This window comes from Archangium sp. (assembly GCF_057119385.1).
Genome location: NZ_DBNGVP010000082.1, coordinates 1 through 51598 on the forward strand (window position 1 = coordinate 1; position 51598 = coordinate 51598).

Sequence of the window (51598 nt, forward strand, 5' to 3'; positions counted from 1 at the left end):
TCCAGGGCGTGGGCTGGCTCACGTGCGAGGAGGTGCTCTTCGACGCGAAGGGACGGCTCGTCACGCACTCGCCGGACACGTACAAGATTCCGGCGGTGGGCGACGCGCCCGAGGACTTCCGCGTGGCCCTGCTGGAGCGGGCGCCCCAGGACAACACCCTCCACGGCAGCAAGGCGGTGGGCGAGCCCCCGTTCATGCTGGCCATCGGGGCGGTGACGGCGCTGCGGCACGCGGTGTCTGCCTTCGGCCCCGCGCGCACCCCGGTGGACCTGGCCTCGCCCGCGACGCCGGAGGCCATCCTCCGCGCGGTGGAGGTGGCGCGGGCCGCGGGAGCGCTTCCGGACGGGAAGGCCTGAAGCCCCCCCCGCTTCCGGGCTTGGGAGGTGCCGCGTGTCCAATCGTCGTGAACCTCCACGTCCGGCGGCGGGTGCGCCCCGGTGGGCGGTGCTGCTGCTGGGGGTCCTCCTGCTCACTTCCGGCTGCGGCACGCCGGGCCCGCGCGCCCTGTCTCAACGTCGAGAACCGGGGGTCGAACCGTCCCCCTTCCAGGCGTCCGGCTCCGCCACCTCCCCGGAGGAAGGCGCACCGCGGCGCTTGCGCCGTCGGCGGAGTGCTCGTGGCCTGGGTTCGGACACCCGCGAGGCGGCCGTACATGGGGTGGCCAGCGGGGGAACCGTCCCCCTCGGTCCCGCCACCTGCGGCGGCCAGGCTGTGCCCCCGGGTTGGCCGGACTTCTCTTCCGGCGGCGAAGCGCTGCTGGCGCCCTTCCTCACCTGCACCTCGCCCGCCGAGTACGTCGCCCTGCAGCAGCGTGTGGACATGCCCCGGCTGGTGGAGGCTCTGGACGAGTGGAGCGCGGTGCGGCTGGGCGCCCTGGGGCCGGTGCGCGAGGACGCCGCCGCCCTGCTGCAGCGCAAGCGCGCCGCCTTCCTGGTGAGCGCCACCGAGCGCTACGGCCTCTTCCATGCCGAGGTGTTCGCCCTCTTCGTGCTGCACTCGGCCCACGACGACGAAGTGGACGCGGTGCTGCGGCTGCTGGCCGGGGACAAGCTGCTGGGACAGACGCTGGCCCTCATGCCCGCGGTGCGCGAGGAGTTGCGGGCGCGTGGCCTGTCCCTCTCGCGCTACCCGGAGCGGGCCGAGCGGGGCGGGGACGTGCTGCGGGGCCTGGGCCGTGCCGCCCGCGACGCGCTCGCCACCAGCCCCCTGGTGGACGGCGGGCGCTACCTGGAGATGACGGGACGGTGGGCGCAATTGCCCCCGCCCTACCAGCACGCCGCTCGCGAGGTGGAGCGGGCCCTGGCGCTGCGGCACTTCTCGGCGGGCAGTGTGGCACTGGGCACCTTCGACTCCCTGACGTTCGGGGTGCCGCTGGGCTTCTACTACCTGGTGATCGGCACGGGCCAAGGGGCGTACTCCTTCGGCCAGGGCCACTACGAGCAGGCCGCGCGCGAGCTCGCACCCGCCCTGCTGCTGGGGACGCTGTATGCCGGAGGCAAAGGCGTGCGCGCCCTGTCCCAGGCCCGGGGGGCCGGGCTGCCCGCGCGCGGCGGGCTCCCAACCGTGGAGCAGCGCCTGCGGAGCCTCCAGGCGGTGGCGCAAGAGCTGGAGGCGAAGCTGCCCGGGGAGGGCCTGCGGGAGTTGGCCCGGTGGATACGTGAGCGCCGGGAGGTGGGCCACTTCGTGGCCGTGGGAGGAGTGGACGCGGCGCTGGCGCTGCACCAGGCGCGGGGCAACGTGGCCCGGGCCCAGGCGATGATGTCCAGGGCCCGTCCCGGGGCCACCGGCGCCCCGGCGGAAAGCGGGGCGCACCAGGGGGCCGGGAAGGTGGCCTCCGTGGTGGACGACGGCGCTCGTGCCCGCCTCGAGGCCGGAGCGGCCGAGCGCGCCGGGGGAATGGCCTCACTGGTGGACGAGGGGGCGGGGCTCACCCGGGAGGTGGTGGAAGCGCGGCTGGCGCTGATGGAGTGGGAGGCTCCGGGCCCGCGTCTGCCCCGGGACGTGGCGGTGCTGGAGAAGCAACGGCCCTCCCTGGACGCTCCACCGCCCGGCGCCGAGGGCAACCCGCGCTGGGGAGAGTACGTGGCCTACTACGAGGAGCGCCTGCGAGAGCTCGAACAGGGCAAGGCGACCAAGGCCCCCATGCGCTGGGATGCCTATGAGCAGATGAGGGGGTGGTTCGCCCGGGGACTGACCTTCGAGCGCCTCATGGTGGAGTTGCTGGAGGCTGACGCGCTGCTGCCCCGGGCCCAGCGTCACTTCCTCGGAGCCTTCGTCAAACCTCGCATCTCGAGGTCCGTGGGAGTCTGGAAGCCGGAGAGCGGCTTGCGCTATGCGGATGTGCTCGTCATCGAGGAGGGCGGGCCTGCCGGAGTGCCTCCTCGCGTCGAGACCTTCAGCTTCAAGAGCCGCGATCTCTCGGGGCTCAAGTACGAGGCATTGAAGGCGCAGATGATTGAGGACGCGGGGGAAGCACTCCAGAAGTACGGGGGGACGCTGGACATCCGCCGGGATTCGGTCCACTCCATGCTCTCCGGGAGCCGCGAGGTACCCATTCAGCGGGTCCGCCTCGTTTACGAGGGTGGCAAGCTCAAGCCCTCGATGGCAGACGACTTGCGGAAGGCCATGGACGAAACCAAGAGGAAGGTGCCGGCAGTGGAGGTTCTGTTCCAATGAAGGTGCTGGAATTTCACGGCGTGAAGGATGAGGATTTCCTCCGGCTTTCCTTCGAAGGCACCTTCGACCCACGGGCGGCACTGGAGCGCGAGCTGGAGCCCTTCTTCCAAGCGCTCGAGGAATACGCCAGCGGGTGGATGCCGGATGTCGTTGAAGGCAAGCGGCAACGCAACTACGCCCGCGCCTCCCTCTGGAAGGCATTGCAGGAGAAGCACGACGGAGACAGCACGAGCTTCGGGCTCTACCGTACGAAGTGGCCAGCGTTGGATATGTCAATCGGGCTATGGCTGCCTCCCCGGCCTCCCACTCTGGATGTCTGGCTCAAGGTGAAACCGCTCTCCTTCTTCGGGGAGGCGGAGCGTTGCCGTCAACTCGTGGAGATGGTGCGTGCCTGGGCTTCCCGCTATCCCGTGACGTATGCCAGGGCCCACAGCGGTGATGACGCGCAGTTGGCGGGCTCCCCCAATTTCGGTCGCGATGACGAGACCGTGTTCAGGGACGGCTTCGACAAAATCTACGGCGTCTTCTGGCTCAACGTCTTCGGGCCGAAGCTGGTGGAGAGCGTCGGGCGCGAGCGGATGCTGTCCACGCCGGCTTGGCGGGTGGAGGAGTTGCCCAACGGCTGCGTCCTGCTGGTGACGAGGCCCACCGCCGCGGACTTCGCGAGCGACGAGGCGCGCCTGGCCCAGGCCCGCGCCCATGCCCACCTGCGGCCGGACCTGGACTTCGACACCCTCCTGCACGCCCTGCGCGAGCGCAGCGCCATGCTCGCCCCCGTGGAGCCTCGCTTCCACCCGGACGTGGCCCCGCTCCTCTCGCGCGTGGTGGACCGCACCGCCAGCCACGAGCGCCAGCGCAGGATCGCCGAGCTCAACGCCTGGCAACCCCCCGAGCCCGAGGAGTGGCGCCCCGCCGATTCCGCCCTGCCCCCGGACGTGGACGACCCGGCGCGCGCCCTGGAGCACTACAGCGACCTCGCCGAGCACCTGGTGGCCCTGCTGCACACGCCGGTGCCCTCCGTCTTCCAGGAGACGCCCGAGTCCCTCACGGACGTGGACTTCTATTTCTGGCGCGAGTCCTTCCCGAAGAGCCGCCTGCGGGAAAACATCGAGGCGTATGCGGTGCCCGCGATTGGCGCGTACCTGGGTGAGGTGCTGGTGCGCAATCTCGGCGGCCGGTGGATACCGCGCCAGAAGCTCGAGGAAGCCCAGGTGCTCGTGGGCCACCGTGTCTGGTTTCCCTTCGTCCGCGCCCGCCACTACATGGCCTCGTGCCAGGCGTTGCTGGACTTCTCGCTGACGAGGCTCTACCGCGTCGCCGAGCGGCACCGGGGCTGAGTCAGAGCACCTTGCGCGGCTGGACGAGGGCGTTGGCGAAGAGGAGTCCGGCGACGAGGGCCACGGCCACCATGAGCATGGAGAAGGCGGTGTCCACGCCGGCGAGCACGTCGCGGGCGAGCAGGGACTCCATGCTGCGGAAGCCGATGCTGCCGGGCACCAGCACCATGATGGCGGGCACCAGGGTGATGACGGCGGGGCGGTTGCGCACGCGGGCGAGCAGGTTGGTGACGAGCCCCACGATGAGCGCTCCGACGAAGGCGCCCAGCTGCGTGCCGAGCACCTCGGAGCCCAGGCGCGAGCCCACGTAGGCGAGCGTGCCGGCCACGCCGATCCATCCCCAGTCCTGGGGCCGGGCGCGGAAGAGGACGCTCACACCGAACAGCATGGACACGAGGGCGAGCGGCTCCGTCCAGCCGGGGAGGTCGGACACGGGGCCGAGCTTCGTGGGCAGGGGGAACCACTCCGCGAGCCGGGAGCCCAGCGCCACACCGAAGCCGAGCTCGAGGAACACGATCGCCGCGCCGGTGAGCCGTGAGGTGCCGGAGATGAGGTTGCGCGTGGCGAGCTCGTTGAGGGCCACCGTCAGGCTGAGGCCGGGCAGCAGCACGATGAGGCCCGCCAGGGTGACGATCTGCACGGAGAGGGGCCCCACGAGGCTCGCGGCGATGACGGCGAGGGCCGAGGAGAGGATGGCGGCCACCGGCTCCAGCACCCACATGGTCGAGGACTGGCGGCGCGTCCACAGATCCAACCCGCCGATGAGGAGGCTGATCAGCGCGGCGACGCCCATCTCGCGCGGGCCACCGCCGAAGAGCCGGGCACCACCGACAGCGGCCAGCGCCCAGCACAGCAGGAGCAAGGGACTGCCGTGGCGAGGGGGCTCGGCGAGGATGGACTCGACGCGCTCGGCGCCGTCCTCGGGAGAGAGCTCGCCGCGGATGACGGAGTCGGCGAGCGCATCGAGCCGGGCCAGCCGGCCGAGGTCCATCTCCCCGGGCTCCACGCGGATGAGGGAGGTCTTCAGGTCCTCGGGGGGTCCGAAGGACGCGAAGATGGAGGTAGGGGTGGAGAAGAAGCGGGCCTCCAGGCCCAGCCGTTGAGCCACCAGGCGCATCTGCTCCTCCAGCTGATGAGCGGGAGTGCCATAGCGGTGCAGCGCCTGCCCGAGCCGCAGCGTGAACGACACCGCTGGGACGGGAGGAGGCGCCTGGAGCGCGACGAGCTGTTCTGCCGGGAGCACAGGCCGCACATGTCAGAGGGCCTTCGGGGAGTCAAACGAAGCCTTTGTCACTCCCGGCGTCAACCCGCCTGCCTCCTCCGTCCGCGCGGGAGACCCGCCGTCTCCATCGCGAGCCGCACTTCCATGCCACAGCGGCACTGATTCCCTCGGGAACCGGACTGGCGAGCAGCTTGCAGAACGCCTGGAGAGCAGACGAGCGGAGTTGAAGTTTCTCCAAGAGTTGGTATTTCTCCAATGAGTGATGTTCCAGGTCACCTGCGGGCGAGTGACGCGAAGAGGCGGATCAGGGCCATCCAGGGCAGCGGATGGGTCGTCTTCAGCAGACATGCCAAGGACGAGATGCGGAAGGACGAGCTATCGCTAAGAGACGTGGAGAACGTGCTTCGCGGAGGCGTAGTGCGTGAACCCGAGTGGGAGAACGGGAGCTGGCGGTACCACGTCGAGACCGCGAAGATTCGCGTGGTCATCGCCTTTCATGACGAGAGCACGCTCATTGTGGTGACCGCTATGCGGAGGAACCGGTGAACAGCAAGTGTCTCACATGCGGCACGCCCATGAAGGGAACCCGGGAGAACATCAAGGATGACCTCATCGGTCTGGATGGCGTCACCTTGAAGGGGGTCATGGTCTACCGGTGTCCCAAATGCGGCGAGCATCAGTTGGGCATCTATAAGATTGCGGAGATGCACCGCCAGCTGGCCATGGTGGTTGCCCGGCGCCGGGAGAAGCTGGGTCCGAAGGAGATCCGCTTCCTGCGGAAGTACCTCGGGCTCTCCAGCAAGGACTTCGCGGACAAGATGGGCGTGGACAAGACGACCGTCTCCAAGTGGGAGCGCGTTGATGCTCCGGCCCCCATGGGCCAGCCCGCGGAGAGGCTCCTCCGCCTCATGGTGATGGTGGACAGGCCTGTCGAGGAATATCCGCTCGAGGAGACGGGGCTCGTCGAGGCCAAGCCGATCCGGATGGTTCTCGAAGAAGGCAAGGGCTCCCAGGGGTGGCGGGTCGTTCCTTCTTCTTGACGAACGGGCCACTTCGCCGTGCTCATACGGCCCATGAGTGACTTCGCGCAGGGTTTCATCTTGTTGGGAGCGGCCCGGACCAAGGTGCAGCGCTGGTTGGGCTCCCGCCCGTTGCCGGCCTTCCTCGCCGCCGGTCCGGGCAAGGCGCTGCGGCTGTGGCCCCGTGCCGAGGGCGAGGCCGCCGAAGCCGCCGCCACCGCCCTCTCCGGCGAGCTCCCCAAGAGCCGCGTCGTCGCCTTCTCCATCGGTCAGGACTCCCTGAGCCTCAGCGTCCACGTGGACGGCACCTGCCAGACCCGCGAGGAGGTCGCCCTGCGCATGCGCACCGCGAAGCAACTCTCCCAGGCCCACGCCGCCCTCCAGCGCGTCTCCACCGCCCTCGACTTCAAGGGACACCGGCCCACGCTCCTGCGTGACGGCGACAGCGTCCCCGGTTTCCTCGCCCTCGCCGGGGTGAAGGAGGCCGACCTGTCCTCCCTGTCGCACGCGCGGCTCGTGGAGGCCCGCCAGCACCAGGAGGCTCCGGATGCCGCGCGCTTCCAGGACTTCACCTACGTGGACGAGCAGGGAAAGGCCCATCCCTTCTTCGCCAGCACTCCGGGCCCGGAGACCTGAAGGCCATGCTGCTCACCACGCCCCTGACCACGTCCCGCCTGCTGCTGCGCGAATTCGTGGAGGACGACTGGCGCGCCACCCACCCCTACGAGTCCGACCCCGAGGTGGTGCGCTACCAGTCCCATGGCGTCCGCACCCCCGAGGAGAGCCGGGACTACATCCTCCGGGTGATGGCCCTCGCGCGCGAGACGCCCCGGCACGTCTACGACTTCGCCGTGGTGCTGCGCGACAGCCACCGGCTCATCGGGCGCTGCGGCATGCGCATCACCGACCCCGAGCTGCGCGAGGCCTCCCTCTGGTACATCCTCGACCGCTCGCAGTGGGGCCGGGGCTACATCACCGAGGCGGCGCGGGGCCTCATGGACTTCGGCTTCGGGACGCTCGGCCTGCACCGCATGTGGGCCGACTGCGACCCGCGCAACCCCGGCTCCTTCCGCGTCATGGAGAAGCTCGGCATGCGCCAGGAAGCCCACTTCCGCGAGAACGGCTTCTACAAGGGCGAGTGGTGTGACTCCCTCATCTACGCCCTGCTCGACCGCGAGTGGCGGGCCCTTCCTCCGGCCCGGTAGTTCCCACACTCGAGAGCCCCCGCACAAAGCAAGGCCGGGCGAGGCGATGACGCCCCGTCCGGCCTCGTGCGCTTCGTGGCTCCAAGCCCGGCCCCGCGTCAGGGGGCGCCCGGCTCAGTGCACGGAGGTGTAATCATCGAGCGGCGGCAGCGGAGGAATGGAGCCACGCTCGCGCTCGCTCTCCGAGGACGCCGAGGCCTGGAACTCCTCGTCCTGGGTGCCCTCTTCCCCGGTCTGCCCGGAGAGCTTGCTCTCGAGCTGGTCGCCGAGGGTGGAGATGCGCTCCTTGACCTTGGCCTTGGCGGGCTCGATGAGCTGGCGCTCGCGGTTGGTCACCGGGATGAAGCTGGCGAACAGCGCGCCGATGGCGAGGCCGCCGATGGCCAGCAGCACCGGATTCTCGGACACGGTGCCGTACCAGTCCGAGGCCTGGTGGCGGATCTGCCCGCGGTCCGGGATGCGCTCACGCAGCCCGTGGGTCTTGTCCATGGCCCGGTCCACCAGGCCGCTGGCGCGCTCCTTGATGTCAGAGGCCTTGTCCTTGGCCATGTCCATGACGTCCGAGGCGCGCTCCTTCAGGCCGCCGCCGCTGTCCACGCCGCCCAGGTTCATGGACGAGGAGGTGCCCACGTCCGTGCTGGTGCGCACGTCGAGGCCGGCGGTGCCCAGCGAGCCCAGCTTGTCGCCGGTGGGCCGCATCAGGCCCCCATCCGGTGCGGGCACCAGGGACGGGGTGCTCCGGTCATGGTCGCCGTACATCCGGCTGTTCCAGTGCGACTGCTGGCGCACGTCGAAGGCCTTCTTCATCAGCGCCGAGCCCACTCCGGCACCGAGAATCGCTCCCAACATGCTCCAGCCCCTGGGCGTGTCCGCCCGTTCCTTCACCTCGTGGCTCTTGCGCATCACGGTCTCCCTGGCTTGCGTCTTGATTTCGTCGACCTTCTCCACCGCCTTCTCCCGGGCCTGCTCCTTGAGGTCCGAGACCTTCTCCGCGGCGATCGCCTTGAGGTGCTCCGGCTCCATGCGCCGGGCCAGCTCATCGGCGAGCTCGCTCATGCGTGCCCGTGCATCTGAGATTTCACGGATTGGAACGTCCTGCTCGCCCATTGACTGTCCTCCTTCAGGGTTTGAATGGTCTGGTTCGGTGCGTGGACCTGCTCGAGGCTCTTGATGCCCGCCATGGCGACCCCCGCGCCGATGGCGAGGAAGAGCACCGTGACGATGAGCGCGGCGGCCCACAGCGGCAGCACGAGGTCCAGCAGGACGATGGCGAAGGCCGCGAAGGCGAGGGCGCCGATGAGCAGCAGCACGCCTCCCACGCCCACCATCACACTGCCCGCCTTGACCTTCGTCACCTCCTGGCGCAGCTCGGTCTTGGCCAGGGCGATCTCCGCGCGGATGAGGCGCTTGCCCTGATCGAAGAACTCGCCCACCAGCGAGCCGAACGCGCGTCCCGACATCCCATCACCTGGGACGGTGCGGTCTTCGTAGTCGAAGCCACTTCGAGTGTTGGGGTTGCCCGGTTGCATCGTGTCCCCTCCTAATCCTTGAGGATGCGGGCGGCGAGGAAGCCGAGGGCGACGCAGCCGGCGAAGAAGGGCGCGGGCTTCTCGCGGATGAACTGCTTCGCGTCACGCACCAGCTCCTCGGTGGAGCCGTTCTCGATGCGGTCCGAGAACTGGCGCACGTAGCCCACGGCGCCGTTGAGCAGCTGCTGAGAGAAGCCGTCCGCGTTCTGCGAGGCGTTCTCCAGCGTGGAGACGAAGCCGTGGAGGCTCTTGATGAGATCGCCCTTGCGATCGTCGATCTGGTGGTAGACGCGGTCCCGCGTCACACCGGTGAAGCGCTTCACCTGCTCCTTGCCCTGAGCCGTGAAACCGGTGTCCTGCTCCGTCCCGATGGACTGGCTGGTGCCGGTAAAACTGGAACCCTGCATTCCCCCTTCAGTCACGGTTGCCATGCGTTTTCCTCCGAGTAGGTTGACTGTGGTGGTGCTCATCCGGGAATGGCCCACACATGCTTCAAGCTAGGCATGCTCAGGCAGGCGCCAGGACGGGAGCGGGGAACGCTCGCGAAGCAGGCGGCGGAGGGGGTGGGGCCCGGAGGGTGGGAATAGGAATGGGAAATCAACGCAGCAGGAGGGGATTCGCGGATGGCGAGGAAGCCGAAGACACCCCGGTGGTTGGAGGCCGCGCGCCGGCGCCAGGAGCCGGTGCCGGAGGGACACCGCGCGGACTGGCTGGCGCGAGCGCTGGGGCGTGCCGGGGTGATGCCCCGGGCCGAGGCGGAGCAGGCCATCCGGGAGGGACGGGTGGAGGTGGACGGGCGTGTGGAGCGCGAGCCCTTCGCGCCGGTGCACGCGGGCAGCGGGGTGCGGGTGGATGGGACGCTCCGCTCGCTGGAGGCGCGGACGCTGGCGCTGATGTTCCACAAGCCCGCGGGCGTGGTGGTGCACGGGAGCGATCCCGAGGGCATCGGCACCGTCTTCGAGCGGCTGCGCGCGGTGCTGCCGCCAGAACTGTGCGGCCATGAGTGGTACGCGGTGGGGCGGTTGGACCGGGACACCACGGGCCTGCTGCTCTTCACCAACGAGGAGCGGCTGGTGGCGCACGCGACCTCGCCGGAGACGCACGTGCCCAAGCGCTACGTGGCGGACGTCGAGGGCACTCCTTCCGAGGCGGCCCTCCAGCGGCTGCGCGAGGGCGTGGTGCTCGACGACGGACCGACCAGGCCGGCGGGCGCCCGGTTGCTGGCCGCGGACCGGGTCGAGCTGGTGCTCACCGAGGGGCGGCACCACCAGGTGAAGCGGATGCTGGCGGCGGTGGGGCACCCGGTGCGGACGCTGCACCGCGAGGCCGTGGGCTCGCTGGTGCTGGACGTGCCGGAGGGCGCCTGCCGCCTGCTCACGGACGCCGAAGTCGCACAGGGCCTCGGCTTTCGAGACCTCCCCTCTCCCTCTGGGAGAGGGCCAGGGTGAGGGTCGTCACGCTTCCCGTCGCGCGTACTCCCGCACGACAGCGCGGGCCTGTTCTGCCAGCGCGAGGCTTTCGGGCAGCTCCCTCCCGAGCAGCCGCGGGACGGCCAGGGCGAGGCTCACGGAGTTGGTGAGGACGCAGCCGCGTACGTCCTCTACCTGCCCCCGAAGCAAGGTGCGCTCCACGATGGGCATTTCCCCGAGCCGCCCTTCCCGCAGCAGCACGGAGCGGATGATGCCGGGGAGGCACGGGGTCTCCAGCGGCGGCGTCACCACGGCATCGCCCACGAGGAAGAACAGGTTCCCATTCGGAACCTCGCAGAGCTCCCCGGCCTCGTTGACGAAGACGGTGCCGCGCCCGAGGTGCGCGTACTGCCGCAGGTACGAGACGCTCTTGTGATTCAGGGTGGGATCGCCCCGGCGGTAGCAGCGGTCCTCCACCGAGTCGAGGACCACCCCTTCGCCCGGGGCTCGCGGGGGCAGGGGCCGGAAGGACAGCAGCAGCTTCCCATCTCCCGCCACCAGCTTGGCCACGCCGGTGAAGCGAGGCCTCAGCGTGGCCTCCGCCTCCAGGCACCGGCGCAGCGCCTCGCGGACGGCCTCGGGGGTGAGCACCTCGGGCGGAGGCGCGTGCACGCAGCCCGCATGCGCCCCGAGGCTCTCGCGCAGCCGCGTCAGGTGCCGAGCGAGGAACATCGGAGCGCCCTCCTCGACGAGGAGCGTCTCGAAGAAACCCGCGCCGAAGAAGAAGGACTGGAGGAAGTCCTGGAGCCGCAGGTCCTCCAGCCGGCACACCTCGCCGTTCACCGCCACCGTCCCCGTCATCCGATGCGCGCCTCCAGGAAGTTGGCGAGCAGCTGGTTGCCGTGCGGCGTGAGGAAGGACTCGGGATGGAACTGGATGCCCTCCAGCCACGGGTACTCGCGGTGGCGCAGGCCCATCACCAGCTCGCCGCACCAGGCGGAGACCTCCAGGCATGCCGGGAGGCTCGCCCGGTCCACCACCAGCGAGTGGTAGCGCGCGGCGACGAAGGGCCTCGGCAGGCCGCGGAAGACGCCCCGGTCATCGTGGTGGATGTCCGCCGTCTTCCCGTGCACGGGCACCGGCGCCCGCACGACGCGCCCGCCGAACACCTGCCCCAGCGACTGGTGGCCCAGGCACACCCCGAGGATGGGTACCCGGCCCGCGAAGGCCCGGATGACCTCCATCGAGATGCCGGCCTCGTCCGGCGTGCACGGGCCCGGGGAGATGACGATGTGGTCCGGCTTCAGCGCCTCCACCCCGGCGAGCGTGAGGGCGTTGTTGCGCACCACCTTCAGCTCCGCCCCGAGCCCTCCCAGTGCCTGCACGAGGTTGAAGGTGAAGGAGTCGAAGTTGTCGATGAGCAGCATCATGCCGCGTCTCCCTCCGGGCGCGCGGACAGGGCGAGCAGCAGCGAGCGCGCCTTGTGCAGCGTCTCCTGGTACTCGCGCCTTGGCTCCGAGTCGTGGACGATGCCCGCGCCCACCTGCACGTGGGCCCTGCCGCCCTTCAGCACCACGGTGCGGATGACGATGTTCAGGTCCAGCTCGCCCGTGAAGCTCACGTACCCGAGCGAGCCCGTGTAGAGCCCCCGGGCGTGGGGCTCCAGCTCGGTGATGATCTGCATGGTGCGGATCTTCGGTACGCCGGTGATGGTGCCGCCCGGGAACACCGCCGCCACCACGTCGAGCGGCTCCACGCCCGGGGCGAGCCGGCCCACCACCTCGGACTCGATGTGGAGGACGTGGGCGTACTCGGTGATCTCCATCAGCTTCGTCACCTGGACGCTGCCATAGGCGCAGACGCGCCCCAGGTCGTTGCGCTCCAGGTCCACCAGCATCGCGTGCTCGGCGCGCTCCTTCTCGTTGGTGCGCAGCTCGTGGACGAAGCGGGCGTCCTCCTCCGGCGTCCCCCTGCGGCGCGTGCCCGCGATGGGCCGCGTGAGGGCCCTTCCGTCCTCCACCCGCACCAGCCGCTCGGGCGAGGCGCTCACCACCTCGAGGCCGTCCAGCTCCAGGTAGCTGGCGAAGTGCACCGGGCTGACCGTGGACAGCACCTCGTACAGCTCCAGCGCGGACAGCCGCGGCTCCACCTCCAGCCGCTGCGAGAGGTTCACCTGGTACGTGTCCCCCGCGCGGATGTACTCGCGCACGCGCTCCACCGCGTGCAGGTAGTCCTCCTGCGTGAAGTTGGAGCGCCACGCCACGTCCGGCGTCTGTCCGTCCGCGAGGCGCCAGGCGGGCCGGGTGGGCCCTCGGGCCACGGACTCGTGGATCTGGCGCTCCAGGGCTTCCACCCGTCGCGTGCAGTCGCCGTAGTCACCGCCCGTGGCCACCACGAGCGCGCGGTTCTCCTGTGCGTCCACCGCCACGAAGGTGTCCACGAAGCCCAGCGCGATGTCCGGCATCTGGAGATCGTCGTTCGGGTGGCGCGGCAGGGACTCGAAGTAGTGGGCCGCTTCGTAGGCGAAGAATCCCACCGCGCCGCCGCAGAAGAGCGGCATCCCCGGCAGCCGGACGCCCCGCCAGCGCTTCAGCAGCTCGCGCAGCACGGCCAGCGGCTCGCCCGGGTGGGGCTCTCCGTTCACCTCGCAGCGGGGGCCCTTGGCCCGGAAGGTGAGGAAGGGTTTCGTGCCCACGAAGGAGTAGCGGCCCTCGCTGGAGGTCCGCGTGCTCTCCAGCAGGAAGCGCTGGCCCGCGGGCAGGGCGCGCAGCAGGTCCACCGGCTTCAGACCGTGGAGCTCCACCGTGCGCACGAGGGGAATCTGGTTGTAGCCCTCCGCGACGAGCGCCTCGAAGCGCTCGCGGCTCAGCGGGGACGGAGTGGGGGAGACCGGCATGGGCGCAGGGCTTGTAACAGAGGTCCCCGGGCTCGTGCTCGGGGCTGCTCCGTACTCCCGCGTCGCCCGCTTTTCCGGGGCTCAGTGGTGGTGGCCCGCGGCCTGCGGCTGGTAGGTCACCGAGAGGATGCTCAGGCGCTTGTGCTTCCCGCCCGGCAGCTGCCACTCGATCTCCTGCCCCACCGACAGCCCGAGCAGCGCCGCTCCCACGGGCGCCAGCACGGACACCCGCCCCTGCTCCATCGAGGCGTCCTTCGGATAGGAGAGCGTCACCTCCCGCGTCTCCCCCGTGTCCTCGTCCCGGTACACCACCCGGCTGTTCATGGTGACGACGTCCGGCGGCACCTGCGTCGGCTCGACGACCTCCGCGCGCAGCAACTCCGCATCGAGCGCGTCCGCCTTGTCGCCCGCGGTCGTGTCGATGAGGGTCCGCAGCCGCTCCATGTCGGTCGACGTGACCACGATCCTCGGCTCTTGCGTACTCATCACGGTTCAATCCTTTGACCCTGCGTGTGGCCGGTCAACCAAGCGGGATCCGAACCATGCCTGCATGGCGGCAGGGCGTCTGGCTCCTGACGTCCCACCGGGCGCAACCCTGACGGCTTGTCAGGGAGTGAGCGTCTCCCCGAAATGCAGACGCAGTGCGTCGAGCACCGCCGGCTCCCGCTCGCCGTTGAAGTGGCGCGCGCCCGGGGCGAGCACCACCTCCGCGCCGAGCCGCTCCTTCCACAGCCGCCCGTTCTCACGGAAGTCCGAGGTGAAGGGATCGTTGTCGGACAGCAGCACCACGAAGCGGCGCGAGGCCGCGCGCACCCGCGAGAGATCCACCGGTGTCTCCATCCACGGAACGAGGCTGTCCCACGGCTTGTCCACGCCCCACCAGGCCGCCACGAGCAGCACGCCGTCCACCGTGCTCCCCGGAGGCAGCTCCGCCAGGTAGCGCACCACCGCCTGGCATCCGACGCTGTGCCCCATCAACACCGTTCCGGGCGCGGGCGCCGTTCCCAGCGTGGCGGTGAGCGCGGGCACCCACGTGCCAATCGTGGGCTGTTTCGGCTCCGGCATGTCCAGCGCGCGCACGGCGTCGAAGCCCGGGGGCCGCTCGCGGAGGAGCCAGGGATAGAAGTCCGAGCCGGAGTGGCCGGCCCAACGGGGGACGATGGTGAGTGTGCGCGTCATGGTGGCTCCCGGGCATAACACCGGCGCGTCCCGCCTTCCCGTGGATACGTGCGGCGGGGAAGGGTGGACAGGGCCGTCCACGCGCCCTCAAGCTGCTCCCCATGGAATTGACCCTCCAGTCCACCGTGAAGCTGAACAATGGCGTGGAGCTGCCCCGGCTGGGCCTTGGCGTCTTCCGCGCGCCCCGGGGCGAGGTGACCCGCCAGGCCGTGCTGGCGGCGCTCGCGGCCGGCTACCGGCACATCGACACCGCCCGCATCTACGGCAACGAGCGCGACGTCGGCGCCGCCGTGCGCGAGAGCGGCCTGCCCCGACAGGACATCTTCGTCACCACCAAGCTGTGGAACGAGGACCAGGGCTATGACTCCGCGCTGCGCGCCTGTGAGCGGAGCCTGAAGGACCTCGGGCTGGAGTACGTGGACCTGTACCTGGTGCACTGGCCCGTGCCGGGCCGGCGGCTCGACTCGTGGCGCGCCCTGGAGAAGCTGCTCGCCGACGGGAAGTGCCGCGCCATCGGCGTGAGCAACTTCCTGGAGCACCACCTCGAGGAACTGCTGGGCAAGGCCCGGGTCGTCCCCGCCGTCAACCAGGTGGAGCAGCACCCCTTCCTCCACCAGCCTTCACTGCTGCGCTACTGCGCGGACAAGGGCATCGCCGTGGAGGCCTACAGCCCGCTCACCAAGGGCATGCGGCTCGGAGATCCTCGCGTCGTGGAGCTCGCCCGGAAGTACGGCAAGTCCCCCGCGCAGGTGCTCATCCGCTGGTGCCTCGAGCATGGGCTCGTGGTCATCCCCAAGTCGGTTCACGCCGAGCGCATCCGCGAGAACGCCAGCGTCTTCGACTTCTCCTTCTCCCCCGAGGACCTGCGGCGGCTCGACGGGATGAACGAGGACCTGTACACCGGGTGGGACCCCACCGACGTGCCCTGAGCCCCGGCGTCTCGCGTGTCCCACCCCGGCCCTTGACTTACCGGTTACACGGGTGTTTCTTATTATCGGGTAGAAATCATCTCGTCTTCTTGAAAGCCGGAGACGGCCAGGTGCGTGGGCGGGGAGGGAGCCTGACGGATGATCCCCCTTTCTGCCCGTGAGGAGCGCCAGCCGGTCATGAGCTCGTCGGACGAGGTGATCATCGTCGGTGGAGGTCCGGTCGGCTCGGTGCTCGCGTTGTTCCTGGCGAGGCGCGGCCTGAAGGTGGACGTCTTCGATCGGGACAGCGGGCTGCGCACGGACCTGTCCATCCGCCCCACCGTCAACCTGACGCTGTGCGAGCGGGGCCTGCGGGTGCTGCGGACGCTCGGGGTCGAGGAGCAGGTGCGCGAGGCCACCGTGCCGCTCTACGGCCGCGCGGTGCATGGGCGGGACGGCTCCACCACCTTCCAGCCCTATGGCAACTCGCGCGAGGCGCTCCAGTGCATCTCGCGCAACAAGCTCTACGAGATGTTGCTGCGGTGCGCGCAGCAGCAGCCCGGCGTCACCTACCACTTCGGCCAGCGCTGCCTGGACGTGGACCTGGAGAGCAACACGCTCACCTTCCAGGACATCCAGACGGGCACCACCTTCCAGCGGCGGGCGCAGCGCATCGTCGGGGCGGATGGGGCCTTCTCCATCGTGCGCCAGCGGCTGCAGCGCTCCAGCCGGTTCGACTACTCGCAGCAGTTCTTCCCGCACAGCTACGTGGAGCTGACCGTGCCGCTCCAGCCGGGCGGCCGGCCTCCCTTCGAGCGCAACGCCATCCACTTCTGGCCGGACGGCGAGGTGGGCCTGCTGGGCATGCCCAACTTCGACGGCAGCCTGATGCTCATGCTGCAGCTGCCCGCCGAGGGCGATGACTGCTCCTTCGAGTCCCTGCGTACGCCCGAGGACGTGCGGCGGCTCTTCGAGGAGCGCTTCCCCCAGCTCGTGCCGCTGATGCCGGACCTGGCCACGGAGTTCTTCTCCCGCCGGCCCAACCCGCTCGTCACCATCCGCTGCTCGCCCTGGTACCACCAGGACAAGGTGGTGCTGGTGGGGGATGCCGCCCACGCCCTGGTGCCCTTCTACGGCCAGGGCATCAACGCCGGCTTCGAGGACTGCGCCACGCTCGATCAGTGCCTCACCACCCACGAGGGCGCCTGGGGCCCCGCGTTCCGCGACTACTCGCGGCTGCGCAAGCCGAACCTGGACCTCATCTCCGACCTGGCCCTCCAGCACTTCTGGGAGCTGCGCGAGCGCGTGGGAGACCCCTCCTTCCACCTGCGCAGGAAGCTCGAGCGCAAGGTCAACAGCCTCTACCCGGACAAGTACCAGTCGCTCTACTCGATGATCTCCTTCACCCCCATGAGCTACGTGGAGGCCTGGAAGAGGGAGCAGGAGCACCAGGCCCTCATCGAGCAGCTGATGCGCCTGGAGGACATCGAGCAGCGCTGGGACGGCCCCGAGGTGGAGGCCGCCATCCATCAGATGATGGGCTCCCGGAGCCGGTGAGCCCGCCCGCTGGGGGGCCCGGCTGGCCTTCCGCGCCGCTCTGCTAGCATGCCCCCCATGAATCTCCCCCCCTTGCCCTTCACCCCCAGGCCCGTGCGCCGGATCTCCCGCATCTCCCGCGAGGAGTTCGTCACCGCCCAGCTCCAGGAGCCCTTCGTGGTGACGGGGAGCCTCGAGTCCTGGCCGCTCTTCCAGCGGATGCGCGAGCGCGAGGGCGACGAGCGGAAGCTGGCCCTGTTGGGCTCGCTCGTGGGCGAGACGCCGGTGTCCTACCACCGCCTGCCCCAGCAGCTGCGGGGCCACTTTCACTTCCAGGAGGGCAACCCCGAGCAGGTGACGTTCGGCAAGGCCACGCGGCGGGAGAACGTGCCCTTCGACGTGCTCGCGCGCGAGCTGCTGGAGTGCCAGCGGGGCGAGTCGGCCGACTCCGTCTACATGCAGGCGCACTTCATCGAGAAGGGCACGCCGCTCTCCGGCGCGCTGGCACCCGGCGTGCTGCCCTTCCTCCCGGAGGACAACGACATCGCGATGATGTGGGTGGGCTCCAACGGGCAAGTGGTCAACCTGCACTACGACGACTTCACCACCGTCATCTGCATGGTCAACGGGGTGAAGCGGGTGACGCTCTTCCCGCCCGAGTCGCTGCCCCACCTGTACCAGGCGCCCTTCGATCGCATGCTCGAGTACTGCCAGACGAGCCTCGTGCGGGTGCTGGAGCCGGACCTGCGGCGCTATCCGCTCTTCGAGCGGGCGCAGCGCGAGGCCTGGGTGGCGGTGCTGGAGCCCGGGGACGTGCTCGTCATGCCGCCCCTGTGGTGGCACCACGTCGAGTCCTTCGGGCTCAACGTGATGGTGAACACCCGGCTGTTCCCCGCGAGCTTCCCGCAGCTCGAGTCGGCGTACTCGAACCTGTCGCAGGCCGTGAAGCTGTTCTTCCCGCGCTCGCAGGAGCAGCGCAACCGGGCCCTGGCGCTCTACCGCGAGGCCGTCTTCGCTCCCGGTGCCGCCGAGCCCGGGCCAGCGCACGCCGAGGCGGTGGCGGAGGAGACGCCCGAGCTGGCGAAGCACCGCGCCGAGACGCGGCGGGTGGCCGAGAGCATCCCGGCCTTCCTGCGCGAGCACCTCGCCCGCTACTACGAGCACTTCGTCTTCCAGGCCTCGGGGGATCCGCACCCCACGCTGCCCGGTGCCTTCGCCGCCATGGTGGAGCGCAACCGCCACTCCCCGACCCTCTTCCCGCGCGATTGAGATGAAATTCGTCTTCCTGCCGTTCTCGGCGCAGGGCCATGTTGGCCCGACCTTGCCCGTTGCCCGCGAGCTGGTCTCCCGGGGCCATGAGGTCGTCTATTACGTGACGGGGGCGTACGAGCAGGCCGTGCGCGGCACCGGCGCGGCCTTCCGGAAGATCGACGACGCGCTCGGCCTGCACCACGTCACGAAGGACGTCACCGGGAAGACGGGCCTCCAGATGTTGGAGGAGGCGATGCCGCACCTGTTCGCCACCTTCCGCCGGGGCCTGGAGCGCGCTCCCGAGATGGCCGCGCGCGTGCGCACCGAGGCCGCCGACTGCGTCGTCTACGACGTGATGTCCACCTGGGGCCGCGCCACCGCGGACCTGCTGCGCCTGCCCACGTCCTCCTTCTACACGACGTACGTGCTGCCCGAGTCCACGCAGAGCGGCAACGAGGTGGGCTCCGGCGGCGAGCAGCCTTCGCGTCCTCCCCTGAAGGAGATCATCGCGATGCTCCGGCTGCGGTGGGCCTCGGAGATGCTCCACTGGCGCCATGGGGTGCCGCGCCGGCGCATGCCCGAGCTGTTCGTGGCCTACGAGGACCTGAACATCGTCTGCGTGCCCCGGAGCTTCCACCCGGACATCGAGCACTTCGACGAGCGCTTCCTGTTCGTGGGGCCCACCACCGTGGCTCCCCGCGAGACACCCACGGACTTCCCCTTCGAGCAGCTCGAGGGCAAGCCCGTCCTGCTCGTGTCCATGGGCACCACCCCGCTGAACCAGCGCCCCGAGTTCTACCGCCCCTGCCTCGAGGCCTTCGGTGGCACACGCTGGCAGGTGGTGATGGTGGTGGGGCAGGGCATCGATCTGGGCTCGCTCGGGCCGATTCCCTCCAACTTCATCCTGCGCCCCTACGTGCCGCAGCCGGAGATCCTCCAGAAGCTGGCCCGGGTCTTCATCACCCACGGCGGGATGAACTCCGTCATGGAGGGCCTGTGGTTCGGCGTCCCCATGCTCGTCTTCCCTCAAATCTCCGAGCATGCGCTGTCGGCGAAGCGGGTGGAGGCGTTCGGGCTCGGCCGCGCGCTGAAGGAAGACGTTGCCCTGAATCCCCAGGCGCTGCTCCAGGCCGTGGAGGCCGTGGATGCGGATCCCAGCCACCGCACGAAGCTGGCGGAGTTCCAGCCCACGCTTCGTGAGGGGGGCGGCCACCGCCGGGCGGCGGAGGCCCTCGAACAGTACGTCCTGCGCAAGCGCGAGCCGGTGGGCCAGCGCGCCGCCTCGTGAGCAAGGTGAAGTCCCGTGTCATTGATTGAAGCCCAGCAACTCACCCGAAGCTTCCGCATCCCCGACAAGGGACCGGGATTCGCCGCCGCGGTCCGGCACCTCGTGCGCCCCCGCTTCATGGAGCGCACCGCGGTGGACCGCATCGACCTGCGTGTCGAGGCCGGCGAGAGCGTGGCGTACGTCGGCCCCAACGGAGCGGGCAAGTCCACCACGCTCAAGATGCTGACGGGCATCCTCGCTCCCACGAGCGGACAGGTCCGCGTGCGCGGGTTGGACCCGCACCGCGACCGCATCGCCAACGCGCGGCACATCGGCGTGGTGTTCGGCCAGCGCTCGCAGCTCTGGTGGGACCTGCCCGTCTTCGAGTCCCTGCGGCTGCTCGGCGACATCTACGACGTGCCCCAGGCGGACTTCACCCGGAACCTGGGCGAGCTGTCCGAGCTGCTCGAGCTGGGCGAGCTGCTCCGGGTGCCCGCGCGGCAGCTCTCCCTGGGCCAGCGGATGCGCTGCGAGGTCGCCGCCGCGCTGCTCCACGGTCCGGACCTCGTCTACCTGGACGAGCCCACGCTCGGGCTGGACGTGGCCGTGAAGGACAACGTCCGGCGCTTCATCCGCCACATCAACCGCGAGCGCGGCGTGACGGTGATGCTCACGTCGCACGACCTGGGCGACATCGAGGACCTGTGCGAGCGCATGGTGATGATCGACGAGGGCCGCATCATCTTCGACGGGCCGCTGCGCACCATGCGCGAGCGCTTCGGCCGGGACTGCGCCATCCACCTGTCGCTGCGCGGGCAGTTGCCGGATGCGCTCGAGGTGGCGCGCAAGACGCTGCCGGAGCTGCCCGCCGCCTGCAGCACCCAGCCCGAGCCGCATGAGCTGGTGGTCCAGTTCGACATGACGCAGGTGCCGGTGGGTCCGGTGGTGGGCCGCCTGCTGGCCGCGCTGCCCGTGCAGGACCTGCGCATCCAGGAGCCCAGCATCGAGTCCATCCTGCGCGAGCTCTACAAGAGCCGGCCCAAGCCCCAGGACGCGCGGCCATGAGCGGCGCCGCCTCGCTCGAGGGACTGCGCATGGCGCCGCGTTCCCGCTACCTCGCGCTGGCCCTCACCGGGGCGCAGCGGATGATCGCCTACCCGCGCACCGTGCTGCTCAACCTGCTGGCCAACCTGGTGTGGCTGGCCGTGTCGTATCAGCTCTGGGGTGCGGTGTTCTCGTCCACCGCCCAGGTGGGCAGCTTCGACTGGGCGCGCATGCGGACGTATGTGCTGCTCGCCCAGTCGCTCGCCCTGTTCCTCAACGCCACGGACTCCGTCTACCGCATGGTGATCCTGGTCCGCATGGGCGACATCGCCACCGAGCTGCTGCGCCCCTATGACATCCTCCGGGGACAGCTCGCCCTCAGCACCGGCTCGGCCCTGGTGAGTGGAGGCCTGGGGGCGGTGGTCATCGCCGCCGTGGGCTTCGTGTGGCTGGACGCGCTCCCGCCCGTCTCGATGGGCGCGGCCGTGCTGTTCGGGGTGAGCGTGCTGTTGGGCTTCCTCATCCGCTTCCTCGTGGGCTTCATCTCGGCGTTGATCACCTTCTGGACGATGAACTGGCTGGGGGTGAGCTGGTTGCAGATGGCCCTGGTGAGCATCCTCTCGGGGGCGCTGATTCCCCTGGAGCTGTACCCGGAGTGGCTGCGCTCGCTCGCGCTCGTGTTTCCCTTTCACGGCATCCTCCACACGCCCCTGGCCATCTACCTGGGAGACCTCCAGGGAGACGCGCTCTCGCGAGCGCTGGCGGTCCAGGCGTTCTGGGTGGTGGCGCTCTGGGGGCTCGCCCGGCTGATGTGGCGTCCCGGGGTGCGTGCCCTGGAAATCCAGGGAGGCTGAGCATGTTCGCGCGACCCTCCCGTCTGGTGTGGATCTACTTCCGGCTCCAACTGCTGCACCTGCGCTCGCAGCTCGAGTACGAGGCCGACTTCTGGGTGGGCATCGTCGGAGCGGCGATGCGCCATGTGGCCGGCTTCCTGTTCATCTGGGCGGTGTTCCGCCAGGTGCCCCAGGTGCACGGCTGGACGATGTGGGAGCTGCTGTTCCTCTACGGGCTGGCCATCGTCCCCATGGGGCTGGTGGAGCTGTTCTACGACGGTCCCTGGCGGCTCTCGGAGCTCATCAACGAGGGGCGTCTGGACCGGGTGCTGCTGCGCCCGCTGCCCGCGGGGTTGCAGGTGGTCACCGAGGCCTCCAGCCTCCACGGGGTGGGCAGCGTGCTCTTAGGGCTCGTGCTGCTGGTGCGTGCGGGGTCGGAGCTGCACCTCAGCCTGGCGCCCTGGCAGTACGCCTTCGCGGCGGTGTGCATGGTGGGCTCGGTGCTGCTCGTCGGCTCGCTCTTCTTCATCACCCAGTGCCTGGCGTTCTGGGAGCCCTCCACCACCATGTCGCTGTGCACGCTGGTGCAGGAGATGACGGCGCTGGCCCGCTTCCCCGTCACCCTCTACGAGCAGCTCTTCCGCGTGCTCCTCACCTGGGTGATTCCGTTCGCCTTCATCAGCTATTTCCCGGGGCTCGTGTTGCTGGGCCGGCCGGAGGCCAATGCCTGGCTGGGGTACGGCTCGCCACTCGTCGGGGTGGTGGTGACCTTCGTGGCCGCCCGTGTCTGGGGATTCAGCTTGAAGCACTATGAGGGGGCGGGGAGCTGACCATGCACGAACACCCTATCTACCTGGACCACAACGCCACCGCGCCGTTGCTGCCCGAGGTGGTGGACGCGATGGTGCCGTACCTGCGCGAGCACTTCGGCAACCCGTCGAGTGCCCACGTCTACGGGCGCCGGGCCAAGGCGGCCGTCGACCAGGCGAGGGCCCAGGTGGCGGCGCTGCTCGGCGCGGCGGCGGAGGAGATCTTCTTCGTCGCGCATGGCACCGAGGCCAACAACCTCGCCATCCGCGGCGTGCTGGCGGCGCTGCCGGAGAAGCGGCACGTGGTGACGTGCGTGACCGAGCATCCGGCCACCGTCGAGCCGTGCCGCCAATGGGAGAAACAGGGCGGGCAGGTGACGTGGCTTCCGGTGGACGGAGAGGGCCGCATCCATGTCTCGGAGGCGGTGGCCGCGCTGCGGAGCGACACGGCGCTCGTCACGCTCATGCACGCCAACAACGAGACGGGCGTGCTGCAGCCCATCGCCGAGGTGGCGCGCGAGGCCCGGGCGCGGGGTGTATTGATGCACACCGACGCGGCCCAGTCGGTGGGCAAGCTGCCGGTGTCCGTCGAGGGGCTCGGCGTGGACCTGCTCACGGTGGTGGGCCACAAGTTCGGCGCGCCCAAGGGCGTGGGGGCACTGTACGTGCGCAAGGGCACGCCGGTGCGTCCGGTGCTGCTCGGCGCGGGGCACGAGCGCGGCCTGCGTCCGGGCACGGAGAACGTCGCTTCCATCGTGGGGCTCGGGGTGGCCTGCGAGGTGGCGCTCCGCACCGTGGAGACGGAGTCGGCGCGGGTGAGGGGACTGCGCGATGAGCTGTGGGAGCGGCTGCGGGCGCGCGTCCCGGGACTGGCGCTCAACGGCCATCCGGTGGAGCGGCTGCCCAACACGCTGAACGTCCGCTTCCCCGGAGTGAGTGGCACCGCCCTGCTGGCGGCGGCTCCCGAGGTGGCCGCGTCCACGGGCTCGGCGTGCCACGCGGGCGAGGAGTCCGCCTCCTCCATCATCACCGCCATGGGCGTGGAGCCCTCGGCGGCGCTGGGTTCGGTGCGCCTGACGCTCGGGCGGACGACGACGCGGGAGGACGTGGTGGCCGCCGCCGAGGCGCTCGCCACCGCGTGGAAGCGGTGGGTGGAGAGAGCCCGGGCCGGCGGCCCGTGAGCGGCCCGAACACTTCAAGGTGGGATTCCGTCACGGTTTGGAAGTCCGCCATGTGTCCAACGCGGTCTCGGCGGACAGGCAGAAATGCATGGGTTCTACATAGGGGCCGCACCTGCGTGCTGGTAGTGAATCATTGTTCATCGGGCTGCCTGGATCGATAGTTCCACCCAGTTCAACAATCTCTATGGTCGTTTACAATTTGCGACTCGTACAGGCGAGGAGGTGCAGCATGCCCACTCGTCTTGGTGATGCGGCCACCGCGTGCGCACGGCCGCACCCAGCACGGGTGGCTTTCTACTGACAAGTTGACTGGGCCGACCCGGGAGAAGCTGACAGACTTCCTGCAAAGAAACGCGCGGAGAACACGGGTCATTGAGGTGGAGGAAGCCCAGATACTCGAGACGACGAAACAATTACGCGTGGCACTCGAGCTGCCAGAAGATTTGACGGGTGGTGCGCCATGACCCGGTGGCCCCTCTGGGCGGTTCTGTCCCCAGGTGAGCCCGCACGGCTGGAGAGCCTTGCCCGCTCCATCGTGATGTCGGATTTGGATCAAGAACTCGGGAATGAGCAGCCCTTCGAGGTCATCCCGGGCAGTGGCCATTACCATGCCATCGTGGGAACGGACCCCAGCGACGTGGGCGCGGAGATGCAACTCGCCGAGGAACTATCGCTCGAAGGTGATGAGCCGGTGTACTCGATTGAACGCGCCAACGACCCCTGGACCGTCATGTCATGGCGAAACGGTGCTCTACAGGTCGAGGAGGTAGACCCAGAAGAGCTGGCGAAGTCTCTCGGCTGCCCGCTGCCAGGTACCGAGGACTCTTCGGACTCGCCCGCGAGGAAATCTCTGCAAAAGGTCGCTCTGGCGGAAGGCGTCTGTGCGCAAGAGGCCATTCGGGTGCTGGAGGAGGAAGCGGGCGAACCGCTCGTCCCGGGGCTCTATCGTCTTGAGGACACGTCGCGAGGACTGCTTATCGCCAGCGGGACGGGCGACATCGGGTACGCCGACATCACTGTGTCGGAGCGGTTTCCCCATGCGACCGTGTATACGGTCATTGCCACGCCGGGCCTGGACGATTTTTTTGTCACCATCAGGCGAGGGGGTGAGGGAGTCGAAGAGTTCGCCCAGCCACCTGAAGCGTTTCCGCGGCTTCGGGTTGCTAGCGAAATCAAGGGGCAGCGCGCACCCGAGCGGATTCTCGCGGAGTTGGGCATCCCGGCGGAGTGGTTCCGGAATGACTGACGAACGACGGGGCGGCTTCTCCCTGTCACGTCGTGCCGAACCCTCCCGGGCCTGAGCCGCTCAGGCCGGCTCGGTTGAGCGGGAGCCCAGGTGCAAAGGGGCAACCGGTTGGGCCATACTTCGGCTCCCCCCAGGCGATCCCGAGGCACGCACCTTGGCCGAGTCCACCCCCGCGCTCTCCCAGACGGCGTTCGTCCAACAACTCAACTTCTGGGCTCGTGACGCGAGCAACGAGTCCGCGGCGCTCCTGGGCACCTTCGCGCTCGGGATGTTCGCGCACCTCCCGGACGAGGCGGCCTCCGCGCCCATCTCCCTGGAGTCGCTCGCCCAGCGCATCGGCGGCACCGTGCGGGGCACGCGCTCCGTCATCGAGCCGCTCGTCGGGCTCGGCTTCGTCCGGCTGGAGGAGGGGAGGGGGTACTCGCTCCCGGCGTCCAGTGCCTTCCTGCGTCAGGAGGGTTTCGCCGCCCGGATGCGCGAGGCGCTGGACGGTTGGCTCGTGTCCGCGAAGCTGCCCGAGGCCCTGCGCACGGGCGCTCCGGTGGAGGGGCGGGGTGGCTCCATTGATCTGCTCGGGTGGTATCGCCAGGAGTTCCTCTCGCCCCGTGCTCCCGCGCCGAGCCCCATCGCCGCGGACTACGAGGACCGGGCCGTCCGCAACTTCCTGCGCACCCAGGCGCTCGTGACGAGCGGCACGGTGGGCCTGCTCGAGGCCATGGTGTCCGGCCCCCGGCCGTTCGAGGAGCTGGCGAAGGCCACCGCCTCCCAGCCCGAGGCCCTGCGGGTGCTGCTCGGAGTGCTCGTGTCCATGGGGCTCGTCCGTCAGGAGGGCGATGCCTTCGGCTTCTCCGAGCTGGCCGGACGCTCCCTGGATGCCACCAGCTTGCCGTACTTCCAGCGCGCGCTGCCGGCCACCATGGACTACTGGGAGGCTTTCGCGCACCTGGACGAGGCCGTCACCCAGCGCAAATTCCGTCTGGATCTGCGTGACCCGGAGACGGCGAAGCGCATCTACCAGCAGAACGCCTCGCGCATCACCGGCATCTTCGTCTCCCACCTCAAGCTGGGCCGCAAGGCGGCGGAGCTCGTTGCGAGCATGCGCCCGCTGAAGGACGCACGGGTGCTCGACGTGGGCACCGGCTCGGGTGTCTGGGGCGCCGCCTTCGGACTGGCGGACCCCTCCGTGCACGTCACCTACCTGGACTCCGAGCACGTCCTGGAGCAGGTGAAGCCCAACATCGCGAAGCTCAAGCTGGAGGGGCGCGCGCGCTATTGGGCCGGGGACTGCCTCTCCGTGGACTATGGCGAGTCCCAGTACGACATCATCCTCCTGCCCCAGGTCATTCCCGCGCTGCCTCCCGAGGAGCTGCCGCGCCTCTTCGGGCAGCTCGCCCGCGCGCTGCGTCCCCGGGGCCTGCTCCTCATCTCCGGCTACCTGCTGACGGACCGGCGCGATGGGCCCCTGGACGCGCTCTACTTCGCGCTGCGCCGCTACGTGTCCAACGAGGGCGACGTGCTGTCCATGCCCGACTTCCGCCGGCTGCTCGAGCCCGTGGGCCTCACGTCCTCCCGTGGTTTCGAGATGCCCATCCAGCAGGTCGTCGTCGCCTCGCGCGGGGACGTCCCCTGGCCCGAGGCCGCCCCGGCCCGTTGACGTCTTTCTCTTCCTTCCCGCCTGGACCGACATGGACCTTCTTCGCTCGTTCTTCATGGAGGACTACCTCGAGGGCTCGCGCTTCACCGCGCGCTACAACCTCGGCGAGTCCGGTGCTCGGCCCCGCACCGTGGGCGAGCTGCTCACCGGCTCCGGCGTCAGCCCCCAGCAGGCCATGGACACGTTCCTGTCCACCCTGCTGCGCGACAGCCCCAACTGGGGCCGTGCCGATCTGCGCGACCTCGTGGCCGCCATGCACCCCGGCACCACGCGCGACAACGTCCTCATCACCACCGGCACCAGCGAGGCCCTGCTGCTCCTCTTCCGGCAGCTCCAGCCTCGCAAGGTGGCCCTCGCCTGGCCCGCCTTCCAGCTCCTCTACGAGCTGCCCATGCAGCAGGGCGCGGAGATCGTCCGCCTGCCCGTGCGCTGGGACGCGCGCGGCGTGCCCTCCGTCGATGCCGATGAGTGGCTCGCCCTGCTCGAGCGCGAGTCCCCGGACGTCGTCATCATCAACAACCCCCACAACCCGAGCGGCCTGGTGCTCGAGCCGGCGTTGCTGGACCGTGTCTCGCGTTGGGTGGATACGTCCGGCGCCACGCTCGTGGGGGACGAGCACTACCGCTTCCTCTCCTCGGAGACCGAGGTGCTGGGCGCCACCGTGTACCGCCCGGGCACGCGCTCCTTCGTCACCGGCTCGTTCATCAAGTGCCTCGGCTGTCCGGGGCTGCGCATCGGCTGGTGCGTCGGCGATACCGCCATGCTGGCGCGCATGCAGAACGAGAAGAACTACACCACGCACACCGTGAATCCCGTCACCGAGTGGATCTCCCACGAGGTGCTCAAGGACCTCGGCAGCCCCGTGCTCACCGAGGCACGCGAGGACTGGCGGCGCAACCGGCGCGCCCTGGCCTCCTTCCTGGAGCGCTCCCAGGGCGTGTACGGCGTGGCTCCGGCCGGAGGCCTCGTCACCTGCATCGGCGTGCGCGGCGTGGCCGGCCCGAAGGAGTTCGAGGCGAAGCTCCAGGCGCTCGGCGAGGCCGGGGTGTTCGTGCTGCCGCTCAGTGCCATGGAGCACGGCGAGCCCTCGGGCACCCATCCGCTGGAGCGCGGCCACGGCTTCCGCCTGGGCCTGGGCATGTCTCCCGAGCGCTTCCCCGAGGCCCTGGATGCCATCGAGCGCGTCACCCGCGGCTGAGCGGTCCGCGCTCCCCTACAGCAGCGAGGAGAAGGCGTGCGGGCGGTCCGCGTACTCCGGATCCGACAGGAGGAGCGCGTGGACGCGGCCCTGCGCGGTGGTGGGCACGGCCGGGAAGAGGTGGTGCGTGAGGTGGTACTGGTCGTTGCGCGGGAAGAGCACGCGGTTGAGCAGGCCCCACCGGAAGATGTGGTTGCGCGAGCGGTGGAACTCGTCCGCCTCGCCGATGATGCCCGCGTGGTCCACCGCGTCCGACCAGTAGCGGATGACCTGGTAGGCCACGAAGTAGGGCAGCCCGTAGAAGAGCAGGAAGTTCTTCCAGCCGATGCCCCACTGGGCCAGCGCGAGCAGCCCGGCCAGGAAGGCCCACCGGCCCAGTGTCACCGGCCATGGATCCGTGCGGCTCCACAGCACCGGGCGCACGAAGGACGGCAGGTGGCCGAGCAGCAGCGGCTTGAGCAGGTGGCGCCGCGCGAAGTGCTCCGTGGGCTCGGCGAACCCGAACTTGCGCCGGGGCACGAAGTCCAGGTCCTTCACCGGGTCCCCGAGGTGCTGGTGGTGCGTGAAGTGCTCGCGCGTGTAGGGCTCCAGCGCCGTCAGGTCGATGATGGCCAGCACGTGCCCGAAGACGCGGTTGGCGCGCTTGCCGCGCACGAACATGCCGTGACACGCCTCGTGCAGCATGTTGCCGAGCGCGCGGAACCGCGTGGCGATGAAGAAGGCCACCAGAGGGTAGAGGCACCCGCCCACCACGGGATTCGCGTTCAGCAGCGCGTGCGCCGCCACCGCCGCGCCCACGCCCAGCCCGATGTGGAACGCCAGGTGCCCGAGCCCCGCGGCCTTCGAGTGCGCGTGGTTGCCCAGCCGGGCCACCTCGCGCGCGTACTTCGCCCTCAGCCGCGCCGCCTCCGAGCTGGATCGCTCCCGCACGGCGGACGCCGGGCCATCGCTCGTGTCGCGGGGGCTGTCCAACGGCGCCAGGGCCATGCCGCCTTCCAAGGAAATGGAAAAAGTGTAATCCGAGCCTAAGCCGAGACTGCTGGTGTGGGCAAGCCAGCGGGGTCCAGAAGGGCATGGCGCGGTGTGTCAGGAGCCCCGGCGTCGCCCCGCCACGCGCGACTGATCAGGGGTGCAACCGTACCTTCAGACGTTCCACATCGGCATTGGGCCGCCCCAGGAGAGCATCGAGCAGTCGTTCCTCGATGGCCTCCTGTTCCCAGACCGCTGCCCGCTCGAGACCCACACACTCCTGGGGTTCAGCGGCTCGCTCATTGCCAGCGGTGTCGAAGATCGTGCAGCGGCGGAAGTCTCCCAGATCCTGCATGAATCGAACGAGAGGCTGGCACAGGTGCTCCTCGAGCGCTCTCCACCCCATCATCTCCCATGAGTCCAGAGCCAGATGGCGCACAGCTGTCTTGAAGAGTACGGGTCTTGACGCGATCCCATCCAGATCCGAATCCGGGCTCATGGTTCTGTGTTGATAGAAGGCCGCATACGGTGATTCGAGCAACCTTCCGTAGCCGTAGGAACCATCCGCGAGAGCAATCCTGACAAATGAGCCTGGTTTGTATTTCTGCTTTCGCATTCCTCAATCTCCGGTGTACGGGTACAGCTGGCCCCATTTCTTCGTGGCGGCATCGTGAAACAGCCTGCCCAGCGGATTGTCTTTCGCCACGCCGCGATTGAGGTTCTCGGTTCGATGCAGTCCTCGGGTTTCGGACTGGGCTCCTCCAAATGAGTCAATCAACTGTTGCTCTCTTCCACGAGTTCGCCAATAAGCGATATCGCTATATCTGTTGACGTAGTCAACTGCGGTTCCGGTATCGAACTGATCAAGCACGGCCTGCCGGAATCCGGGGGTTTTCGGTTCATCATTTTCATCAACATGATGGTTCGAATCACGTGCATCAACAGCTTTTTCAGCCTGCGGCCGGAGCGGTCTATTCAGGTCGACAACCATGCTTGTTCGCCCAGAATAATGGCGGTTGGTCCTCAAGTTGAACTTCGTATAGGTTGCATAGATGCGGCCCAAACGTTTCTTGTCTCCATCACCATCTGGAGTTGGCAATGGCGCGGGGGACGAATGGGGCCCGAACACCGGCTTCATCTCAGACGTGTGCGCAGGTGTTGTATTGGTGGCACCGGTCTTCGGCGCGTAACAACCCTGCACCCAACCCTGGATGTCACCGAAGTGCGTTCCGTAGAATGAGTCCGCAATGTCAATCGGGGTGGCCACTCCGTCCATGGCCGCCTTGACGGTCAGGCAGACCAGTACAATGCTTCCTCCTGCCGCAACAACCGCGCCGCCAGCCACGAGGGGTTTTCCCGTCGCAGCGGGAGCCCCTGCTTCTGCCACGGTCGTGGCTCCTCGTGGTACGAGCTGGAGCACGGCGCGAGGAATGCCATTCCCCAATCCTTCGCCGGAAATACCCTGGAGCGGCGTCGGCGGGGAGGGTGCAGCGGTTGACGCTGGCAGAGCCGCCTGCTGCGCTAGCCGCACCGGCGTGGAGTGGATGCCATTGGAGCCGTGGCTGATGCCGGGACGAACGCTTCTTGCCACGCCGCTGCATCCTGCGACGAGCATGGATAGCAGCAGCGCCACCGTGCGCAAAGGCGCCACTGCCATGTCAGGCGGCGGCGCGCGGAGGCGGTGCGAGCTGCGTGGGCAGCGTCACCCCGGGCCGTGCCGCGAGGAGGAGTTCCTGCGTCGGCAGCGGCAGGCACACCGTCGCGGTGAGTCCCACGTCCGCCAGCAGCGCAGCGTACTCCGAGTGGGACAGCAGGTCCCCCTCGTTGGTGAGGAAGCGCCTCAGCCCGAAGTAGAGGTGGTCCAGCGGGCCGTCCCGCCGCTCGTGGAGCACGTACTCGGCGATGACCAGGATGCCCTCCGGCTTCAGCGCGCGCGCCACCCGGCGGAACATGTCCGGCAGGGACTCGGGCCGCAGCACGTTGAGCACCTGCGGCAGGATGATGAAGTCGTACGCGGCCTCGCCGAAGTCCTGCGTGAAGAGGTTGCCCGGCCAGAAGCGCGCCTGCCCCAGCGCCTTGAGCTGCTCCACGTTGCGCCGCGCCTGCTGCAGCACCACCTCCTGATCGAAGTAGGTGACGTGCGCCGTGGGCTCCGTCCGCGCGAACGCCACGCCCCACACCCCCGAGCCCGTTCCAATATCCAGCACCGACGCGCCCGCCAGCGGACGCACCTGCGCCAGCGTCGCCGCCGCTCGCCGGCTGAGCTGGAAGTGCGAGGCGAACACCGCCGTGATCTGATTCGAGTTGTCCGCGTAGAAGCGCCGGCTCACCTCGGCGTCCTTCAAGTCCAGGATGAAGCGCTCGTGCCGCACCGTCTCCTCGAGCCGCTCCAGCGCCTCCCAGTACTGCGCGGACACGGAGAAGGAGCGCAGCAGGTACGGCAGTGCCTTGCCGTCGAGCACCTGCCGGGCCTCCTCCGTGAGGCCGCTCGTGGTGCCCTCGGTCCGCGTGAGGCCCAGGTGCTCCAATACCTCCAGCACCCGCCGCAGGCCCCGCTCGCTGGCCCCCGTGGCCGCCCGCAGCGCCGCCTCGTCCTTCGCGCCCGTGGCGAGCTGCTCGAGCAGCCCCAGCCGGCCCGCCGTCACCAGCAGCCACGTGCGCGCCGCACTGCGCGCGAACCGGTCGAAGAAGTCCTCCGCCTCGGGCGGGGGCGCGGGCACCGCCTCCAGGAAGAGCCGCCGGTAGTGCTCCAGCACGTCCCAACGCTGGCCCCCGGCGGTGACGGGCTCTCCCGTCTTCACCGCCTCCTCCAGGTGGCCGATGGGGCCCCACCAGCGCGCCGCCTCCCTCAGCCGCTCCCGGAACGCCGCATCCTTCAGGAAGGTGGCCACCGGCTTCGTCACCGAGAGGCCTCGCGCCTCGTCCATGTGCACCAGCCCCAGGCACACCAGCAGCTCCACCAGCGACCGCACGCCCCGCACCGGGGCCCCCACCTTCCCGGCCAGTGCGTCCACCTTCACTGGCGTGCCTTCTCCCTGCACGGGCAGTGCGTCGAAGAGGCCCAGGCTCAGCGACGTCCGCAGCAGCGCGGACTCGTTGGAGGCGTTGCGCGCCCAGAAATGCAGAGACTGCGCCAGGGAGGGGGGCGTGGCGCTCGGGGGTGCCGACATCGATTCCTCGTGGGGGAGGGGGGACTCCAGCTTCGCGCCTTTGCCCCATCTGGAGCAACCTCCCCGGTTTCCCGGGGATAACAGGCTCGCGGGATTCTGCGTTACCATGGGCCCATGACTCCACGAGTGATGACGGCAGGTGAGGTCGAGCAGCTTCTTCTCGGCGACTCCCGGGTCCAGGACGTCTGCGTGGCGGGCGAGGGGCGTGACGCGGTGGCCTGGGTGGTTCCCCAGCGCGGAGCGAAGGCGGACGCGTTGTCCGCGCTCCTGAGGGAGCAGCTGGGCGAGGAGGCTCCTCCCGTCACGTTCCTCGATGCCATTCCCCTGCGGGCGTCGGGCGAGCCCGATCTCGAGGCCCTCTCGCGCCTGAAGCCCGTCACGCCGGCCGTGCTGCGTCAGGTGGAGTCCCGCTTCCGTCAGGCCGGTCTCGAGGCCGTGGCCCTGGCCGGCCCCCGTCAGGCTCCGGAAGTCTTCGAGCCCATCGACGAGCTGCTCCCCGAGTCCCTGCGTCCCCGCACCGGCGCGGCCGCCGAGCCCCAGGCCAGCGATGCCTCGGCGGCGGCGGACAAGGGCTCGGGGCGGCCGTCCCTCGTCGACGGCGGCCCGCGGCGCCATGCTCCCGGCAACCCGGCGGTGCTCACCGACGTGCTGCGCCGCGCCGCCGAGCAGTACGCCGATCGCCCCATCACCTTCATCGACCTGGAGGGCCAGCGCGAGACGCTGCGCTACGCCGATCTCTGGGACGAGGCCCTGCGCATGCTGGGCGGGCTCACCGCGCTCGGGGTGAAGCGCGGGGACCGCGTCATGCTCCTGCTGGAGCGGCCCGGCGACTACATCCGGGCCTTCTGGGCCTGCACCCTCGGTGGCGTGCTGCCCGCGCCCATGGCCGTGCCACCCTCGTTCGACCGTTCCCACGCGGGTGTGGCCCGGGTCCTCTCCGTGGTGGAGCGGCTGGGCGGGCCCCTCGTGCTCGCCGGGGCCGAGGGCGCCGCCGCGCTGCGGGCCATGGGCGTGCGCGCCGTCTCGGTGTCGGACGTGGACCGCTCCACGCCGGGGCAGGTGGTTCAGCTCTCGCCCTCGGATCCCGCCATCCTGTCCTTCACGTCCGGCAGCACCGGCAAGCCCAAGGGCATCGTCCTCTCGCAGGACAACATGGTGGCCATGTACGGGTCCATGTGCTCCGGCGGCTGGTACGAGGAGGGCGACATCGGCCTGGGCTGGATGCCGCTCGACCACGTGGCCGGGCTCAACTACCTGCACATGACGGCCCTGTGCACGGGCACCCCGCAGATCCTCGTCGCGCGCGACTACATCCTCGCCGACATCCTGCGCTGGATGGACCTGCACTCCGAGTTCCGCGCCACCGTGAGCTGGGCGCCCAACTTCGCCTTCGGCCTCGTGGCGGACCGGCTCTCCAAGGGCGAGCGCCGCGCGTGGGACCTGAAGTGCGTGCGCGTGCTGGGCAGCGCCGGTGAGCCGCTCGTCGCCGAGACCATGCAGCGCTTCGTCTCCCAGCTCGTCCAGGACGGGCTGCGCGAGGACGCCGTCTGCCCCATGTGGGGCATGGCGGAGACGGCCTCGCTCTTCACCTCCGTGCGCGGCGTCCACACCCACGCGGGCGAGCCCCATGTGGACCTCGGCCCGGCGCTCTCGGGCGGCGCGCTGCGCATCGTGGATGAGCAGGACGCGGTGGTGCCCGAGGGCACGGTGGGCCACCTCCAGGTGCGCGGCGCCGCCGTGCTGGCCGGCTACCTCGCCGACCCCGAGCTCAACGCGAAGTCCTTCACCCAGGACGGGTGGTTCCGCACCGGCGACCTGGCGGTCGTCCACGACGGCCACATGGCCATCGCCGGGCGGCAGAAGGAGCTGCTCATCGTCAACGGCAACAACGTCTACCCGCATGAAATCGAGGCGGTGGTGGAGCTGGTGCCGGGAGTGCTGCCGTCGTACGCCGCCGCGTGCCCCACGCGCGTGGGCGGGCTGCAGACGGACGAGGTCATCGTCTTCTTCGTGCCCGCGCCGGATGCGCCCCCCCTCGGCGAGCTGCTGCGCTCCATCCGCGAGGCCGTGGCGCGGGCGCTCGGCATCCAGGTGAGCTACCTGGTCCCGGTGAAGACGCACCAGGTGCCCAAGACGGAGCTGGGCAAGCGCGGGCGCACCGAGCTGCGCCGCCGCTTCGAGTCCGGTGAGCTCGCCGCCGAGCGCCGGGAGGCCGAGCGCGTCCTCGGTGGGCCCGCGACGCTGCCCCGGTGTCTGGCCGTGCCGAGCCTCACGCCGCGTCCCCAGGTGCCGGCCGGCGTCTCCGTGCTCTCCGGCACCGTGCTGCTGTTCTCGCCCTCCGGTTTCGCCACCGCGCTGAGGGAGACGATCTCCCGCCCGGTGGAGTGGGTGGCGCTGGCGCCGGACGCGAACCCGGTCCACGCGCTCGAGAGGCTCGACGCGCAGAGCCTGCGCTTCGAGGATGTCGTCTACGTCATGGGCCGCGAGGAGGCGTCCCGCGCGGGAAGCGCGGAGCTGGCGCGCTCCCTGTCGCCCCTGCTGCGGCTGGTGCAGGGGCTCACCGCGAGGGCCGCGTCCACGCCGGTACGGCTGTGGGTGGTGGCGCCTCGGGCCGAGGGCACCTCCTTCGACGCGGCGCCGCTCCTGGTGCCGGGCCTGCTCTGGTCCGCGAAGGCGGATGCGCCCAACCTCTCCGTGCGCCTGCTCTGGGTGCCCTCCGAGACGCAGGACGCCGCCGCGTTCGTGGCCGGAGAGCTCCAGGGCCTGCGCTCCGCGCGCGAGGTGTCCTTCCATGACGGACAGCGCTGGGAGCGCGGCTTCTCGCCCTGGGTGCCCTCGCGGCTCGACGGGGCGCGGCGGCTGCGGCGCGAGGGGCTGTACCTGGTGACGGGCGCGCTCGGTGGCATCGGCCAGGCGTGGGCGCGCCACCTGAAGCACTCGCTCGGCGCGAAGCTGGTGCTGGTGGGCCGCCGGGCCCGGGACGCCGCCGCCGAGGCCCTGGAGCGGGAGCTCGGGGCCACGTACGCGCAGGCGGACGTCACCGACGCCGCCCGGCTGCGCGCGGTGCTGGACGAGGCCGAGTCCCGTCATGGCCGGCCCTTCGACGGTGTCTTCCACTTCGCCGGCAACTTCGAGCCCGTGCCCTTGGAGGCGGAGACGCCGGAGACGTTCATCCAGCACGCGGCGGCCCACGTGCTGGGGGCCCTGGCGCTCGCCGAGGCCTTCCAGCCGCGGCCCGAGGCCCTCCTCTTCTTCGCCTCCTCGGTGATGGGGACGGTGGGCTGGTACGCCACCAGCTACTGCGCGGCCACCGGCTTCATCGACCGCTTCGTGGAGCAGCTGGCGGCCCGGGGACGGCACGCGGTGGCGGTGTCGCTCGGCCCCGTGAAGGCCACGGGCATGGCGCGCACCCTGCGGGCCTCTCCCGTGGGCTCGCGCACGCTGGAGCCCCAGCAGGTGCTGGCCGCGCTCGTGCTCGCCCTGGAGTCCGGCCGGACGCACGTGCTGGTGGGCGTGGAGGGCTCGGCTCCGGCGTGGCGTGCCGCCGGCCTGGGCGCGGGCGAGCCCCTGGAGCAGGCCCACGTCTTCTTCACCCAGGCCTCCAGCCCGGGCCCACTCCCGGTGAAGGGCGAGCCGGGCGTTACCGCGCTGCACCCGATGACGGCCCTCCCCCGGCGTGCCGACGGGAAGGTGGACGTCGAGGCGCTCGCCGCGGAGACGTTTGGCGAGGGCGTTCCCACCGGGCCCCTGGAGGAGATGCTCGTGGAGGCCTTCCGCGAGGTGCTGGGCGTGGACGCGGTGGGCGTGCACTCCCACTTCTTCTCGCTGGGCGGCAGCTCGCTCCAGGCCACGCGCGTCATGGCGCGCATCCAGGAGCGCCTGGGGCTGCGGCTGCGCGAGAGCGTGCTCTTCGACCAGCCGAGCGTCTCGCGGCTGGCGGCCCATCTCCAGGAGCTGGTGCGCAAGAACCCGGCGGACGTGTCGCAGCTCTCGGATGAGCAGGTGGAGCTGATGCTGCGCGTGCTCGGGACGGGTTGACCGGGGTAGGTTCACGTCCCGTCGGACATCGGGAATCAATCGAGAATCAGGAGTTGGCTTTGACGTTGGTTCGGCTCACGTTGCAGAGCGTCCTGGCACGTCCTCGGAGCTGGGTGGTCGGGTTGCTGGCGGCGGGAGCGGCGGTGCTGCTCACGCCGGGGCTCGCGCTCGTGGAGAGCATCGCCGAGGGCACGCGCCGCAGCCTCGTCGAGAGCGGCACGGGGGACCTGCAGGTGTACCACTCGGGCTCGACGGGGGTGCCGCTGATGCTGGTGGGCCCCAGCGGCGAGGCGGAGCTCACCCCGCTCGAGGACTACCCGGTCGCGGAGGCCGCCCTGCGCTCGGTGGAGGGCATCCAGGAGGTGGTTCCCCTGGAGGTGGGCATGGGCGCGGTGTTCCGGGGCAACTACCTGGACGAGAAGCTGGCCGCGGTCCGGGCCGTGCTCCGCGAGCCCTCCTCCGAGGCGCGTGACGCGCGGCTGGCGCTCCTGGTGGCGGATCTGCGGCGGACGCTGGAGCGCGTGGCCCGGGACGAGCGCAACCGGGAGCAGGCCTTCGCCGCCGAGGCCGCGTTCCAGGAGGACCGGGAGGCGTTGGAGAAGATCGTCTCCGCGGACTTCTGGGCGCGCTTCGCCACCGAGCCCCTGCCGGCCCTGGAGCTCATCGAGAACCGCGTGGCCCGGCTGGCCGGGGAGGGCGAGTCGGTGTCCCTGGACTACCTGGGCACGGACCTGACGCGCTTCGCCGGGGCCTTCCCGCGCTTCGAGCTGCTCTCGGGGCAGATGCCGCCGCCGGGCAGCCGGGGCCTGGTGCTGGGGCACGCGGCCTACGAGCAGTTCTTCAAGCTGCCCATCGCCTTCCGGCTCGACGAGCTGCGTCGCGCGCTCGAGAAGGGCGCGAGGCTCGCGGACGACGAGGGCCTGCGCACCCAGGTGGAGCGCAACCTCGCGGAGCTGCCGGACCTGCTGTCGCGGCTCGACGTGGAGCGGAGCGGGGCGCTCCAGGTGGCGCTGGCCCGTGCGCTGGGACACCCGGGCGAGCTGGAGGCACTGCTGAAGGAGTTCCTCTCCCTGGACGACGGCAACTTCGACGCGCGCTACAAGCTCTTCTACGCCGAGCTGGCGCCCCACCTGCCGCTGTACCGCATCAAGCCCGGGGAGACGCTCTCCCTGCGCAACCCGATGAAGCTCGGCTCCAACGTGCCGGTGAAGGTGTGGGGCACGTTCCGCTTCCGCGGGCTGGGCGGCGACAGCAGCCGCGTCAACACCACCTCGCTCGTGGACCTCGTCACCGCGCGCCAGCTGGCCAACCGGCCGACGCGGGCCGAGCTGGCGGAGGCCCGGAAGCTCATCGACGAGCTCGGCATGTCGGACGCCGCGGCACCGGCCGGGGACGAGCCGTTGGGCACGTTGACGATCGTCGACGCGGAGCCGGTGAAGGCCTCGGGCGGGGAGCTCGTGGTGGACAGGGACGTGCTGGCGGACACCTTCACCGAGGAGGAGATGAAGGACGGGAGCGTGCTGCAGGCGGCCCTCGTGCTGCGGCCCGGCGCGGTGCCCGAGGAGGTGACGGCGCGCATCCAACGGCTCGCGGGCGAGAAGAAGCTGCCGCTGGCCACGGTGAGCTGGCAGGAGGCGGGCGGCTTCGTCAGCGGCGTGGTGGGGATGGGGCAGGTGCTGCTGTTGCTGCTCGCGTTGATGCTGGGAGGTTTCGTGCTGCTGCTGTCCACGGGCACGCTGCTGCTGCTGGCCAAGGAGCGGGTGGGGGAGGTGGGGACGCTGAGGGCCATCGGCATGCAGCGCCGGGACGTGTTCTTCTCGCTGCTGCTGGAGGGGCTGCTGCTCGGCGGCGTGGGCAGCCTGTTGGGCGCGGTGGCGGGCGCGGCCCTGCTGTCGGCGGCGGTGGGCCAGGGAATCTCCGTGAGTGACGAGTCCTTGCAGTTCTTCCTCGGAGGGCCGGTGCTGTATCCGCAGTTGAAGGCGTGGCACGGAGGCCTGGTGGTGGTGGGGATGACGTGGGTGGTGGCCTGGGCGTCGCTGGTGCCCGCGTGGCGGGGCAGCGCGGTGGCGCCGGTGGTGGCGATGAGCCGGAGGGGGGACTAGCCATGCTCTCACTGCTGCGCATTGCGTTGCGCAACCTCTTCGTGGACCGCGAGCGGGCGCTGCTGCTCTTCCTCGTCATCGCCAGCGGCAGCGCGGTGCTGGTGGGGGTGATGTCGCTGAAGACAGGCGTGGCCGCGGCCCAGCGCGAGGCGGCGAGGACGCTGCTGAGCGGGGACGTCAACGTGGGGGGCTACTTCAAGGTGCACCCTGACACGCTCGCACCGGTGCTGGGAGACACGCCCCGGGTGCGGAGCGTGGTGGAGCCGCTCGTCCCGGCCGGCTGCGGCCTGCGCGAGCGCGGGCGCGGCTATGCCACCGTGGCGGCGGGCCGGCACCGGGTGCGCTCCTTCCTGGTGGGCCTGGACGCGGGACATGAGCGCGAGCTCGTCCAGGCCATGGCCACGCGGGAAGGCTCCGTGGCGGCACTGGAGCGCACGCACACGGTGGCGCTCTCCGCGCCCCTGGCCCGGCAGCTCCAGGTGAAGGTGGGTGACGTCACCACGCTCTACACGCAGCTGGTGGGAGGGAAGAACAACGCGCTCGACGTGGAGGTGGCCGCCATCACCGAGCCCATCGGCCTGCTGGGCGAGTCCTCGGGCATCCTCGTGTCCAACGCCACCCTTCGCGAGCTGCACGGCTACAGGCCGGAGTCCGCCAGCGTGCTGCAGCTCACCTGTGGCGGGGAGACGGACGTGGACGCCCTGGCGGGCACCGTGCGCGAGGCACTGCGCACCTCGGGCTTCACGGTGCTGCCAGCCTCGCACGAGGCGTATGGCGACAAGCTGGCGCCGCTGCTGCGCGAGGGCTGGGCGGGCCAGCGGGTGGACGTCACCACGTGGCGGGACGAGTCCTCCTTCCTGTCCTTCGTGACGGACGGACTGGGGGCGCTCGCGGTGCTGGTGGGAGTCATCGTCTTCGCCGTGGTGGTGCTGGGCCTGTTCGTGTCGCTGAACGTGTCGGTGCGCGAGCGCACGCGGGAGATCGGCACCCTGCGCGCCATGGGCATGCACCGCCGCTCGGTGGTGGGCATGTTCGTGCTCGAGGGCATGCTGTTGGGCGTGCTGGCCTCCGCGAGCGGGGCCGCCATGTCCGCGCTGCTGTGCGTGGGGCTGCGCGGCTCGGTGCCGCTGCCCGAGGCGATCTCCAACTTCTTCTTCAGCGGGACGCTCCCGCTCCAGCCCGAGCTGCCGCACGCCGTGGTGGCGGTGGTGCTCGTCACCGTGGGCGCGGTCCTGGCTTCCATCATCCCGGCGGCCCGAGCCGCCTCGCTGTCTCCCCGCTCCGCCATGGAGTTCCTGTGATGACCTCTCGCGCCTTCCTGTCGTCGTGTCTGCTGGCCCTGCTCACCCTGCTGCCCGCGGCGGCCCTCGCGGACACGCAGCCGTCCGCGGATGACCTCCTGCGCCTCATCGACAAGCGTCTGTCCTTCACGAGCGACTACAAGGGCGTGGTCCGCATCCGGGAGATTCGCAAGGACGGGCAGGACCGGCTCGTCGAAATCAACGTCTACCGGCGGGACAAGACGAGGGACCTGGTGTTCCTCACGACGAAGCCCAAGCACATGGCGGGCAGCGGGTACCTCCGCATCAGCAACAACCTGTGGGAGTACAACCCGACAGTGGGGCAGTGGGAGCGGACCACGGTGCGCGCGAACATCGCGGGTACCTTCACGTGCGAGTCGGACTTCGATCGCTCGCGGCTGGCGGAGGACTACACGGCGAAGGACGAGGGCGTGGAGAAGCTCAACGGCACGTCCTACCGCAAGCTGTACCTGACGGCGAAGTCGGGCGCGGAGGTGCCGTTCCCGCTGCTGCGCATCTGGGTGGACCCGGACAACAATCTGGTGAAGCGCATCGGTTACGCGCCGTCGGGGAAGACGCTGCGCACGGACACCATCCGGGCCTACCAGCGCATCAAGGATCCGGAGAGCGGCCAGCAGGTCTACCACTACAAGGAAGTCATCGAGGAGGAGGCCGAGTCGGGGATGAAGATGGTGGTGCGCTACGAGGACGTGCAACTCGCCCCGCTGGACGCCAACATCTTCACCAAGTCCTGGCTCGAGGCCCGCGCGAGGTAGAAGAACCCGGGTTGCGCATGCCCCCTCTCCCTCTGGGAGAGGGCGGGGGGGAGGGTCGTCCCGGTGACTCGACTGGAGAGGTGCGGCAATGCCTGGCTGTTTCGCCACTTCGTGCCTGGTGGGTGAGCGGGGCCCTTTGCGCATGGGCTCGCTCGCGCTGACTGCGCTGGTGTTGCTTTCCGCGTGCGCAACAGGGGGACCCATCAGGGCGGGCATGGCGTACCGCGACCGTTCGTCCGTAGCGGAAGCCGATGACCCGGGCGCGGACGAAGCCGTCTTGTTCAACCTGCCCACGGACTTTCAGCCGGTGCAGGTCAGTGACTCCGAGCTTACGGCCGCCCTGACGACGTTGTGGCTCCACCTCCCGCTGCGGGTCTCCACTCCATGTCCCCCGCTGTACGTTGGCCGGAAGCTGGCGCTGGTGTCCGCGCCTGTTGTGACTGGCGACGCGTGGCAATCCGAGCTGGCGCGGTCCTATGGGCGTTTTTGCGAGCGGCGCGGCACCCCAGGCGACTGTCTGACGCTTTTTGACGACGGGCCTCACCTGGATGCCAGGGATAAGCGCAGCATTGCCCTGGCCCTTGCGGTAGGGCCAGCTCTGGAAGGGCTGGATGCGGAACTACGGGCCATGCTCGACCCCGCGCGGGTGCTGGCTACCCTCAGCTTCACCATGACGGCCTATCTGGCACTCTTGATTGCGCCCGAGCCAGTGACAAAGGGAGTCGCTCTCGCGTTTTCCGCGCTGCTGTGGGGCTACCTGGGGTGGGAGTTCTTCGAGCTGCTGCGCGCCTATGTGCAGCTTCATGAGGACGCACCGCGAGCCACGAGCTTCGCGGAACTGCGAGAGGTGGGCGGCAGGTTCGGAAGAGTCATCGGCCCCAACAGTGTGCGCATCCTCGTCATGGTGGCGACGGCGGCGATCGGTGAAACGGCCACGCTCGTATCGAAAGGGCCGAATCTACCGGGCTTCGGGCAGGCCTCTCGCACGGTGGAATCAGATGTCGGGCTCCGGTTGATGGACGCGGCAACGAACGCCGAGCGCGTCATTGTTTCCGTGAATGAGGGGACGATTCGTATCGTGCTGCCGACCACTGCGGTGGCAATGAGTGCCCGGAACGGTGGGGGCAATCGCCCATCGAACGGAGGGGACGTAACGCCCAAAGGGGAAGCGCCCTCCGCGAGCAGGTATCGCGCATTCAAGTCTTTTGACGCTTTCAAAAATGCCATGGGTTCCGCGGGAGAGGGCAAGGCATGGCACCACATCGTCGAGCAGCGGAAGGTCAATGTTGAGCGCTTCGGCTCAGAAGTTATTCACAATACGGAAAATGTAATCGCGGTAGACAAGGCCAAACATGATGCAATCAGCGCGTACTACTCGACCCGGTCCGACGATACGGGCGGCATGGTGGTGCGCGAGTGGCTCCGCACGAAATCCTACGAAGAGCAGCGTGCTTTCGGATTGATGATCCTGAGGTTGTTTCGAGTCATCCCATGAAAAAAGCACAGATCAAGAAGCTTCCAACGGACGATTTGATCGAACAAGCCAGGACCCTGTCCGCCGAGCGATGGCCTGCGATTCATGCGGGAAAGCCGAAGGAGGCAAACCGCATGTATGACCTTCTCGTTGCGATTCGCCAGGAGCTGCGGGCAAGAGGTAGCGATGCGCAGCGCCACTTATTGAAGTTGCTCGATGATCCAGATCCAGGGACCCGTTGCTGGGCCGCTGGCTCGATATTGGAGTTCGCACCAGCCGAGGGGGAGCGGGTGCTTACGGAGATCATCAAGCATGTAGACGGTCTCGTAGGCTTCTCCGCGACGAGAACGTTGGAGCAGTGGAAGGCAGGCACCTTCAACCCGCCTTGATGTCTTCATTGGGGTGGGTGGTGGCCCTCGCCCGTGAGCAGGTGCTCACGGGGCGAGGGGTGTTGGACTCACCGGCGGAACGGGGGCGCGTCCTTGCGGCGGTCGGCTTTTCTGGCGGGGGGCGTCATCTTGGAGAGATCGACATTGCTGGGGAGGGTGCCGCCGAGCACGTTGATGGCGTAAAGGTAGGCGTAATAGCCATCGCCCCCGGCGCTGATGGAACTCTCGGCGGTGGTCTGCAACGCGCTCTGATCCGTGCCGGCCATCTGGGTCTCCGAGAAGCTGATGGGTGGGTCGATGCGCCAGTAGTTGCCCCAGGGCATCAGGCTCATGAGCTGCGCGTCAGGGGCGAGGATGTTGCCGGCTCCCATGACCTGGATGAGCGGGCTGATCTCATCCCCTTGGGTATCCTTTTCATCCAGGAGCCAGCTCATCGTGCCCCAGTTGTAGTCATCGGAGTTGGCGATTCCCGGATTGAAGAGGCCCGTTCCCAGCGAGAGGAGGAAGACCTCGTCGAGGCTCTCGTAGAGCCCGAGCCGCGAGGCCTCGGCCAGCGCGTACAGGGCGGGGTTGTTGGCCACCATGCCGCCGTCGACGACCCAGCGGCCCGTGGCGCCCGAGCCGCCCGGTGCACCCGTGCCGATCTGCGCCGCGGGGAAGTAGGTCGGCGCCGCGCTCGTCGCCCGTGCCGCCTCCCAGACGTAGTAGTCATCGGCGGCGGAGTTCGCGGCATCCTGCCAGTTGAAGAGATAGGGGCCCACGTTCCCAGGGTTGTTGGTGTTGATCGTGAACCCGGTGGTGAGCACCTGCTTCGGCATCGACAGGCCGGACTGGGCGAGGCTCGCTCGCGCCTGCGAGAGCGTCAGGGTCGCCCCGAACGCATTCTGCAGCCACGGCTGGATGCCGCTCTTCGGATCGTCCGGGTTGGTTCCGTAGTACTTGGCGCCTGCATTCGAGGGGACGAACAGCTCGGACTCGTCATTCAGGTAGAAGTCGAGGATGTCCTGCGCCGTGTACGGGAGCAGGGTGCTTCCGGCGCTCTTGCTGCTGCCGCTGGAGGGCGTCGTGAGCCCGAGCGAGATGATTCCTCCGGTGGACGTCCCCGCGATGACGTCGAAGACCTCGAAGAGCTGCTTCCCACCGAGTGTCGCCTCGAGCTGCTGGAGGATGTAGGCGGGGATGACGCCGCGGATTCCTCCGCCGTCGATCGCGAGAATCCTGCACTTGATGTCTGCCATGTCCGTGTCTCCGGTTTCCTCGCCTCGTGGCAAGGGACGCGCAGCTGCGTTGACAGCCTCACGAACGTGGCACGCGACTCCTCCCCTCGCGAGAGAATTCAACGTTTCAGCTGACCCGGAGTCCGCTCCGTGCGAATCATTTCAGGGCCGGACCGCTTGCGGCACCGTCTCCTCGTGAGGGGCTCGCCCCCGGCTCAGCCACAGCGCCGCGGCGCTCAGCGCGACCAGCCCCTCGCCGAGCCGCACGCCGTAGTTGCCCGGCCATACGCTGCCCAGTCCCACCAACGCCGCCATCGCGCCGAAGCCCACCAGCGCGCCGCTGTTGCCCAGATTGTTGAAGGCCACGAGCCACTCGGGCTCTCCTGCGGCCGCGCGCCGGGTGGCGTGCTCGCGGAAGGCCAGCATGAACAGCGCGAACGCAACGCCCAGCACCACTCCCGAGCCGAACAGCACGGGCGTGGCCCCGGCGGCCTCCGTCCCCAAGAGCGCGCCCGCGAGTGCCATCACCACAGGCGCCACCCGCATCCAGCTAGGTGCCAGCCCCTCACGGGTGCACAGGCCGATGACCACCGTGCTCACGATGGCGCTCGCGTACACCGTCGCGATCAACGCGCTGCCCATCACCGTGGCATCCGCACGGCCGTGAAGGTCCCGGAGCACGTACACCGCGCTGCTCGCCAGCAGGGCGTACGCACCATAGATGGCGAGTGCGCCACTCCACACCGCGCGGCCGCTTCGCGAGAGCGGCCGAGGCGCCTCGGCGGGCTGCCACGTCTCGTCTCCGCTCCCCACCGCCCGGCATGCGGCGAGTGCGAGCGCTCCGAGCACCGCCAGCGCGCAGCCGTTCCACAGGGCCACCCGCGCCTGCGCCGCGCCCGCGCTGACGGCGCCCAGCCACAGCGGTCCGAGCAACATCCCCACGAAGCGCAGGGCACTGCCGAGTTGATCGTTCCTCGCCCGCGCGGCCCCAGCGAGCGCCGTGGCGCGGCGGTCCATCTCCTGGGTCACGTAGTTCGCCACGGCGCGCACGCCCACGTGCGCCGCCGCGTACAGCCACGGGCCCCGCGCGCCGAGCACCACGACGCTCAGCGCCAGCATCGAGAGCACCAGCAGGGTCCCGGCGCGCACGCCGCCCCCGAGGAAGCCGAAGCGCCTGGACAGCCGTACCGCCGCGATGGACGCGACAGTTCCCACCAGGAGGCAGCCCGCGAGCCAACGCTCCTTCGCCGCGGGGACGTTCGCCGCGAAGAAGGCCTGTGCGTGCACGTTCACCAGGCCCGAGAGGAGGAACGAGGTGAGCAGGAGCGCCCCGTTGCGGCGCAGCAGCGTCACCACCACCGCACCAGGGAGGCCACGGTCGCGACGGGCACCAACACCCAGAGCAGCCGGGTGTGCCAGCCCTGCTTCGGAATCGTGAAACCGTGGATCATCGCGAGCGCCGCCGCCGCGAGGTAGCCCCCCACCAGCACGTTGCGCGCCCCGGCCGGCAGCCCCGCCGCGCCCGCCGCCACCAGGTAGAAGAGCGCCGCTCCGTGGGCGGTGGGCAAGCCCTGGAAGCACTCGCGGCCGTCCACCACCACCGTCCCCGTTTCCATGAAACGCGCCAGCCGCCACACCCCCGTGAGCGAGTACGCCACGAGTGCCGCCGTCCACGCACCGCCCACCCCCATCGCGTGGGCGAGCATCGGCGGAACCAGGCAGAACGAGACGGCATCGGCGAGCGAGTCGAGGAAGCCGCCGAAGGCGCTGACCTGCTTCAGCCTCCGCGCGAGCTGGCCGTCGAACACGTCGCAAGGAAGCGCCAGCGCGCCACAGAGCACCGCGGCTCCGAGCTGGCCCGTCAGCGCGAGGTGACACGCCAGCGTGCCGAGCACCACCGACAGGCTGGTGACCAGGCTGGCCGCGTTGAGCTGCTCGAGCACCGGGAAGTTCTTCATTCGGGGGCAACCTCCGGAGCGGGTGCGTCCACGTGGAAGCGGATGAACTTCGCGAGTGCCGTGGAGAACGGCTCCTGGACATAGGGGAGCCCGCGCCGCTCACAGAAGGCGCGGACGAGGGGCGCGGCCCGCCGCAATTGGTGGCGCGGCAGGTCGGGGAACAGGTGGTGCTCGAGCTGATTCTCCAGCCCGCCGAAGACGAAGCGCGCCCAGAGGCCACCCGTGTAGTTGCGGCAGGTGCGGATTTGAAGCTCCGCGAAGGTGAGCGTGCTCGCCTCGGCCTCGGTGAAGGACGGGAGATCGTAGTGGTTCCCGGCGAAGACCGTGTTCAGGTACAACATCCCGATGCAGGTGTGGGCCAGGAAGAGAGGGATCGCCCACGGGCCGAAGAGCAGCGCGAGGCCCGCGCCCTGCAACGAGAAGCCGCAAACCACCAGGCACAGCTCCCGGACGAAGCGCTCACGGTGGAAGCGGTGGCAGTAGAAGCCGTCGCGCAGGCCGAGCAGCAGCAACGACTTGGGCAGGTACTTCCCGCGGAAGCGCGAGAGCAGCAGCAGGTTGGGCGCGGCGATCCACGCATGGGAGAAGCGGCGCTCCCCATCCCACCGCTCCGACTGGTCCCCGTCCACGCCGCGCACGTTGGGCGCCGCGTGGTGCCGGTCGTGCCCATGGCGCCAGCCCGAGACGAACTCGCCCAGGAGCCCCGCCGTCAGGGCCGCGAAGAAGCGGTTCGCCCGGCGGGAGCGGAACGTGCCTCCGTGCGCCGCGTCGTGCATCAGCCAGCCCAGCCGGTAGAACACCAGGCTCGCGAGCACGAACAGCGGGACCGCACCCCACGTGTCCGTTCGCGCGCTGGCCCAGAACAGGGCCGCCGAGCAGGCCAGGTGCAGGGGAAGGCTCACCACCGAGCGCCACGGGGCGTAGGCGTAGCAGCCCGCGGCGCGGACCTCGCGCTTGAGCTCGGCGTAATCCGTGGAGGCCCTCAGCCGAACCATGCCTGCACCGCCGTGAAGAAGAGGGGAGCCGTGAGGATGAGGCTGTCGCAGCGGTCCAGCAGTCCGCCCTGCCCCGGCAGCGCCGTGCCCAGGTCCTTGAGCCCGACCTCGCGCTTGAGCCCGGACACCGTCAGATCGCCCAGCAACCCGAGCCCCGAGAGCGCCGCGCCCAGCAGCGCGCCCTGCGCATGCGTGAAGGGCGTGATGGAGGGGGCCGCCAGCCCCGCCACCAGCGCGGAGATCGCCATCCCGCCGAGCAGGCCCTCCCACGTCTTCCGGGGTGACAGTGTGGGCGCGAGCCTGTGGCGCCCGAGCGCCTTGCCGGTCACGTACTGCCCCGCGTCGCTCGTCATCACCGAGAGGAGGAGCAGCAGCACGAAGCCCGCGGCCCCCGAGGGGCCGGGCAGCGGCCCGTGGAAGAAGAACCAGGGCACGTGGCCGAGCGAGAACACCGTCCACACCACCCCGAGCTGCAGCCGGGCCGCGCGGGCGATGGGCCTGTCGCCGCCGAGGCGCAGCGACGCGAGCGTCAGGATGCCGAAAGTCCAGAACAGCCACAGCCCCGAGACGAGGCGGGCGTTGCCCGTGGCGATGGCCCCGAAATGCAGCGGCACCACCAGGTACGCGAGGGCGTCGAGGCGCGGGTCTCGCTCCGCTCCCTGGGTGCGCAGGTACTCGCGCAGCGTCCACCCGCTGGTCAGCGCGAAGACGCCCAGCGCCGCCCACGCGCCCAGCGCCACGCACAGCCCACCCGCGAGCGCCGGAGGCCACCAGGAGTTGATGGCCTGCCGGATGGGCCTGGCCTCCGCACGCCGCAGCCGGGGATGCGCGAAGGAGATGACACTGCAGGCGAAGATGAAGCCGTAGATGCGGGCGAGCAGCTCGAAGAGTGCTGTCGGCGCAAGGGAGAAGGGCATCATGGCGGGCGGGTGTCGAGAAGACGACGCTCGACCATCGCACCGGGGTCGCTGTTTTACAACGCCACCATCCTGTACGTGCCCTGACGCCGCCAGGAGGAGGGGGGGCGGAACGCAAGGGGCGGGCGCGGGACGGGCCGTCATGGAGCGCTCCTTCGCAAGGAAGGAGCCGACCTGAGCGTCTCGAGGCCTGGCGGTACAGGCCCGCTCTCCAATGCCCGCGCACCAGGACGGCTGCGCGGTGCGCCGTGTTTCTCGGCCCCGTCCACCTGGAAGAAGCGCACCAGTTGCAGCAGGCCCTCCGCTTGCGCCGCCATCTCCTCCGCGGTGCTCGACAACTCCTCGGCGGCCGCCGCGTTCTGCTGCGTCACATCGTTCAGGCCGAGCATCGCCTTGTTGAGCTGTCGGACGCTCGTCGACTGCTCGCCCGACGTTGCGGCGACGCCCTTGACCAGGTGCGACGTCGTGTCGATCGACGGGACGAGCGCCTGGAGCAGGTGGCCGGACTGCTCGGCGATCTTCACGCTGTCCGACGCGACCGTGCTGATCTTCCGGGCGGCGCTCTGGCTGCCCTCCGCCAGCTTGCGGACCTGGGACGCGACGACGGCGAAGCTCTTGCCGTGCTCGCCCGCGCGCGCCGCCTCGATGGAGGCGTTCAGCGCGAGCAGGTTCGTCTGATAGGCGATCTCCTCGATGATGGAGATGTGCGAGGCGATCTGCTTCATGGCCTCCACCGAGGCGGAGACCGCCCGGCTGCTCTTCTCGGCGTCGGCAGCTCCCTTGGCCGCGATCGTCTCCACCTGACGGCTGCTGTCGGCGTTCTTGACGATGGACTCGCTCATGGTCTCCAGGTTGCTGGTCATCTCCTCGAAGGTGGCGGCTTGCTCGGTCGCGCGGCTCGAGAGCGACTGGGACGTCTGCGAGAGCTGTGACGCGGCCGACGAGAGCGCCGCGGCCCCATCGCGGACGTCGGCAATCACCTGCGCCAGCCGATCGGTGCCCTCCTGCTCAATCGAGGTTGGGCTCCAGCGCGATCTGTCCGGAGCCGCGGGACCAGTTGGAGATGTAGCGTCCGGTGGCGTCGGAGCCGGGCGTGTTCACGTACTTCGCATCGAGCCCATCGAACGCATTGGGCTCCCACGTCGTCCAGATGCCGAGCACCTTGGGGTTGGCCTCTGCGACCTTCCGGAGCGCCGCATCCGCCATCCGGCGATCCGTCAGACCGGCGACCTTCTGGGCCACCAACGTCTGAGCGAGCGTCCGGACGGGCATGAACGCGGCGTCGAGCTCCGAGTTGACGATGCGCGCATAGCGCTCGGCCATCTGCGTGACCAGCTGGTTCGCTTGCTCCTCGGCCACCCGCGAGGACTGCCGGCTGACGACGAGAACGAGGATGCCGAGTGAGATGCTGATGACGCTGCAAAGAGCGACGAGGAGCTTCGTCGCGAGGCTCTTGCTGAATTCCATGCGCTCGCGAGTAGCACGGGGGGAATCGCATGAGAGCGAAGGGCCCCTGAGCCGGCGCTCGGATGCCCGCTCGCTTCGGGTGCTGTCCTACCTGGAGCAAGCAACCGCGGGACAAAGGCTCTACACCCGGGCAGCCTCACCATCCGGACTGGCGAGAACGACGACATAGCCGTCCAGGTCCTCGAGCCAGATCTCCCGGTGTTGCGCAGCGGGGTTGACGTGCGGCTCTTCCAGCACCCGCGCGCCCAGACGTCTCACGCGTTCGACGGCGGCATCGAAGTCGTCGATCTCGAACCAGAGGAGGACGCCATGGCCGTGCGGTGCCCGATCGGCGCCTACGAGATTGGGATGCTCCTCGGCATCCCACCGATGCAGTTGGAGCACGAGGGTCTCTCCACTCCACAGGCGGTCATAGAGGAGCCGGTGGGGGTGGTCCGGATCGCCCCCGCGCAGCTGCAGCAGCGTCTGGTACCACGCGCTGCTGGCCTTCACGTCCTTCACCGCGATCAGCGTCTGAGGCCTGACCGTGAGTCGACTGGGTGGATGCATCGAGACCTCGGAGGAGAGAAACGCGCGACGTGGCGTTCTCCGCCGACCCTAACCTGCTTCAGGGAAGTCCGGTAAGGCTCAGGCCGGCGTGATGGAAGAAGGCAGCGAGGACATCGTGTCGGTGGCCCAGGCGCATGAATGAAGCGAGTGCCTGGGCACGCAGCTCGGCGACGGAGTCGGGCGTGGCGTTGCGCAATTCGGCCTTCACCACCCCATTGCAGCCCTCCTCGGGGTTGAGGTCCGGTGCATAGCCTGGCAGCCGCTCGAGGCGGAAGTCCTTGGGGTGGCGGGCGACGAAGTCGAGCGTCTCGGCGCTGTGGGGCTGGTTGAGGCCGTCCCACACGATGGTGAGAGGACGGCCCACCTTCCTGCGGAAGTAGCGCAGGGCCGCGATGATATCCTCGCTGGTGAAGCCTCCCTCCTGGTGGCGCGAATACAGGCGCGCCGGCCTGGGGCTGTAGGGGGCAACGAGGGCGACGATGCTGGAGACTTCGCGCCGCTTGTCACGGCGGCGCAAGATGGGCGGATGCCCGACGGGTGCCCAGGTGGATGCAACGCGGGCCCGAAACGAACTACCCGTCTCGTCCACGAAGGCAATGGCCCGCCCGCTTCTACGAGCCCCCTTCTGATGCGTGGCCAATCGCGCTTGAGCCACGCCTCCACCAACGCGTCGTTACGCTCCTTGGCTCGCGTGCGGGGCTGCTGCGGACTCAGACCCAGCCGGTGAAGGCGCTCGGCCAGGTAGTTGGGGTGGTAGCTCACGCCGAACGTGTGCTGGATGAGATGAGCCACACGCGTGAGCGTCCAGCGCTCGGTAGGAAACCCGCTGGTGCGCGCCCCTGCCCGCACCAACTCCGCCACCTGCTGCCATTCCTCAGCGCTCAACTTCGACGGCCGGCCCGTTGTTACCGCGCAGCTTAGATGAGGGAGAGCGGCCCGGGCGGCCAGGGCCCTGGGCGTGGCCAAGGGGACCTTCTACAGCAAGAGCCGGCGCTACGGGCTCGCCCTCCCGGAGGGCTCGTCTCTGGCCGGGGCGCTCGGCCGTTGGTGAGCTGCCGCGACGGGCTCAGGGGGCCAGCATGATGTTTGGATCCACAGCGGCGGGCCTGGCTTCGGGCGGCCTGGCTTCGGTCCCTCTGAGATAGGCCAATACCGCATCGCGGGTCCCCCATTGGTTGTACACGATGTCGTACACGTAGCCACTCACATCGATGATCTTCGTCGTTCGATGATCGAAGTAGTATTCGGCTTCTCCAGTGAAGATGGTGGCGGCTCCGCCACTTGACTTCACGACATCCTTCTGGCCTTTCGCCACCGAGAACACGGCCTTTTCCAGCACCTGCATCTTGGAGATGTAGAACACCCTGGTATCGGTAGGCTGCATCTCCAGCAGAGCCGCGAACGCGCTCTTCTGTCTCTGATTCAGCGTCGCCACCGCATTGATGAAGCTCTCCCTGGTGTCCCAAGGATACTGGCGGAGCGACCACTTCATGCTGTAGGTACCTTCGACCGACATACTGCTCTGGATGTCGGCATAGAGCGGCACGTTCACGGCCAGCTGGGAAAAAATCTCCCGGGTCGTGATGGCCGTATCCTCGTAGACTGCGGCGCCCCCCACGGACAGGGTCGGCTGTGTGACAGGTATTCGATCCACGATGTTGGTGACGTTTCCGGCCCCATCGACACGGGCGATGATGAGCGCCCCGAGGTTCGGAACGACGTCGACGAGCCTGCTGACCTCCTTGCCGTGGATCTCGAGTCTGCTTGCGAGTTGCTCGAGCGCCGTCTTGGATTCCTCTGGCGACGTCAATGTGACATTCGCGATCTGGACATGCTTGCTCAGATCCAGCTTACCCCCATCGTTGATCAACAGCGGTTGCTCGCTATGAACGGCCGAAGAGCCTACTGCCGACCACGTGACGTTGACCTGATGGCCGATCGGCACTGCGATGGGCCCCCATCTCTGGGTTGAGGCATTCCCCCCCTTCAAGGCCTGTACATACATCTCCTGGTGCTCCGTCTCTCGATCCTGCTGATCCTTGACGACGATTATCACCCTCGCCTGAACGGGAATTGTATTGGATATATCGACCCTGACGTTGCGCTTCACGCAGGCCGTGATGTGGAGCAGGATGAGTATCGGTACGACCAGACGCATGATTGGACTCCTTGTGTGCGTGAGTGAACACACGGACGAGCCCCTTGCGAACAGCGTGCCCACGGTGATGGACGGACACATGACGCCGTTTCCGGCAATCCTTTGCGGCCGCACGCGTCCGGACCAGCGCAAGGTTTTCGCCTTCGAACAAATCGAGCGCAATGGGTGCGGTGAGAGCTCCAGGTCCGCACCTCGGTGCCTCCTGTCACGGTCTCCGCGGGTACCAGAAATTCCGGAGCTTTGACTTCGCTCTGAAAAAAACCGTTTACAATCAAATTTTATACTCCAAGTGGAAAATGTCCCCCCTCCTCTGTGAGGAGTCCCGCCCCATGACACGCCCCTTCATCACCGCCCCCCCTCTGTGCCCTGCTCTCCACACTGCTGATGACAGCCTGTGGGGGCGCGTCCGAGACCGAGCAGGAGGTGCCGGTGGACGCCCTGGGCACCCAGGAGGCGGCCGTGTGCTCCGGTCTGAGCGTCACCACCCTCGCCTTCACGGGCGCCAGCACCGTAAGCCTCCGATCCGGCCCAGGTAGAGCTGGAGCTCGAGGAGCCGCAGAGTGAGCGGCGCGATGACGACGAACACAGCGATGACGAAGGGGGAGCCGGCGTGGTTGGAGGCAGCGCGGCGACCGAGGTGGACACCCGAGGTAGCAGCGCAGGTGGTGCGAGCCTGGCAGGAGGAAGGAGGCACGCAGTCGGCCTTCATGCGCAAGTAC

48 protein-coding genes and 1 pseudogene are annotated in these 51598 nt (G+C 69.3%); 25 read left to right on the forward strand and 24 right to left on the reverse strand.

The genetic code is table 11. The features are described from left to right. The 3 genes from AC16DP_RS20075 to AC16DP_RS20085 form a co-directional block, all read left to right on the forward strand. The coding region (locus tag AC16DP_RS20075) for a molybdopterin cofactor-binding domain-containing protein (RefSeq protein WP_483956821.1) at positions 1 to 356 on the forward strand (356 nt) is incomplete at its 5' end. A 238-nt stretch (positions 357 to 594) separates the two neighbouring features. Beyond that, positions 595 to 2676: a hypothetical protein gene (locus AC16DP_RS20080; RefSeq protein WP_329725625.1), complete on the forward strand. Its 2082-nt coding sequence runs from the start codon at positions 595 to 597 to the stop codon at positions 2674 to 2676. After that, complete coding sequence (locus AC16DP_RS20085; protein ID WP_329725626.1) at positions 2673 to 4013, forward strand: hypothetical protein; 1341 nt, start codon at positions 2673 to 2675, stop codon at positions 4011 to 4013. Before AC16DP_RS20080 ends, AC16DP_RS20085 begins: the two co-directional genes overlap by 4 nt. Position 4014: 1 nt before the next feature. Here the strand turns inward: AC16DP_RS20085 and AC16DP_RS20090 are convergent, their stop codons facing one another. After that, positions 4015 to 5256 (reverse strand): threonine/serine exporter family protein, encoded by a 1242-nt coding sequence (locus tag AC16DP_RS20090; protein ID WP_329725627.1) that lies wholly within the window; start codon positions 5254 to 5256, stop codon positions 4015 to 4017. A gap of 234 nt (positions 5257 to 5490) precedes the next feature. Here AC16DP_RS20090 and AC16DP_RS20095 point away from each other — a divergent pair, with 234 nt between their 5' ends. Genes AC16DP_RS20095 through AC16DP_RS20110 form a run of 4 tightly spaced genes read left to right on the forward strand, consistent with a single transcriptional unit; the run spans position 5491 to position 7459 of the window. Next, on the forward strand, positions 5491 to 5781 hold the full coding sequence (locus AC16DP_RS20095) for a DUF4258 domain-containing protein (protein WP_329725628.1): 291 nt from the start codon (positions 5491 to 5493) through the stop codon (positions 5779 to 5781). Further along, the gene (locus tag AC16DP_RS20100) at positions 5778 to 6275 is read left to right on the forward strand and encodes a type II TA system antitoxin MqsA family protein (RefSeq protein ID WP_329725629.1); all 498 of its coding nucleotides are present in this window, start codon (positions 5778 to 5780) and stop codon (positions 6273 to 6275) included. The genes AC16DP_RS20095 and AC16DP_RS20100 overlap by 4 nt, the downstream gene beginning before the upstream one ends. Positions 6276 to 6308: 33 nt before the next feature. Continuing rightward, on the forward strand, positions 6309 to 6890 hold the full coding sequence (locus AC16DP_RS20105) for a hypothetical protein (RefSeq protein ID WP_329725630.1): 582 nt from the start codon (positions 6309 to 6311) through the stop codon (positions 6888 to 6890). A gap of 5 nt (positions 6891 to 6895) precedes the next feature. Further along, on the forward strand, positions 6896 to 7459 hold the full coding sequence (locus tag AC16DP_RS20110) for a GNAT family N-acetyltransferase (RefSeq protein WP_329725631.1): 564 nt from the start codon (positions 6896 to 6898) through the stop codon (positions 7457 to 7459). 114 nt (positions 7460 to 7573) lie between these two features. On the opposite strand, the gene AC16DP_RS20115 is transcribed toward AC16DP_RS20110, so the two are convergent. Genes AC16DP_RS20115 through AC16DP_RS20125 form a run of 3 tightly spaced genes read right to left on the reverse strand, consistent with a single transcriptional unit; the run spans position 7574 to position 9419 of the window. Next, a complete protein-coding gene (locus AC16DP_RS20115; RefSeq protein WP_329725632.1) occupies positions 7574 to 8515 on the reverse strand; it encodes a hypothetical protein in 942 nt (313 codons plus the stop codon). After that, a complete protein-coding gene (locus AC16DP_RS20120) occupies positions 8512 to 8988 on the reverse strand; it encodes a phage holin family protein (RefSeq protein WP_329725633.1) in 477 nt (158 codons plus the stop codon). The genes AC16DP_RS20115 and AC16DP_RS20120 overlap by 4 nt, the downstream gene beginning before the upstream one ends. Positions 8989 to 8999: 11 nt before the next feature. Further along, positions 9000 to 9419, reverse strand: a complete 420-nt coding sequence (locus AC16DP_RS20125) for a hypothetical protein (protein ID WP_329725634.1) — start codon at positions 9417 to 9419, stop codon at positions 9000 to 9002. Positions 9420 to 9611: 192 nt separating this feature from the next. Between AC16DP_RS20125 and AC16DP_RS20130 the strand changes: the two genes are divergently transcribed. Next, on the forward strand, positions 9612 to 10436 hold the full coding sequence (locus tag AC16DP_RS20130) for a pseudouridine synthase (RefSeq protein WP_329725635.1): 825 nt from the start codon (positions 9612 to 9614) through the stop codon (positions 10434 to 10436). A 6-nt stretch (positions 10437 to 10442) separates the two neighbouring features. On the opposite strand, the gene AC16DP_RS20135 is transcribed toward AC16DP_RS20130, so the two are convergent. From AC16DP_RS20135 to AC16DP_RS20155, 5 genes are all read right to left on the reverse strand, one after another. After that, positions 10443 to 11258, reverse strand: coding sequence for an aminotransferase class IV (locus tag AC16DP_RS20135; RefSeq protein ID WP_329725636.1), 816 nt, complete (start codon positions 11256 to 11258; stop codon positions 10443 to 10445). After that, a complete protein-coding gene (locus AC16DP_RS20140) occupies positions 11255 to 11827 on the reverse strand; it encodes an anthranilate synthase component II (RefSeq protein WP_329725637.1) in 573 nt (190 codons plus the stop codon). Before AC16DP_RS20140 ends, AC16DP_RS20135 begins: the two co-directional genes overlap by 4 nt. Beyond that, a complete protein-coding gene (locus tag AC16DP_RS20145; protein WP_329725638.1) occupies positions 11824 to 13293 on the reverse strand; it encodes an anthranilate synthase component I family protein in 1470 nt (489 codons plus the stop codon). The genes AC16DP_RS20140 and AC16DP_RS20145 overlap by 4 nt, the downstream gene beginning before the upstream one ends. 81 nt (positions 13294 to 13374) lie before the next feature. Continuing rightward, positions 13375 to 13779, reverse strand: coding sequence for a nucleoside diphosphate kinase regulator (rnk, locus tag AC16DP_RS20150; RefSeq protein WP_329725639.1), 405 nt, complete (start codon positions 13777 to 13779; stop codon positions 13375 to 13377). Positions 13780 to 13899: 120 nt separating this feature from the next. Next, positions 13900 to 14472 carry an RBBP9/YdeN family alpha/beta hydrolase gene (locus AC16DP_RS20155; protein WP_329725640.1) on the reverse strand — a complete coding sequence of 191 codons (573 nt, stop codon included), beginning with the start codon at positions 14470 to 14472 and terminating at the stop codon, positions 13900 to 13902. A 101-nt stretch (positions 14473 to 14573) separates the two neighbouring features. Between AC16DP_RS20155 and AC16DP_RS20160 the strand changes: the two genes are divergently transcribed. The 11 genes from AC16DP_RS20160 to AC16DP_RS20210 all read left to right on the forward strand — a co-directional run bounded on the left by AC16DP_RS20160 (position 14574) and on the right by AC16DP_RS20210 (position 27399). Next, positions 14574 to 15401 carry an aldo/keto reductase gene (locus AC16DP_RS20160; protein ID WP_329725641.1) on the forward strand — a complete coding sequence of 276 codons (828 nt, stop codon included), beginning with the start codon at positions 14574 to 14576 and terminating at the stop codon, positions 15399 to 15401. A 177-nt stretch (positions 15402 to 15578) separates the two neighbouring features. Continuing rightward, entirely contained in the window at positions 15579 to 16937 is a 1359-nt protein-coding gene (locus AC16DP_RS20165; protein WP_329725642.1) for an FAD-dependent oxidoreductase, read from the forward strand. Between the two features lie 57 nt (positions 16938 to 16994). Then, complete coding sequence (locus tag AC16DP_RS20170; RefSeq protein ID WP_329725643.1) at positions 16995 to 18185, forward strand: cupin-like domain-containing protein; 1191 nt, start codon at positions 16995 to 16997, stop codon at positions 18183 to 18185. 1 nt (position 18186) lies between these two features. Continuing rightward, positions 18187 to 19455 (forward strand): macrolide family glycosyltransferase, encoded by a 1269-nt coding sequence (locus AC16DP_RS20175; protein ID WP_329725644.1) that lies wholly within the window; start codon positions 18187 to 18189, stop codon positions 19453 to 19455. Between the two features lie 15 nt (positions 19456 to 19470). Further along, complete coding sequence (locus AC16DP_RS20180) at positions 19471 to 20499, forward strand: ABC transporter ATP-binding protein (RefSeq protein ID WP_329725645.1); 1029 nt, start codon at positions 19471 to 19473, stop codon at positions 20497 to 20499. Next, positions 20496 to 21332, forward strand: a complete 837-nt coding sequence (locus tag AC16DP_RS20185) for an ABC transporter permease (RefSeq protein WP_329725646.1) — start codon at positions 20496 to 20498, stop codon at positions 21330 to 21332. Before AC16DP_RS20180 ends, AC16DP_RS20185 begins: the two co-directional genes overlap by 4 nt. A 2-nt stretch (positions 21333 to 21334) precedes the next feature. Then, on the forward strand, positions 21335 to 22141 hold the full coding sequence (locus tag AC16DP_RS20190; RefSeq protein ID WP_329725647.1) for an ABC transporter permease: 807 nt from the start codon (positions 21335 to 21337) through the stop codon (positions 22139 to 22141). Positions 22142 to 22143: 2 nt separating this feature from the next. After that, entirely contained in the window at positions 22144 to 23301 is a 1158-nt protein-coding gene (locus tag AC16DP_RS20195) for a cysteine desulfurase family protein (protein WP_329725648.1), read from the forward strand. 460 nt (positions 23302 to 23761) lie between these two features. After that, positions 23762 to 24547, forward strand: a complete 786-nt coding sequence (locus tag AC16DP_RS20200) for a hypothetical protein (protein WP_329725649.1) — start codon at positions 23762 to 23764, stop codon at positions 24545 to 24547. Positions 24548 to 24701: 154 nt separating this feature from the next. Next, positions 24702 to 26201: a class I SAM-dependent methyltransferase gene (locus AC16DP_RS20205; protein ID WP_329725650.1), complete on the forward strand. Its 1500-nt coding sequence runs from the start codon at positions 24702 to 24704 to the stop codon at positions 26199 to 26201. A gap of 31 nt (positions 26202 to 26232) precedes the next feature. Next, complete coding sequence (locus AC16DP_RS20210) at positions 26233 to 27399, forward strand: pyridoxal phosphate-dependent aminotransferase (RefSeq protein WP_329725651.1); 1167 nt, start codon at positions 26233 to 26235, stop codon at positions 27397 to 27399. Positions 27400 to 27414: 15 nt separating this feature from the next. On the opposite strand, the gene AC16DP_RS20215 is transcribed toward AC16DP_RS20210, so the two are convergent. From AC16DP_RS20215 to AC16DP_RS20230, 4 genes are all read right to left on the reverse strand, one after another. Continuing rightward, a complete protein-coding gene (locus AC16DP_RS20215) occupies positions 27415 to 28386 on the reverse strand; it encodes a fatty acid desaturase (protein WP_329725652.1) in 972 nt (323 codons plus the stop codon). Positions 28387 to 28522: 136 nt separating this feature from the next. After that, a complete protein-coding gene (locus AC16DP_RS20220; protein ID WP_329725653.1) occupies positions 28523 to 28984 on the reverse strand; it encodes an Imm26 family immunity protein in 462 nt (153 codons plus the stop codon). A gap of 3 nt (positions 28985 to 28987) precedes the next feature. Beyond that, positions 28988 to 29755, reverse strand: coding sequence for a hypothetical protein (locus AC16DP_RS20225; protein WP_329725654.1), 768 nt, complete (start codon positions 29753 to 29755; stop codon positions 28988 to 28990). 271 nt (positions 29756 to 30026) lie between these two features. Next, positions 30027 to 31538 carry a class I SAM-dependent methyltransferase gene (locus AC16DP_RS20230; RefSeq protein WP_329725655.1) on the reverse strand — a complete coding sequence of 504 codons (1512 nt, stop codon included), beginning with the start codon at positions 31536 to 31538 and terminating at the stop codon, positions 30027 to 30029. Between the two features lie 129 nt (positions 31539 to 31667). On the opposite strand from AC16DP_RS20230, the gene AC16DP_RS20235 reads away from it, so the two are divergent. The 6 genes from AC16DP_RS20235 (at position 31668) to AC16DP_RS20260 (ending at position 41618) form a co-directional block, all read left to right on the forward strand. Beyond that, entirely contained in the window at positions 31668 to 35576 is a 3909-nt protein-coding gene (locus tag AC16DP_RS20235) for an SDR family NAD(P)-dependent oxidoreductase (RefSeq protein ID WP_483956822.1), read from the forward strand. A gap of 59 nt (positions 35577 to 35635) precedes the next feature. Next, the gene (locus tag AC16DP_RS20240) at positions 35636 to 37678 is read left to right on the forward strand and encodes an FtsX-like permease family protein (RefSeq protein ID WP_329725657.1); all 2043 of its coding nucleotides are present in this window, start codon (positions 35636 to 35638) and stop codon (positions 37676 to 37678) included. Positions 37679 to 37680: 2 nt separating this feature from the next. After that, positions 37681 to 38979 carry an ABC transporter permease gene (locus AC16DP_RS20245; RefSeq protein WP_329725658.1) on the forward strand — a complete coding sequence of 433 codons (1299 nt, stop codon included), beginning with the start codon at positions 37681 to 37683 and terminating at the stop codon, positions 38977 to 38979. Then, the gene (locus AC16DP_RS20250; RefSeq protein WP_329725659.1) at positions 38979 to 39755 is read left to right on the forward strand and encodes an outer membrane lipoprotein-sorting protein; all 777 of its coding nucleotides are present in this window, start codon (positions 38979 to 38981) and stop codon (positions 39753 to 39755) included. The genes AC16DP_RS20245 and AC16DP_RS20250 overlap by 1 nt, the downstream gene beginning before the upstream one ends. 88 nt (positions 39756 to 39843) lie before the next feature. Continuing rightward, positions 39844 to 41250 carry a SitA5 family polymorphic toxin gene (sitA5, locus tag AC16DP_RS20255; RefSeq protein ID WP_483956823.1) on the forward strand — a complete coding sequence of 469 codons (1407 nt, stop codon included), beginning with the start codon at positions 39844 to 39846 and terminating at the stop codon, positions 41248 to 41250. Next, positions 41247 to 41618 (forward strand): DUF2019 domain-containing protein, encoded by a 372-nt coding sequence (locus AC16DP_RS20260; protein ID WP_329725661.1) that lies wholly within the window; start codon positions 41247 to 41249, stop codon positions 41616 to 41618. The genes sitA5 and AC16DP_RS20260 overlap by 4 nt, the downstream gene beginning before the upstream one ends. A 68-nt stretch (positions 41619 to 41686) precedes the next feature. On the opposite strand, the gene AC16DP_RS20265 is transcribed toward AC16DP_RS20260, so the two are convergent. From AC16DP_RS20265 to AC16DP_RS20315, 11 genes and pseudogenes are all read right to left on the reverse strand, one after another. Beyond that, on the reverse strand, positions 41687 to 42856 hold the full coding sequence (locus AC16DP_RS20265) for a patatin-like phospholipase family protein (RefSeq protein ID WP_329725662.1): 1170 nt from the start codon (positions 42854 to 42856) through the stop codon (positions 41687 to 41689). A 141-nt stretch (positions 42857 to 42997) separates the two neighbouring features. Then, complete coding sequence (locus AC16DP_RS20270) at positions 42998 to 44188, reverse strand: hypothetical protein (RefSeq protein WP_329725663.1); 1191 nt, start codon at positions 44186 to 44188, stop codon at positions 42998 to 43000. Continuing rightward, a complete protein-coding gene (locus tag AC16DP_RS20275) occupies positions 44185 to 44793 on the reverse strand; it encodes a CDP-alcohol phosphatidyltransferase family protein (RefSeq protein ID WP_329725664.1) in 609 nt (202 codons plus the stop codon). Before AC16DP_RS20275 ends, AC16DP_RS20270 begins: the two co-directional genes overlap by 4 nt. Next, positions 44790 to 45788 (reverse strand): fatty acid desaturase family protein, encoded by a 999-nt coding sequence (locus AC16DP_RS20280; protein WP_329725665.1) that lies wholly within the window; start codon positions 45786 to 45788, stop codon positions 44790 to 44792. Before AC16DP_RS20280 ends, AC16DP_RS20275 begins: the two co-directional genes overlap by 4 nt. Then, positions 45776 to 46708, reverse strand: coding sequence for a phosphatidate cytidylyltransferase (locus tag AC16DP_RS20285; RefSeq protein ID WP_329725666.1), 933 nt, complete (start codon positions 46706 to 46708; stop codon positions 45776 to 45778). Before AC16DP_RS20285 ends, AC16DP_RS20280 begins: the two co-directional genes overlap by 13 nt. A gap of 137 nt (positions 46709 to 46845) precedes the next feature. Continuing rightward, positions 46846 to 47685: a methyl-accepting chemotaxis protein gene (locus AC16DP_RS20290; RefSeq protein ID WP_329725667.1), complete on the reverse strand. Its 840-nt coding sequence runs from the start codon at positions 47683 to 47685 to the stop codon at positions 46846 to 46848. Positions 47686 to 47713: 28 nt separating this feature from the next. Continuing rightward, on the reverse strand, positions 47714 to 48172 hold the full coding sequence (locus AC16DP_RS20295) for a PDC sensor domain-containing protein (RefSeq protein WP_329725668.1): 459 nt from the start codon (positions 48170 to 48172) through the stop codon (positions 47714 to 47716). Between the two features lie 120 nt (positions 48173 to 48292). Beyond that, positions 48293 to 48721, reverse strand: coding sequence for a VOC family protein (locus AC16DP_RS20300; protein WP_329725669.1), 429 nt, complete (start codon positions 48719 to 48721; stop codon positions 48293 to 48295). Positions 48722 to 48779: 58 nt separating this feature from the next. Continuing rightward, the gene (locus tag AC16DP_RS20305) at positions 48780 to 49376 is read right to left on the reverse strand and encodes a transposase (protein ID WP_329725670.1); all 597 of its coding nucleotides are present in this window, start codon (positions 49374 to 49376) and stop codon (positions 48780 to 48782) included. Further along, a pseudogene (locus AC16DP_RS20310) lies at positions 49376 to 49582 on the reverse strand (helix-turn-helix domain-containing protein); the annotation flags it as partial. The gene AC16DP_RS20305 and the pseudogene AC16DP_RS20310, both read right to left, overlap by 1 nt. Before the next feature lie 205 nt (positions 49583 to 49787). Next, a complete protein-coding gene (locus AC16DP_RS20315) occupies positions 49788 to 50879 on the reverse strand; it encodes a hypothetical protein (protein ID WP_329725671.1) in 1092 nt (363 codons plus the stop codon). Positions 50880 to 51598: the final 719 nt, after the last annotated feature.

Bases quoted from the DNA above. Each gene is read 5' to 3' on its own strand.
- AC16DP_RS20085 (WP_329725626.1), top strand. From the start codon at position 2,673: ATGAAGGTGCTGGAATTTCACGGCGTGAAGGATGAGGATTTCCTCCGG.
- AC16DP_RS20095 (WP_329725628.1), top strand. From the start codon at position 5,491: ATGAGTGATGTTCCAGGTCACCTGCGGGCGAGTGACGCGAAGAGGCGG.
- AC16DP_RS20105 (WP_329725630.1), top strand. From the start codon at position 6,309: ATGAGTGACTTCGCGCAGGGTTTCATCTTGTTGGGAGCGGCCCGGACC.
- AC16DP_RS20110 (WP_329725631.1), top strand. From the start codon at position 6,896: ATGCTGCTCACCACGCCCCTGACCACGTCCCGCCTGCTGCTGCGCGAA.
- AC16DP_RS20115 (WP_329725632.1), bottom strand. From the start codon at position 8,515: ATGAGCGAGCTCGCCGATGAGCTGGCCCGGCGCATGGAGCCGGAGCAC.
- AC16DP_RS20120 (WP_329725633.1), bottom strand. From the start codon at position 8,988: ATGCAACCGGGCAACCCCAACACTCGAAGTGGCTTCGACTACGAAGAC.
- AC16DP_RS20125 (WP_329725634.1), bottom strand. From the start codon at position 9,419: ATGGCAACCGTGACTGAAGGGGGAATGCAGGGTTCCAGTTTTACCGGC.
- AC16DP_RS20130 (WP_329725635.1), top strand. From the start codon at position 9,612: ATGGCGAGGAAGCCGAAGACACCCCGGTGGTTGGAGGCCGCGCGCCGG.
- AC16DP_RS20135 (WP_329725636.1), bottom strand. From the start codon at position 11,258: ATGACGGGGACGGTGGCGGTGAACGGCGAGGTGTGCCGGCTGGAGGAC.
- AC16DP_RS20140 (WP_329725637.1), bottom strand. From the start codon at position 11,827: ATGATGCTGCTCATCGACAACTTCGACTCCTTCACCTTCAACCTCGTG.
- AC16DP_RS20145 (WP_329725638.1), bottom strand. From the start codon at position 13,293: ATGCCGGTCTCCCCCACTCCGTCCCCGCTGAGCCGCGAGCGCTTCGAG.
- rnk (WP_329725639.1), bottom strand. From the start codon at position 13,779: ATGAGTACGCAAGAGCCGAGGATCGTGGTCACGTCGACCGACATGGAG.
- AC16DP_RS20155 (WP_329725640.1), bottom strand. From the start codon at position 14,472: ATGACGCGCACACTCACCATCGTCCCCCGTTGGGCCGGCCACTCCGGC.
- AC16DP_RS20160 (WP_329725641.1), top strand. From the start codon at position 14,574: ATGGAATTGACCCTCCAGTCCACCGTGAAGCTGAACAATGGCGTGGAG.
- AC16DP_RS20165 (WP_329725642.1), top strand. From the start codon at position 15,579: ATGAGCTCGTCGGACGAGGTGATCATCGTCGGTGGAGGTCCGGTCGGC.
- AC16DP_RS20170 (WP_329725643.1), top strand. From the start codon at position 16,995: ATGAATCTCCCCCCCTTGCCCTTCACCCCCAGGCCCGTGCGCCGGATC.
- AC16DP_RS20175 (WP_329725644.1), top strand. From the start codon at position 18,187: ATGAAATTCGTCTTCCTGCCGTTCTCGGCGCAGGGCCATGTTGGCCCG.
- AC16DP_RS20185 (WP_329725646.1), top strand. From the start codon at position 20,496: ATGAGCGGCGCCGCCTCGCTCGAGGGACTGCGCATGGCGCCGCGTTCC.
- AC16DP_RS20190 (WP_329725647.1), top strand. From the start codon at position 21,335: ATGTTCGCGCGACCCTCCCGTCTGGTGTGGATCTACTTCCGGCTCCAA.
- AC16DP_RS20195 (WP_329725648.1), top strand. From the start codon at position 22,144: ATGCACGAACACCCTATCTACCTGGACCACAACGCCACCGCGCCGTTG.
- AC16DP_RS20200 (WP_329725649.1), top strand. From the start codon at position 23,762: ATGACCCGGTGGCCCCTCTGGGCGGTTCTGTCCCCAGGTGAGCCCGCA.
- AC16DP_RS20210 (WP_329725651.1), top strand. From the start codon at position 26,233: ATGGACCTTCTTCGCTCGTTCTTCATGGAGGACTACCTCGAGGGCTCG.
- AC16DP_RS20215 (WP_329725652.1), bottom strand. From the start codon at position 28,386: ATGGCCCTGGCGCCGTTGGACAGCCCCCGCGACACGAGCGATGGCCCG.
- AC16DP_RS20220 (WP_329725653.1), bottom strand. From the start codon at position 28,984: ATGCGAAAGCAGAAATACAAACCAGGCTCATTTGTCAGGATTGCTCTC.
- AC16DP_RS20230 (WP_329725655.1), bottom strand. From the start codon at position 31,538: ATGTCGGCACCCCCGAGCGCCACGCCCCCCTCCCTGGCGCAGTCTCTG.
- AC16DP_RS20235 (WP_483956822.1), top strand. From the start codon at position 31,668: ATGACGGCAGGTGAGGTCGAGCAGCTTCTTCTCGGCGACTCCCGGGTC.
- AC16DP_RS20245 (WP_329725658.1), top strand. From the start codon at position 37,681: ATGCTCTCACTGCTGCGCATTGCGTTGCGCAACCTCTTCGTGGACCGC.
- AC16DP_RS20250 (WP_329725659.1), top strand. From the start codon at position 38,979: ATGACCTCTCGCGCCTTCCTGTCGTCGTGTCTGCTGGCCCTGCTCACC.
- sitA5 (WP_483956823.1), top strand. From the start codon at position 39,844: ATGCCTGGCTGTTTCGCCACTTCGTGCCTGGTGGGTGAGCGGGGCCCT.
- AC16DP_RS20260 (WP_329725661.1), top strand. From the start codon at position 41,247: ATGAAAAAAGCACAGATCAAGAAGCTTCCAACGGACGATTTGATCGAA.
- AC16DP_RS20265 (WP_329725662.1), bottom strand. From the start codon at position 42,856: ATGGCAGACATCAAGTGCAGGATTCTCGCGATCGACGGCGGAGGAATC.
- AC16DP_RS20275 (WP_329725664.1), bottom strand. From the start codon at position 44,793: ATGAAGAACTTCCCGGTGCTCGAGCAGCTCAACGCGGCCAGCCTGGTC.
- AC16DP_RS20280 (WP_329725665.1), bottom strand. From the start codon at position 45,788: ATGGTTCGGCTGAGGGCCTCCACGGATTACGCCGAGCTCAAGCGCGAG.
- AC16DP_RS20285 (WP_329725666.1), bottom strand. From the start codon at position 46,708: ATGATGCCCTTCTCCCTTGCGCCGACAGCACTCTTCGAGCTGCTCGCC.
- AC16DP_RS20295 (WP_329725668.1), bottom strand. From the start codon at position 48,172: ATGGAATTCAGCAAGAGCCTCGCGACGAAGCTCCTCGTCGCTCTTTGC.
- AC16DP_RS20300 (WP_329725669.1), bottom strand. From the start codon at position 48,721: ATGCATCCACCCAGTCGACTCACGGTCAGGCCTCAGACGCTGATCGCG.
- AC16DP_RS20315 (WP_329725671.1), bottom strand. From the start codon at position 50,879: ATGCGTCTGGTCGTACCGATACTCATCCTGCTCCACATCACGGCCTGC.